The organism is uncultured Altibacter sp. (assembly GCF_963972995.1).
Lineage (GTDB): Bacteria > Bacteroidota > Bacteroidia > Flavobacteriales > Flavobacteriaceae > Altibacter.
This window is the reverse complement of the sequence record NZ_CAXAXI010000014.1, coordinates 1-57,671: the sequence shown is the minus strand read 5'-3', so window position 1 is coordinate 57,671 and position 57,671 is coordinate 1. Positions and strand designations below refer to the sequence as shown.

Below are 57,671 nucleotides of genomic sequence, written 5' to 3'. Positions count from 1 at the left end.
GTATCTTCCCATGCATCATTATGTATGTAGTCTCGACTCCCAAAAATATTCACACCCCGCTCGGGCCAATGCAATTGATATAGATCGAGATAATCGGTTTGAAGTCGTTTTAAGCTTTTGTGTAATGCATCGTCCAAAGCTTCCTTACTAAAGGAGAGATCTTTCCGGATGTGTTCAAAAAACCGATTGGGCCCTGTTATTTTCGATGCGAGGACCATTTTGTTCCTAACACCCTTTTTAGCAAACCAGCTGCCAATGATCGATTCGGTGCTTCCTTGGGTCTTTGGATTACCCGGCACCGAATACATTTCGGCGGTATCAATAAAATTAACGCCTTTGTCCAACGCCATATCCAGTTGCGCATGACCTTCAGCTTCAGTATTCTGTTGGCCCCAAGTCATACTGCCAAGACATATTCGACTAATTTTTAGATTGGTATTGGGCAGGATGGTATATTGCATAGCATGGCCTTTTATGGCTACAATTCATTTAATAATTTTGAGATCTCATCCAATTTAGGAGTCAAAATCACTTCAATTCGGCGGTTCTTAGACTTGCCTTCTGCAGTGGTGTTGGTAGCGACCGGAGCAAACTCTCCCCGACCGGCAGCTGTTAGGTTGTCTTTAGGAATTCCGGAATTTTCAGTAAGAATGTGTACAATAGCCGTAGCCCTTTTTGTGGAGAGATCCCAGTTGTCACTTATGTTACCGCTACCTCCATAAGGCACATTATCTGTATGTCCCTCTATAAGAACCGCGATCTCTTTATTTTGAGCCAACACTTTACCTAAGGCTACAACAGCTTCTCGCCCGCGTGCATTCACTGCCCAACTTCCACTTTCGAACAACAATTTATTCTCCATGGAAACATACACCTTACCATCTCTTTGTTCAACTGTGAGACCATTGCCTTCAAAATTAGTAAGTGCTGCAGAAATAGCTTCTTTAAGCGCGCTCATCTTCGCATCTTTGGATGCAATGATGGCCTCCAATTCTTCAACGCGTTGAGACCGAGCTGCAAGGTCCTTCTTAAGTTTTTCCAATCGTTCATTTTCCAATGCCAAGGCTTTTTCCTTCGCTTCCAATTGTGTTAGCAATTCTCGATTTAACGCCAAGTTATCACTAAGAGCCGCAGAGCTGTTTGCCTCCAGCGCATCATACGATTCTTTGAGGCGGTTATAGTTATTTTCACAGGCTGCAAGATCCATGTCCAGTCGGCTCTTTTCGGAATTTAGTTCTTCGATCCTGTCTTTCAGAATATCCACAGAATAGACCTTTCCATCGCTAGCCGCATTATCCAGTTGTGCCATCAAGGCTTCATTTTCGGCTTTCAACATATCGTACCGAGATTTGAGGTCGTCGTAGATCTTCGATGAAACACAAGAGTTCATGAATAATAGGGCAGAAATAGCCCAAATTCCCTTCAGAATCATTTTCATAGTATACAGTTAAGTAGGTTTATAAAATAGTTCGAGTGTATAATCATAATACTCCGGCTGACTGATCCCCTGTGCGTAGTATATATTTTTTTCTTCAGTATAACGAGAACGATAGGCCGTATCGATTTGTTGGTGCACAGCATCCTCCTTCAGTACTTTCAACCCCGTAACATCCAAAACGACTGCTCCAAATTTTAATTGTCCGACGCCTTCTTCCAAAAATGCGGTATACCAGCTCTTTTCACTTTTGTTCCAACTTCGTGCGAAGACCCGATCTCCCACGGTCACAACCCAGATCTCCAAAAAGGTCTCTCGTTGAAGCCCACCTTTGATCTCTGTATAGTTATGCGTGTCAAGATGTGCAAAAAATTCGGTTGGAAAACTCATCTTTCTAAGGATAATTCTACTAAATGCGGACAATGATCACTGTGGTAGGCGTCAGGTAATATTACCGCTCGTTTTAATTTTTTTTCCAATGGTTTTGCCACCATATTGTAATCAATACGCCAACCTTTATTGTTTGCTCGCGCATTGGCGCGATAGCTCCACCAAGTATAGTGATGAGGTTCTTTGTTGAAATGCCTAAAGGAATCTATAAATCCGCTTTTAATAAAACCATCTATCCATTTGCGCTCTACGGGAAGAAACCCCGATACATTCTTGTTACGCACAGGGTCGTGAATATCGATGGCTTCGTGACAAATATTGTAATCGCCACAAATGATTAAGTTGGGAATTTCCTTTTTCAAGGTGTCTATATATGTTTGAAAATCTGCCATATAGGTAAGCTTATGGTCCAAGCGATCCAAATTGGTGCCACTTGGAAGGTATAAGCTCATTACGGAAACGTGATCAAAATCGACACGTAAATTTCTTCCTTCCGCATCCATATATTCAATTCCCGTCCCATACTCTATATGGTTGGGCTTTATTTTTGAAAAGATCGCAACACCACTATACCCTTTTTTCACGGCACTAAACCAATAATGATATGGATATCCGGCAGCTTCAATGGCTTCAACCTCTACCTGATCGAAATTAGCCTTGGTTTCCTGTAAACAGATCACATCGGGACTTGCTGCTTGCAACCAATTCAAAAAACCCTTTCGCATTGCAGCGCGTATGCCATTCACATTGTACGAGATAATCTTCATATCGTATCCTTCTTTATACCGTACTAAATTAAATAACATTGTATTTTTACAAGGAACATCGGCAAAAAGATTTTAAAAAACAATCAACAAAATAAAGTAGGCTGTGTTTAGTTGTATACCTAATGAAATACTTTCTTACTCTTATTCTCTTTGCAGTGACCTTTACCATGGTTGCTCAGGATACCACTTCCAATTACAGAAGTAAGAAGATCGTTGTTCGGGATACGATTCAAATAGACAGTGTAAGTATCAATCCCAGCCGCTTCTATATTGAAGGAGCTGCCGGCGCTACGATCGATTCGGTCTTGTATAGGGTAGATTACAGCAGAGCGCAACTCATTCTTTCGGAAGCAGCACAAACAAGCGATTCGATCACGATCCATTATTTACGTTATCCCAAATTCTTAGTACAAGAATACTTTGCCCTAGACCCTAAGATCATTTCTGAAAGTACCGGCAGTATCGAAAAATTGTATTCCTTGGACAAATCCAATCAGCAAGGGGAATTTACCCCTTTTGAAGGATTAAACACGGTAGGTAGTATTTCTCGAGGGGTGACCATTGGAAACAATCAAAATGCCGTGGTAAATTCAGAATTGGACCTGCAGATCACAGGCCAACTAAGTGAAAAAGTATCCATACGGGCATCCATACAAGATGCCAACATCCCTACACAAGAAGGCGGTTATTCCCAAAGTTTGGATGAATTTGACCAAATATTCATTGAGCTGTATAGTGATAATTGGAACATTCGAGCCGGTGATGTAGACCTTCAAAATTCAACAAGCTATTTTGCCCGTTTTAACAAAAAGGTACAAGGGATTTCACTGGGCGGAACACTCACCCATAACGATGGTTCCAAAACCTCGGCATTTGCCGCCGGCGCACTGGTACGAGGTGTTTTTGCCAGAAGTAGTTTTGTGGGACAGGAAGGAAATCAAGGCCCCTATAAGCTTGTGGGACCTAACGGTGAACTTTTCATCCTAATTGTATCGGGGAGTGAGCGCGTGTATGTAAATGGCATCTTACTCACACGGGGTGAAAACGAGGATTACGTGATCGACTATAACGCCGGCGAGATCAAATTCAACCCTATCTACCCGATCACCAACAACATGCGCATTTCGGTAGAGTATCAATATACCGATAGGAATTATACTCGCTTTATAGGATACGGTGGCGGGGGCTACAGCACCGATAAATTAGATATTGGCGTGTATGCCTATTCCGAAAACGACGCAAAGAACCAACCTTTGCAGCAAAATCTTTCAGAAGAACAGGTTGGCATCCTGCAAGCTGCCGGAGACGATCGTGAAAATATGACGGCCCCTTCGGCCGTTCCGGAAACCTTTTCAGAAAATAAGATCCTCTACCGAAAAGAGACGGCGAACGGTGTTGAGATCTTTGTCTTCTCGAACAATCCGGAAGAGGAATTGTTCAACGTACGATTCACCTTGGTAGGGGCCAATATGGGGAATTATATAATTAGCGATGCCGGAGCCATTAGCAGGATCTTCGAATACGTTCCGCCGGTGAATGGAATTCCACAAGGTAACTACGAGCCAATTATCCAGTTGACCGCACCAACAAAACTACAAATTGGTGGATTAATGGGAAATTACCATCCTTCTGAAAAGACCACAATTGATTTTGAAGTGGCGGGAAGCAAGAACGACCTTAACCTATTCTCATCACTCGATGATGGTAATAACGATGGTTTTGCAGGGCGTCTAGCTGCCCGACAAAGGTTTTTAACAACGACCGATACGCTGAAGGTAGACGGTTTTGCTTCAGCAGATTATATACATCAAGATTTCCGAAACATTGAGCGTGTCTACAACATCGAGTTCAACAGGGATTGGAACCTTATTGCGCCCATGGGAGACCAATCCTTTATTATTTCGGGAGTTGAAGCCTTTCACCCAAAGCATGGCACTGCCCGCTATGAGTTTCAGCAATTGGATTTTTCAGAAAATTATTCCGGTTCTCGCCATGTGGGAAGCACGAATGTACGATTTGATAAACTACAGCTGTATTCGCAAGGAAGCTACTTAAAAGGGAGCGGCGATTCGTTGGATTCAAAATTTGCACGTCATAATTCTTTGGTCACCTATTCGATGAAGAAATCTTGGATAGGTGGAAAAATTGCGTTCGAGGACAATCAAGTGAGTACTGCTCAAACCGACAGTCTTTCTCCCGTGAGTCAGAAATTCAGATCGTATGAAATCTTTTCGGGTATAGGCGACAGCACTAAGATTTTTGTGGAAGTGGGTTACAGAAGACAGTCCAACGATAGTTTACGTCAGAACATCTTGCAAAAAGTGAACAGTTCTAACACCTATTTTCTAAAATCAAGACTCATAAACGGCCAAGATGCTCAACTTTCGGTATTTGCCAATTACCGTACACTTAAAGATGAGTTTGGAACGAACGAAGATGAGAAATCCCTAAATTCCAGGATTCTATACAACCAAAGCATCTGGAACGGTGGGGTAAGTTTGAATACGGTCTTATCTTCTAACAACGGTGTGATCCCCAGGCAAGAATTCACGTACGTAAAAGTGGATCCCGGTCAAGGAATCTATACCTGGAACGATTACAATAACAATGGCATTCAGGAACTAGATGAGTTTGAGATCGCGCAATTTCAGGATGAGGCCGAGTATGTTAGGATCCTATTGCCTAATCAGGTTTTTATAAAGATCCGTCAGAATCAATTTAGCCAAATCCTTACGCTAAACCCAAGAACTTGGGAGAATAAAGAGGGCTTCAAAAAATTCCTATCACATTTTTACAATCAAACTTCGTACATCTTAGATAGAAAAGTTCAGCGCAGGAATGACGGATTCAATATCAATCCGTTCGAAGACGGCGGTGACGACCAATTGGGCTTGGTTCTTAATTTCAGAAATGCCTTGTTCTTCAATCGCGGGAAACAGCATTATACGACCAGTTATACCTATATCACCACTTCCAGCGATAACTTGCTTTCACTTGGGCTTCAGAAGAATCGACTGAAAAGTCATCAATTGGCTTTCAACCACAAGATATGGGAGAGTTGGTTGGTGAATGTAAGGAGTTCCTTGGGTTTTACTGAAAGTATTTCAGAGAATTTCGGATCACGAAATTATACCATAGACAGTTACGAGCTTGCTCCCAAACTATCGTATCTTCTCAATGCGCAGACGCGGTTCGATGTGTTCTACAGTTACGGGAACAAGGACAACCAAGTGGGAGATATGGAGTCGCTTTTACAACAAAAAGGAGGCGTTTCTTTTGGATTTAGTAATGTAGAGAAGATCTCGCTTAATGGAGAGTTCAGCTATATTGAAAATACCTTTGAAGGAAGTGCTTTTTCTCCGGTCGCATATCAGATGCTAGAGGGCCTTCAGCCCGGTACCAATTTTACTTGGAACCTTTTGCTTCAGAAGCGTATTACCAAATATTTGGATGCGAATTTGTCTTACTTCGGAAGGAAAAGTGAGACTTCCAAGACTGTCCATACCGGAAGCATCCAACTGCGTGCCTTCTTTTAATAAAAAAACCCTCAATCTCTTGAGGGTTTTTTGTTAATACGCAATTAATTCCGAAGCAATTAACGAACGATCAATCGTTTTGCGCTTCCGTATTGATTGTTTCCAATGCGAACGATATATACGCCCGTAGCTGCATAAGACATATCCAGATCATAGAAATACCCCTTACCATCCTCATTATCGAGTCTGTAGCTAAGTAAGGTTTGGCCCAAAAGGTTGGTCACGGTAAAGGTCATACGCTCTGTAACGGTAGTTGTAGGCAGTTGAATCTGGAATTGATTGTTGCCCTTTTCAAGGATTACCAACTCGCTATTGTCGATGAAATTATCATCCACACCTAAAGCATCATCTCCACATAACTGAAGTGACCAGCTGGTCAATGCTCCTCCATCCAAATTAGCATCATCTGTAATTTCTAGAGTCCAATCTCCTAGAGATGACATACCGTCAAAATCTGATAGGTCCCCTTCCGGCTGGAAGCTCCCTGTAAATGGCGCTGTTCCGATAGTTATAGAGGTTGCTGCTTCATCATCGAATACTGTATTGATCATGTTATCCCCGGATCCGCCATTATCTGTGGAAAGTTCCACGCGAGTTCCATCGGGTCCTTCCAAAAAGATATCTAAGTCTCCCGTAAAGGTATGAGTAAGGTTAATTGTGACGTTCACATCGTTGATAGTTATATCATCTACAATGCTTATGATCGATTCGGTCACTGTCCCTCCATTGGGCCCAATAGGCATAGAAGTCGCATTAGTTTCTGTATTACATGATAAATTAACAACCTCTTTAGTAGTGGCATCGTTTGAATTGTCCCCATCTGCCGCAAGTTGAGTACTAGATTCAATTGTATAGGTCCCGGGGGCTGAAAGATCTGCCAATGTTGCAAACGTATATGAAAGTGTAGCTCCCGGAGCGATTGGTCCAGCAACAGTTTCCACTACCGGAGTTCCTCCATTTACCGTGTACGACACATCAAAATTAGATTGAGCTGCTGTTCCGAAATTTTCCATCGTGATCGTTACAGTCTCATTCCCAAGACCTTCTCCTGTATTTGGAGATGTGATGGCTGTTGCTCCAATATCGGCTGCAAGAATATGTGTGATATTCTCCGTTGTGCTATTGTTGGTATTGTCTTCATCGCCCACAAAATTAGTTGCGACCGTAACTTCATAGGTTTGACCTTCTGTAGACATATCTACGGTAGCCGTAAAGGTATACTGGGCAGAAGTAGAAGAAGGAATTGTTCCTGTAAATACTTCGTTTGCAATCAAACTTCCATCAACCGTTAACGACAATGGAATGTTCGATTGGTCTAACTGTCCGTAATTAAAGATGGTAACTGTTATTTGTTCGGCATTGGAAAGATCTCCATCCACTGGACTATCGATTGAAACAGCTCCAAGATCAACATTGAAATTAGGTGCGATCTTGAAAACTCCTACAACGTCTTTTCGCCCGTTATTCATATATTCATTGATAAACCAAAAGGTCTTGTCATCATCCGGATCGATATCGATCTTGCTGTAATCACCGTATCTCAATCCCGGAATGTTTGCATTTCCGTTGGCGATAAGTTCTTCAGCGATTGTCATCGTGTTGAGTGGATCTGAAGCAAAACGCCCGGTATAATATGAGCTTACACGTACTGTTGATGGTGTTGTAGGACCGGACATGGAAGAATATCCCATTCCAATATTCCCTTGAATATCCATCATCATACTTGCGTGCCAAGCATGTCTTCCATCGGGAGCGGTATACGTTCCCTCTTGGTGGATCGTCCATGGTTGTCCATCACCTGTCTGGCGAAGCTCGAACCATCGTACCCCCGCCAATTCTCCGGAAGAGGCATCTGTATCCACAACAAAGTTAAATACAGCAGAATTATGCCCACCAAATTTTCTGAACTGGGCTTGATTCATGATCGTTGCCTGTAGTGCATCGATCGCAATCCCTCCACCGGGTTGTGTAAGGTTAGAAAAACTACCCCCGTCAAACACCGAAATAAAAGGAGTGGTATTGAGTTGGTTGGGAGCAGATACTGTTGAGTTTGCAGGAGTATCCCAGTCGACATCAATTGTCCAGACCTTAATATGGTCCTGTGAAACTCCCGCCCAGGCATCGTCTTGAAGGTAAACCACGGGAAGGCTACCTGCAGCGGGCATGTTGTCATCGGTTACATTCAAGGCTTGTGGGCTGTAAAAGCCACTGGTTGCAATTCCCGGAAGGTTGAATCCTTGGATCCCTGCAGCAGGATTTCCAAGAAGCATCTCGGCGCGTTCCATCGCCCACACTTTATTTGCAGATGAAGTATTATCGGTTAAATAATATCCATCGCTCCAAACCGATAATTTTTGGTAGTCATTGATTTGACTAATGGTGTATACAAACCATCCGTCATTTATTGGATCCGGCCCATCCGATACCGCAATTTGAGCTCCGGCTCCTAAGAAACTCACCACCCAACGATCGGCAGCTTTGTCATAAGAAACTGTAAGGTCACAACATCCTCCCGAAGGAAAAATTGCAGGATTGGGCGAAGTTTGCGGTAATAACTGATTTCCGGATTTGTCGTAAATGGTAAAGCCGGTATTGAACACTACGAGTACATGATTAGGTCCTACAGCCAAAGAAGGATCTGTAGGTTGTGAACTTGATGAGGCAGCATCAAATACTAAAATAGGTGCTTTACCATCGATCTTTTGTGTAAGGGGATGCTGATTACGAACAAAATAATCGTCTTCAGTTTGTGCATCTTTTCCAATAATCACTTTGTTTCCGGATGCTCTGCCGTCTTGTGCTTCTTTGTCTGACACCTCGGCAGGTTTTAATTCAGACATCCGTGAAGCGATTGAAGGAACGTATTCCATCGAGCTTACTTTCCCGGAGTAAAATGCTCCCTCCGATTGAATCTCTTGTGCTTTTACCATAAAAGTAATGGTAAAGAACACCAAGAAAAGAGAAATTTTAGATTTCATAATTTTAAATTTTACAATTACAATTTTAAGATTTGTTTAAGAAACCAAGATACTACCATTTTCTGAAATCTCCATACAATTAATTTACAATTATAAAAACATAAATACTTTATTTACAGCGTATTATCATTTCTTTTTCCTATCGATCAACTAGAGCTTTTTGATATCACTTGCACGGTATGGATTTAAATTTAGGTATTTGGAATAAAAAAGAGCGAAGGGTTTCTTCGCTCTTTTTAAAATTATATCAGGTATTGTGAGGGATAGATTACTTCACAATAATTTTTGCAGATTTTTCGAAAGATCCGCTTCCCATTTTTACAAGATACACACCACTAGCAACATAAGACATGTCAAGATCGTATGTAAATTTGTTACCCTGATTCACTAAATTATTGAATACTAGAATTTTTCCGTTAATATCATACACACTAATTGGCAATACATCACCATATGATGTGTTCAATACGATCTCAAATCTCTTATTATCTGTAGAAGAAATAATCATTTCAGCATTTGCGATTTCAAGATCGGAGACAGATAATAGCACTTCGTTACGAACATTCTCTGCATAGTAATCATTATCGGTAAAGTTATCTCCCGCTAAATTTGTATTGGTTTCAATACGATACAGCTGATTTTCAATAGAAAGATCGGCCGGAACTGTAAACGTATATGTGTCTGTTGCACCGGCGGCAATGGAGCCTGTATAGGTCTCACTCACCAAAGTTCCTCCATCCACGCTGTAGGTTACAGGAATATTCGTTTGTGTCGCAGTACCGTAATTTTTAATGGTTACAGTAATATCTTCGGCATTACTTAACTCTCCGCTATCCGGTGTAATATTGACAATTGCAACGTCATTAGCCGGCAAGGTATTTTCCAAATTGAAAGCTCCTACGATATCTCTTCGGTTCGAATTAAAATACTCGTCAATAAACCAAAAATCTCTTGCATTGGATGGATCTACGGTTAAATGTGTATAATCTGCATAGCGAAGGTTGTTATTGTTCCCTGATCCCTGTCCAATTAAACCTTCGGCAAAGGTCATTGTTCCTAAAGCATCTCCTTGTAAACGACCCGTATACCGAACCGAAACACTTTGGGCCGTACTAACCGAGCTGTATCCCAATCCGATATTTCCGTAAATATCCATTGCCATACTTCCTGCAAAAGCATGTCTCCCGGCAGTTGGAGTTATGTAAGTACCTTCTTGATGTATCGTCCAAGGCATCCCGGACTCTGTTTGACGCAATTCATACCATCGAATCCCGGCTAATTCCCCGGCAGTAGGATCTGTATCTACTACAAAATTAAATACAACAGAGTTATACCCGTCAAATTGACGATATTGGGCTTGATTCATAATTGTAGCCTGTAAGGCATCGATATCGGGTCCGGAAGGCTGACTTAAATTTGAGAAAGATCCCCCATCAAAAACACTAATAAAATCTGCTGTAGTCAATTCTTGAGGAGCAGAAATAGTTGAATTCCCCGGTGTATCCCAATCTACATTTATAGTCCATATCTTTAAATGGTCGTCACCAACACCAGCCCAGGCATCATCTTGCAAATAAACCACATTGAAGTTTCCGGGTTCGGGATGTGAGCCCCCTGTGTGGTGAAAACCTTGAGGACTGAAGAAACCACTTGTCACAATACCTCCTAATTGAAAACTTTGAAATTGTGCAGGATTTCCTTCCAACATTTCCTCTCGCTCTACTGCAAACACTCTACGTGTCCCGATATTGGCAGTTACGTAATAGCCATCAGGCCAAACCGAAAATTTTGTATAATCAGGAAAACTTCCAGTCCCAAATCCCGTAGTATACACATACCAACCATCATTTACCGGGTCCGGTCCTTGAGATACAGCTACGTTGAAACCGTTTGGAGAGGCATCGAATTCGGTAATAAGAAAACGGTCGGCCATTTCATCATATAAGACAATAGGATCTCCAATTGCATTTCCGGGAAAGATAGTAGCTAATGATGCCTCCGGCGTTAAAGGGTTACCGGCCTTATCAAAAATTCTAAATGCTGTATTCCACGCAGCTACGTAATGATTTGGCCCTACGGCACCGGTAGGATCAGATGGTGTAGCTTGTGAAATGTCTGCTTCGAAAACGAGTAAAGGAGCACGTGTATCACGGGTTGCCGGAGTAGTTTGAACAACGGGATCCGGACCCATAGATCCTTTTCCGGGTACTACGCTATTACCATACTGTCTTTTAGGACGACCCTCTTTAGGTGTATTGTCTGCAGCAATAAAGGTTCCGTCGCTCATTTGCTTTGCGATGCTAGGAACAAGTATCGGATCTGCTAAAAATCCTGAATCGGTAGGTCCCGAATTCCCCGTATCCTGCGCAGTTACGGATAGTGTACATGCCGCCATTAGCAGTACAAAAAAATAATTTTTTAGTTTCATTAGAATGATTTTTTTAATTTATAAACGTTAAAAAGTTCATAAAAATAGTCATTCCGCCGCTTTTAAAAAAGAGAAACCTTCTCTATTTTATTGTAGCCAAGCCTTATATGAAATGCTGCTATGTATTTTTTCTGAAATATCTGAAATAGCAATGCGTTCTTGTTCCATGGAATCCCTGTAACGAATCGTTACGGTTTCATCCTCTTTTGTTTGATGATCTACGGTGATACAAAAAGGGGTCCCTGCGGCATCCTGCCTTCTGTAACGGCGGCCTACTGCGTCTTTCTCATCATACACGACATTATAGTCCCATTGTAACGTATCAATAATGGACTGCGCAATTTCAGGAAGACCTTCCTTTTTTAATAGGGGTAATACTGCTGCTTTTACGGGAGCTAGAATAGAAGGAATCTTTAGTACCGTACGGGTGCTTCCATCCTCTAAAGTTTCTTCCTGCAATGCCGTACTTAGTACTGCTAAGAACATGCGATCCAAGCCTATAGACGTTTCTACTACATAGGGTGTATAATTCTTGTTAAGCTCGGGATCGAAGAATTGTAATTTCTTTCCACTATATTCTTCATGTGCTTTCAAGTCGAAATCGGTCCTGGAATGAATTCCCTCCAATTCCTTGAACCCGAATGGAAAGTTAAATTCAATATCGGCTGCAGCATTGGCATAGTGCGCCAATTTCTCATGGTCGTGAAAGCGATAGTTTTCGGCTCCCAAACCTAATGAAAGGTGCCATTTCAATCGAGTCTCTTTCCAGTATTCGTACCATTTCATCTCCTCTCCAGGACGTACGAAAAATTGCATCTCCATTTGCTCAAATTCCCGCATTCTGAAGATAAACTGTCTTGCGACAATCTCATTCCTAAAAGCCTTTCCTGTTTGAGCAATTCCAAATGGGATCTTCATCCTTCCCGATTTTTGGACATTCAAGAAATTCACAAAGATTCCTTGGGCTGTTTCCGGTCTAAGATATAAATCTGTTGCACTCTCTGCAGAGGCTCCTAATTTTGTTCCAAACATGAGGTTAAATTGTCGCACTTCGGTCCAGTTCTTACTTCCTGTATCGGGATCGGCTATGCCCAGTTCCTCTATAAGAGCCTTTACATCGGCAAGATTTTCAGACGCCAAAGAACGTGCCATTCGCTCCAGAATCTGTCGTTGTTCGGTTCTGTAACGTATCACCCTATCATTCGTTGTCACAAACTGCGCTTCATCAAAGCTCTCCCCAAATCGGTTTCGGGCCTTTTCAATTTCCTTCTCCGCCTTCTGATTCAATTTTTCGGCATAATCTTCGATCAAAACATCGGCGCGATATCTCTTTTTAGAATCTTTATTGTCGATAAGCGGGTCGTTGAAGGCATCAACGTGACCGGAGGCCTTCCAGGTAGTAGGATGCATCAAGATTGCAGCATCGATACCAACAATGTTTTGGTGCAAGTACACCATGCTTCGCCACCAATATTCACGGATGTTCTTTTTTAGTTCGACACCATTTTGGGCATAATCGTATACCGCGCTCAAGCCGTCATAAATCTCACTGGACGCAAATATGAATCCGTATTCCTTTGCGTGCGAGATTACTTTTTTAAATTGATCTTCGTTGTTTGCCATAGCGCAAAAATAAAAAAACCGCTACGATAACATCGTAGCGGCTTCTCTTTTTTAAATCAATTTTTTTTACTTAAGCTCCATGGTGGTCGTTGCCACTTGTTTTGGACCGTCAAAAACATTGATCACATAGCGTCCCTCAATAAGATCTGCTTCGGTGGCATCCACTAAAACACACACGTCCAATTCTTCATTCTCATAAAAAACCTTGGTGCTTTCACTATAGTTCAGCATTCCGTTCTCAAATTCTAGCGTAGCTTTTTTACCTAATAAATTGTTTCGCGGATTGATCACCTGAACATATAAAGTTCGGTCCCCTCTTTCAGCAATTGGATTGGGCGTCAATGTGAAGCATGCACGTACTTTATCGGCACGACTTGATCTTCTTGTATCCACTACTTTACCGCTACTTCGCACGATCACGGCTTCTCCGCGAAGGTCTACCGCGTTAACGACAGATCCTTTTTTAATGGTTTCAGCCATGGCAACATTCTTTTCATTTACAGAATCTACCACTTTAATAGTATTGCTGAGTACTACGTTGGTGCTGTCGCGTTCCATTGCGAGCATTTGATTGGCCGCAATTAAGCTATCAGCTCTTTTAAATAACATCTTGCGCTCTTCCTTAAGTCTGCCTACCTCAGCTTTATACCGCTCGATCAAGCCAACATTGGCTTCCATTCCTTTCACTGAATCAAGTAAGACCTCGATCCTGGCACGGGCCGCTAACAGATCTTTGTCCTTAAGTTCGTTGTCTTGAATGATCTCATCGTAATTAGCGATAAGCTCTTCCAGTTCTGTTTCAATTTCTACCTTTTGTTTCTCTAGCCCGGTTACCGTATTTTTACTATCGTTGTAAAGGGTAACTGTGTAAACAGCCAAAGCGATTAATAATGCAGAAAGTACACCAATTAAAACTTTAAATTTAGTGCTATTGGTTTCTGTGGTCATAATGTATGGTTTATAATAGATTTAGGGGGTAAAAGTACTACGAGAAACAACACCGAAACGTTTACGAAATGGTAAAATATATTAAAATATGTTAAATCTCTTGTTTCCAAAGGTTTGTGCTGCCTGCAAAAACACACTTTTAAAGGCCGAAAAGATCCTTTGTGTCCAATGTTTACATAGCCTGCCGCTGGCATGTCACCATCGTAGTGAAGACCCCACCATGAAGAACGTTTTCTATGGTCGCATCCCCTTGGAGCAAGCCACCGCCCTTTTGAAATTCGAGAAAAGAGGAAGCACACAGGAAATTCTTCACCAATTGAAATATAGAGGGCAACAGGAGATTAGCTCCTATTTTGGTCTCTGGCTTGGAGCCGAGCTTAGTGAAATTGAAGCTTACAATTCTGTCGATATGGTGATTCCCGTTCCTCTCCATAAGCAAAAATTGCGAAAAAGGGGGTATAACCAGGTGGCAGGGTTCGGGAAAGCGATCGCATCTTCCTTACAGATCCCTTATCGGGACGATATTTTATTAAAACGCTCTAAAACCAACTCGCAGGTTTTTAAACAACGATTCACACGCTTTGGTAGCGAAGCCGTCTTTACCGTTAAAAACACCGAAGCACTTGCTAACAAACACATTCTGTTGGTCGATGATATTGTTACCACAGGTGCGACCTTGGAACGTTGTGGCGAAGTACTACTGAAGGGGTCGGGGGTGAAACTTAGCGTGGCAACCATTGCCATCGCATAAAAATACCTATTTTTGTCTTGCTATAATTTCATCTGTGTGAAACACCGCCTGCTCTACATTCCCATCCTTATGCTATTTCTGCTCTCATTTGTGCAGTGTGCGAAAAAAGGAACTCCTTCAGGGGGTGCTAAGGACACCATCCCTCCTGTTCTGTTACGAGCGGTTCCCGAAAATTTTACGACCAACTTTTCAGAAAAGGAAATTAGGATCTATTTTGATGAATATATAAAACTAAAGGACCTTCAGAAGAACCTCATCATCTCGCCACCTTTAAAATACCAACCTATTATTTCTCCGCTAAGTACCTCAAAATACATAAAGATAACACTTAGCGACACCCTGCTTGAGAACACAACCTATTCCATTAATTTTGGAAAAAGTATTGTGGACAACAATGAAGAAAACGCCTTCGATTATTATAAATATGTCTTTTCTACGGGTTCTTATATTGATAGTTTAACTGTTTCAGGAAAAGTGGAGGATGTCCTATTGGGAAAGGCAGAAACCCCTATTACCGTATTGCTGTATGAAGCAAACGAGGCATTTAAGGATTCGCTGATCTTTTCAGAAAAACCGATGTACATTACCACCACGAGAGACAGCACCAATACTTTTGAACTTACGAATGTAAAAGAGGGAAATTACATCCTACTGGCTCTGAAAGACAGTAACAACGACTATATTTTTCAGCCTAAAAGTGATAAGATAGGGTTTGTAGATACTACGATCCATATTCCTAAAGATACATCCTATACGCTGCGTTTGTTCAAGGAGGTTCCTTCGTATCGTATGGAACGTCCTAAGCACGAATCGAAGCAACACATCATTTTTGGTTTTGAAGGCATCATAGACAGTCTCAGCATCGATTTATTAACCGCAGTACCTTCCGATTTTAAAAGTACAATCTATAAAGATACTAAGACCGACACGCTCCATTATTGGTTCAAACCTTCAATAACCGGCGACTCTCTTGTATTTCTTGCAAAGAACAAGTCCGTAACAGACACCTTGACCTTACGACTAAAGAATCTATATAAAGATTCGCTCACTGTCACTGCGTTGAACGCCGGTACACAGATCCCTCAAGATAGTTTGCTATTACAAGCAAATACACCGCTATCTTCTTTGACGATGGAAAAAATTTCTGTGATTGACAGCGATTCTATACCGATCCCGGTTTCAGGGAGCATAAACCGAAAGAACAATCAAATAGCGCTCTTTTTTCCTAAGACCGAAGAAGAAAGCTATAGTGTGGCTGTGCTGCCGGGGGCAATCACCGATTTCTACGAAAAAGAAAATGATAGCCTGTCGTTTTCAGTTCGTACAAAAGCAGCGTCCGATTATGGAACTCTTCGACTTACGGTGCAAAATGTTCCTCCGGAGCCCATCATTGTTCAGCTTGTAAGCAATAAATTTCAAGTGATTCGCGAATTGCCTCTGGGTGAGGACCAAATGGTATATTTCGACTATCTCTCGCCGGCTATCTATTATATTAGGCTTATTTATGATGAAAATGCGAATGGACAATGGGACGCCGGGAGTTTTTTAGAGCGCCGCCAGCCTGAAAAAGTGGTCTATTATCCATCTCCATTGGAAATTCTTGTAAACTGGAGCCTGAATGAAACGTTTACGTTAGAATAAAGCTATCCCTGTCTTGTAAGAATTGAAGGTGTTCACGATGCTTCTTAATATGCTCCTTCTTTAAAGTTAGCGTTGCCACGAATTCTTTCTCCGGCTCGGTGTCCAGCATGGACGCACCCAAAACATCGTAGACCCCGGTATGCCCGGTATACACATGTCCGTTCCCATCTTCTCCAACTCTGTTTACCCCAACGCAATACGCCATGTTCTCAATAGCACGGGCTTTCAGCAAGGCATCCCATGCGGCAATACGTTTGGCCGGCCAATTTGCCACGTAGAGGAGGACATCATAATCCACTGTATTACGCGCCCAGACCGGAAACCGAAGGTCGTAACAGATCAAAGGACAAATCCTGAATCCTTTGTAGTCGACAACAAGTCGATTACTCCCTGCCGTATAGGTTCTATGCTCGTTGGCAAGCGTGAACGTATGTTTTTTATCGTATGTTTTATAGTCTCCATTTGAAAGAACGAAAAACAATCTGTTATAATAATTTCCGTTTTCTAAAATGATCACACTCCCCGTAATGGCTGCCCCGGTTTTCTTTGCCTGTTGCTGCATCCACTGAAGGGTTTCCCCGTGATTTGGTTCTGCCAATAGCTTTGCGCTCATTGAAAATCCAGTTGAAAACATTTCTGGCAGAACGATAAGATCGGTTGCTTGTGATATGTTTTCTATCTTCTTGGAAAACATGTCGCGATTGGCCTGCGCATCTTCCCAATGAAGATTTGTTTGTATAAGAGTAACTGAAAGTGTTTCCTGTTTATTCATTCGATTGTAAGAGTGAGATTATATCTTGATGCTGTTGCATGGTTGCATGCACTAACGCCGTATTCCCTCGATCGTCGGTTATGTACGGGTCGGCGCCATGGTCCAGCAAAAGTTTTACAAGATCGGTCTTAGCAAAGGTCACTGCAAAAATAAGGGGCGTCGCACCATTGGAGTTGGTGGCATTGACATTCGCGCCATGTTCTATGAGCTTTTTCGCGAGCGGCACAAACCCTTTAAAACATACGCCCATTAGTGCCGTGTTTCCTGAAGCATCGCGTGCATCGACATCTTGGGTGTGCTTCAGAAGAATTTCTGTAACTGCTTCGGCATTGTAATAGGTCGCTAATAAAAGCGGCGTCGATCCTCTGGCGTCCCGTTCAGAGATCAATTGAGGCATCTGCGACAGCAGCGCTTCTACTCGGCTTGTATTCCCTTCTCGTATGGCGTTGAAAAATTCGTCCTTCATATTCCTTAAAATTAAGCAAAGAAAGCAACATGCATCGCTGTTGCTTTCAGAAAATAAGTAAGATATATGCCCTTCACACTAAAAAAACCTGTGTCAGACCGTTAATTATTTAATATCGAAACGATCCAGATCCATCACTTTCGCCCAAGCAGCGACAAAGTCATGAACAAACTTCTTGTTTGCATCATCACAGGCATATACTTCGGCCAACGCACGCAGTTCCGCGTGCGACCCGAAAATAAGATCTACTCGCGTTCCTGTCCACTTTTTCTCACCAGTATTTCGGTCGCGCCCTTCGAACAGGTTTTCATCCTCAGAAATAGCTTTCCAAGTGATTCCCATATCCAATAGATTGACGAAGAACGCATTATTCAATGTATCCGTTTCTTTTGTGAATACACCGTGAGACGATCCATCAAAATTTGCATTGAGAACTCGCATTCCTCCAACCAGTACGGTCATTTCGGGAGCGGTCAATGTTAACAACTGAGATCGGTCCACCAAGAGCTTTTCTGCGGCAACACCGTAACTGTCCTTAATATAGTTTCTGAAACCATCGGCGCGCGGTTCCAACGCATCGAAAGATTGAGCATCTGTTTGTTCTTCCAATGCATCTGCACGACCCGGATTGAAAGGAACAGAAATATCGAAACCGGCGTTCTTTGCTGCCTCTTCTATGGCGGCACATCCTCCCAGTACAATAAGATCGGCCATCGATACGCCTTTGTTAGCTGTTGCACTTGAAGTAAAGTCGTCTTTTATCTTCTGAAGTGTCTGTAACACCTTAGCCAACTGCTTTGGATTGTTGACCTCCCAGCTGTTCTGAGGCGCAAAACGGATTCGGGCACCGTTCGCTCCACCGCGTTTATCCGATCCCCTGAAAGTGGAGGCAGATGCCCAAGCCGTCGATACAAGTTCGGTTATTGAAAGTCCGGAGGATAGCAATTGCCTCTTTAAATTAGAAATATCTTCTTCATGTATGGTTTCATAGGAAGGCTTTGGAATAGGATCCTGCCATATCAATTCTTCCTTTGGAACTTCCGGGCCTAAGTAGCGATCAATGGGTCCCATATCCCGATGTGTTAACTTAAACCAAGCGCGCGCGTAGGCGTCGGCAAACTCATCGGGGTTTTCATAGAAATGTCGCGAGATCTTCTCGTAGGTAGGATCCATACGGAGCGACAGGTCTGTTGTCAACATGAACGGTGCATGTTTCTTTTGCGGATCGTGCGCGTCCGGAACTGTCCCGGCTCCTTCGTTATTCTTGGGTTTCCATTGATGTGCCCCTGCCGGACTCTTGGTCAATTCCCACTCATATTCGAATAAATTCTCAAAATATTTATGACTCCATTTGGTAGGCGTATCTGTCCAGGCTCCTTCGATTCCACTAGTAATAGTGTCGGCTCCTTTTCCTGTTCCGAAGGAATTGTTCCATCCCATACCCATGTTCTCAATACCGGCGCCCGCAGGTTCGGCTGCAACATATTTTTCGGGATCTGCCGCTCCGTGGGTTTTTCCGAAGGTATGCCCCCCTGCAATAAGCGCTACAGTTTCATAATCGTCCATAGCCATACGCCCAAAAGTTTCACGAATGTAATGTGCTGCCTCTACGGGATCGGGATTAGCGTTATGTCCTTCGGGATTTACGTAGATCAATCCCATGTGTGCTGCCCCTAGCGGACTTTCTAATTTTTCCCCGGCATACCGATTTTCATTACCGAGCCATTCGGTCTCCGAGCCCCAGTAGACATCTTCTTCAGGCTCCCATACATCTTCTCGGCCGCCGGCAAACCCAAACATATCAAGTCCCATCGATTCGTGTGCACAATTTCCCGCCAATATGAATAAATCGGCCCAAGAAAGTTTTTTCCCATACTTCTTTTTGATAGGCCATAGTAACAACCGAGCTTTATCCAAATTGGCGTTATCCGGCCAACTGTTGAGCGGAGCAAAACGCTGCTGGCCTGATCCTCCGCCTCCGCGACCGTCATGAATACGATAGGTCCCGGCACTGTGCCATGCCATACGAATAAAGAACGGACCGTAATGACCGTAATCTGCCGGCCACCAATCCTGACTGTCGGTCATTAATTTGTAGAGATCCTCTTTCACCGCCTTTAGGTCTAGGGATTTGAATTCCTTCGCATAATCAAAATCCTTTTCCATTGGGTCTGAAAGTGAGGAGTTTTGACGAAGAATATTCAAATTTAGCATGTCGGGCCACCAGTCTCTGATGCTGGTCCCGCCACCGGCTGTTTGGTTCAAATCACCGCTTAAGAAAGGGCATTTTGCTGCCGATTCGTTTACATCCCATGCCTCTCCCTGAGGATTTCCGTTGTTATTTTTTTTAGTATCCATAGCTTACACTGTTAATTTTGAAATCGATAGCTATAAAGTTACCAATTCCTTACTGTAATGCCTAATCCTTCAATTGGATGTTTTAATTTTAGAATTGAATTTGCTTATAGTTTCGTTCTCATAGGTCATGAATACGTCCACTTGACTTCATTTAGATAGCATTCAGAATTTTGGCTGCATCTTTCAGTGTATCTTCAGTTTTTGCAAAGCATACTCGTATTTGGCGGAAGTCTGTTTGGTTTTCATTAAAAACTGAGGTAGGAATGGTCGCAATCTTGTGTTCCTTGGTAAGTCGTTCGGCAAAAGCGCAATCACCTTCCGAAGAAATATCAGAAAAATCCAGTAACTGAAAATACGTTCCGGTAGACGGAACAAACGTAAAGCGTGAGTCCTTGATCAACGCTAAAAAAAGATCGCGTTTCTTCTGATAGAACGAAGACAGTGCCGTATAGTGGTTGGGCTCTTTAAGATAGGTCGCCAATGCTTTTTGCACGGGATGATTTACGCAAAATACATTAAACTGATGGATCTTTTGAAACGCTTTCATAAGCGGTTCCGGAGCTACACAATAACCCATTTTCCAACCGGTATTATGGAAGGTCTTACCAAAGGAAGCCGTAATAAATGTGCGCTTCGAAAGTGTTTTGAATCGAGCGGCACTTTGATGTTCGTGGCCATCAAAAATAATATGTTCGTACACTTCATCACTTATAACCCACAGGTTGTGTTTTACAGCCAGCTCTTGAAGTTCTAGCATATCCCCTTCAGAAAAGATCATTCCGCTTGGATTGTGCGGCGAATTGATAATGATCAATTTGGTCTTATTGGTTAGCTTGCTGCGTACCAGTTCCCAATTGGGTGTATAGGATGGAGCCTCGAGTTGCACTGAAACAGGGGTGCCGCCAAATAAACGTATCACCGGTTCATACGAATCGTAAGCCGGAGTGAACAATAGTGCTTCGTCGCCCGACTGAATCACCGTAGCTATGGCGGCAAACAATGCTTGTGTGGCGCCCGCCGTGATTGTAATCTCCGATGTTGGATCGTACAATGTAGTATGAAGAGACGCTATCTTTTTCGAGATCTCCTTGCGCAATTCCGGGTCTCCGGGCATGGGTGCATATTGATTATGACCCTGTTTCATAGCATGCGACACAAGATCGACAAGCAGCGGATCGCTCTCAAAATTTGGGAACCCCTGTGACAGATTCAATGCATTGTGTTCAGTTGCCATTTTGCTCATTACTGCAAATATGGATGTTGAAATGGTAGGAAGTTTTTGTGGAATCATGCTTTGATTATTAGGTAAATAGGTAGCTATCAAGTGTTAAAACATACGCTTTTTTATTGAAATTCCAGAAAAAGTGTATCTTGCCATCCCCAAATGTACTTAACCAATGAAGAAATATTGTTATTTCTTGTTGCTTTCTGTTGCCTTATTTTCCGCTGGCGGAGTATCTTCTTTATACGGGCAAATTGATGATGATCGTACTTTAAAGAGTAAAAAAGAGCGTTTCAGGACGCTTATGGATTCGTCAAATCTACATTATAATAACGGAGATTACAGAAAGGATCTTGCTTTAAATTTCGATTTACTGGAACTGGCCTTCGAGATCAACGAGCCTTATTATATTCATAAAGGATATCGTAATTTGGCCTACGATTATCTCATTCTTGGCGATACACTTCTGGCTAAAGAAAGTTTTGAAAAAGCTGAGAAACAAGCGCTATTATCAAATAATGATACGGTTCGCGCCCTTACCTACATGGATTTGGCGAATATTTACACCATTACCGGAAGTGGTCCTGAGGCTGCCTTCGACTATCATGATAAATCGATCGATCTCTTCGAAAAATTAAAGGATTCTGCCGGACTTGCAAAAGCTCATTATAATGTTATTCTCACAGCCATCGAGGTGGACGACCTTACCTTGGCATATACGCATATCATTAAGGCACGTAAGCTTATTCCTCATGGTGATGCTTCCTACGCGGCAAGTTTAGATAATTTGATGGGACAGTACCACTATTGGAAAGAAAATTACGAAATGGCCAATGCGTATTTTAAGAAAGCGATTGCCCAAGCCGAAAAGGAGCAACACAACATTGTACTTGAAGAATCTTATTATTATTACAGCGAAAGCCTGTTGGAGCAGGGAAATTATAAAGATGCGTTTAGTGCAAGACAGCAGTATGAGAATTATTTAGGTATCAATCAACAAAAGATAATTTCTTCTAATGTCGAAGCCGTTTCCACCAACCATATTGTAAAAGAATATAAAACCTATGTACAACAGGCCGAAGAAAAAGCTGCCCTACAGGCCGAGATCGTAGCGAATAAAAGTACATTGAATAATGTTCTTCTTGTTGCCTTTTGTTGCTTTCTAATTTTATTCGTTGTTCTATTTCTTGCCTTTCGGAATAGAAAACAATTGATCAATGAACTAAAGCTCAAAAATCAAGAATACTTGACCGCAAAAGAAGAAGCCGAACAACTTTCACAAGCTAAGAATAAATTCTTCTCTACCATAAGTCACGAGCTTCGTACTCCTTTATATGGTGTTATCGGTCTTACCACTATATTATTAGAAGATGCGTCTCTTAAAAAGCATTTAAAGGATCTTAAATCGTTAAAATTCTCTGCCGACTACCTATTGGCATTGATCAATGACGTATTACACATCAACAAAATAGAATCTCGAACACTTGAGAACGAGTTTGCTTCCTTCAATATCCGGGACCTCATTAAAAAGATCACCTCTTCTTTTGAATATATGCGCGTTCAAAACAACAACGAGCTGCATATCCATATTTCTGAATCGGTTCCTGAAGTGATCTACGGAAACTCGGTGCGCTTGTCTCAAGTACTTATGAACCTAATCGCTAATGCCTGTAAGTTTACTGAAAACGGCGATATCTATGTGATCGCTGAAACGACGAAGAATACCTTGGAAAAAACCGCTATTAAATTCTATGTGCGTGATACTGGAATTGGAATACCGGCAGAAAAACAGGAACATATATTTGAAGAATTCTCCCAACTAGATGCGCATAATTACAAGTACCATGGAACCGGGCTTGGGCTTCCTATCGTAAAGAAGTTGTTACAAATAGATAATTCAGATATTTCTTTAAAAAGTGAAGAAGGAAAGGGATCTTTATTCACCTTTACGATCGAGTATGACGTGGTTCATGAGCTGCCTGAGGACCAATTAGAAGAAGTTTTTGATCCTTCCCAGTTAAAGGACAAGCAAATCTTGGTGGTTGAGGATAATCGTATCAATCAAACCGTAACCAAGAAGATCTTAGAAAAAAATGGTATGCGTTGTTCCATTGTCGAGAATGGAGCTCTTGCTGTCGATATCGTTAAAAATGAATCGTTCGATCTCATCTTAATGGATATCAATATGCCCATTATGAATGGAATACAAGCCACAAAGGAAATAAGGACGTTCAATAATAACATTCCAATCCTTGCCCTAACGGCTGTAGAAGTAGAGGAGATGCGTCATTCAATCTTTGAGAGCGGAATGAATGATATTATTGTGAAACCATATGACGTCACACGGTTCATACAAACGATCTATCGCAACCTTACCGAAGTAAATAGTCCGATTTCGAACAGACCAAAACTAAGGGCAATGTAAGTTTATCCCTTTATACTAGCACTTAGGTATTCTCGGTTCATTCGAGCGATATTTTCTAAAGAGATCCCTTTGGGACATTCTATTTCACAAGCTCCGGTATTGCTACAGTTCCCAAAACCTTCCTTATCCATTTGTTCCACCATATTCAAAACACGTGTAGTGGCTTCTACCTTCCCTTGTGGCAACAGAGCAAACTGACTTACTTTTGCTGAAGTAAACAACATAGCACTTGCATTCTTACATGCCGCAACACACGCACCACAACCTATACAGGTAGCAGCAGCAAAAGATTCATCGGCATCTTCCTTTTCAACCGGAATGGCATTGGCATCTATGGTATTTCCGGAAGTATTTACCGAGATAAACCCACCTGCTTGCTGGATCCTATCGAAAGCACTTCGGTCTACCACCAAATCTTTAATCACCGGAAAAGCCTTGGCACGAAACGGCTCAATAACGATCGTATCGCCATCATTGAACATACGCATGTGTAATTGACACGTAGTTACCAAACGATCCGGTCCATGTGGCTCACCGTTGATCTGCAAGGAGCAGCTTCCGCAGATTCCTTCTCTACAATCATGATCGAAAACAACAGGCTCCTCCCCTTTTTCAATAAGGTCGTGATTCAATACGTCCAACATTTCCAAAAAGGACATATCCCCATCAACTCCATCCAAGGAATAGGTTTGTAGGCTGCCTTTTGCGGCGGCGTTTTTTTGACGCCATATTTTAAGTGTCAGTTTCATAATGCTTATTTATAGGAACGCGTTTTTACTTCAATATTTTCATAATCAAGATCCTCTTTGTGTAAGACGGCATCACTGGGCTCCCCTTTGTACTCCCAAGCGGCCACGTACATGTAATTTTCATCATCACGCAGCGCCTCTCCATCTTCGGTTTGATATTCTTCTCTAAAGTGGCCCCCACAAGACTCATTGCGATGCAGTGCATCCTTAGCGAACAATTCTCCTAATTCCAAGAAATCTGCAACCCGTCCGGCTTTTTCAAGTTCGGCATTCATTTCGTTCATGTCTCCCGGAACCTTCACATCCTTCCAGAATTCGTCTCGTAGTTGCTTTATTTCTGAAATTGCATCTTGCAGATCCTTCGCATTTCGGGACATCCCGCATTTATCCCACATGATTTTTCCTAAACGCTTATGAAAATAATCGACCGGTTTTGAACCGTTATTTTGTATCAATTTTTCCAGTCGTTCCCGAACGTTCTTCTCTGCTGCTTCAAATTCCGGTGATTCAGTAGAAATAGGTCCTGTTCTAATGTCTTTTGAAAGATAATCTCCAATAGTATACGGTAGAACGAAATAACCATCTGCCAGTCCTTGCATCAGTGCTGAAGCTCCCAATCGGTTAGCTCCATGATCGCTAAAATTGGCTTCTCCTGTGGCATAACACCCCTCGATAGTAGTTTGTAAATTGTAATCTACCCAGATACCCCCCATGGTGTAATGTACCGCAGGATAGATCATCATTGGCGTTTCATAAGGATTCTGATCTACGATCTTTTCATACATCTGAAATAAGTTTCCGTATTTATTCTCAATTGCTTTTTTTCCAAGTTGCTGTACTTCGGCATCGGTAGGATTGTGATTTCCTTGAATGGCCGCTTGTTCTTTTCCGTACCGTTCAATCGCAGAGGCAAAGTCCAAATAGACAGCTTCTCCTGTCTTATTGACTCCAAAACCGGCGTCGCAACGTTCCTTGGCGGCTCTCGAAGCGACATCACGCGGCACGAGGTTTCCGAAGGATGGATACCGCCGCTCTAAATAATAATCGCGTTCTTCAGCAGAAAGATCGGTGGGCTTTTTCTTACCTTCTCGGATCGCTTTCGCATCTTCTAATTTCTTTGGCACCCAAATACGACCGTCATTCCGAAGGGATTCAGACATCAACGTAAGTTTGGATTGATGTTCCCCCGATACCGGAATACAGGTAGGGTGAATTTGAGTAAAACAGGGATTGGCAAAATAGGCTCCGCGTTTGTGAATCTTCCAGGAAGCGGTTACATTGCTCCCCATGGCATTGGTTGAAAGGAAAAATACGTTTCCGTAGCCACCCGATGCGATCACTACGGCGTGCGCCGAATGACGTTCGATTTTTCCGGTTACGAGATCCCGTGCGATGATCCCTCTCGCCTTTCCATTAATCACAACAAGATCCAGCATTTCATGTCTGTTGTACGGCTTGATCTTCCCACGATTTATTTGACGGTTCATAGCAGAATAGGCTCCTAAGAGCAATTGTTGCCCTGTTTGCCCTTTGGCATAAAAAGTTCTGGAAACCAACACACCCCCAAAGGAACGGTTGTCTAGCAGTCCGCCGTACTCCCGTGCAAACGGCACTCCTTGGGCCACACATTGATCGATAATATTTGCCGAAACCTCAGCCAATCGATATACATTGGCTTCTCTGGAGCGATAATCCCCTCCTTTTACCGTATCGTAGAAAAGACGGTAAGTGGAATCTCCGTCCCCTTGATAGTTCTTAGCAGCGTTGATCCCGCCTTGGGCAGCAATGGAATGGGCGCGACGTGGTGAATCTTGATAGCAGAACGTCTTTACATTATATCCCAACTCTGCCAAGGTCGCAGCTGCACTACCTCCTGCAAGGCCTGTTCCTACCACAATAACATCAATGTTACGCTTGTTGGCCGGATTCACAAGATTGATTTCGTTCTTATGTTTTGTCCACTTATTGGCTAAGGGTCCTTTAGGTATTTTAGATTCTAATATCGACATAGCATTCTTTTTAGTGGGGTAATTGATTAAAATGATGGTACAGGGCAATAAAAATGAACCCTAAGGGAATGGCTACCGCATAGACCTGCGTAAAACCGCGGAGTGCCTTTGAATACTTGTTGTTGAATCCTACACTCTGAAACGCAGAAGAGAATCCGTGCCATAGGTGAAAGATCAATAGTATAAATGCCAATACATAGATCCCCACGCGTACAGGACTTTCAAATTTATGCACGGTTTCGGCATAATACCGTGTTGCATCTTCGGGATGGGATTCTATATATTTATGGACCATTTCCGGAATCCAGAAATCGTAAAAGTGCAGCCCTAAGAAGGCAAGGATCACCAATCCGGAGATGATCATGTTACGAGAAGCCCAAGTAGAGTTTGCGCTTCCGTGGAATTTCTTGTAAGAGATCGCACGAGCATTGCGGTTGCGTATCTCAAGGATAAAGCCCATTACAAAATGGAACACTACCCCAAAGATCAATATCGGCTGTAAAATGAATTGTACCAAGATATTGGTCCCCATAAAGTGAGACCAGCTGTTAAAGGTGTCCGGTGCAATAACCGATGTAAAATTGATAGTAAAATGCTGCGCTAAAAAAAATACAAGAAACAAACCCGAAAGTGCCATAGCAACTTTTCTGGCGATTGAAGAGGATAGTATTCCCATTATGGTTTTCTTTTCTAGAATTTACATGACAAAAATACGGCTGCTTACCCTTTTAGCCAAACATTCGCATTTCTTTTATTGATGATAGTAGTAACAATTCTTATTTAACTTCCAAATCGGTTCGTGCCGATTTAGCTCCCACTGCCACAACAACCGTATAACTTCCTTTAGGCAGATAATAGCTGCCATTCTCGGCCTTGGTCACTTTTGTTCCGGCTTTGTCCAATACTTTTATTCCTTTTTCTGAAAGGGTTAGATCGTAGTCCTGCACATTAAATCCCTTGTCAGCCGATCCGGTAAATTCCTGAACCACTTTTCCTTCTTCTGTTTCAATACTGAAGGAGACTTCGCCAGCTTCTGGCGTATAGTATTGAAGGCTTACTGAAGGTGTATAGGGTTCACTCCATGGACTGAAGCTTCTACCCCAACGTCTGGATGATTGCACCGGTTCTAAAACGCTTACCAATACCTCGGTACTGTTTTGCGCATTCATACGTTGAAGCAAGGATATATCTGCAACATAGATAGAGCGGCCATGTGTTCCTACCACCAAATCCTTTGACTGCGGTTGAACGACCAGATCGTGAACGGCTACATTGGGGAGTCCTTCAGAAAACGGTGCCCATGTGTCCCCCCGATTAAAGGAAACGTAGGCCCCGTTATCGGTTCCCAAATAAAGAATGTTCTCATTGGCCGGGTCTTCACGAATCACATTTACCGGCGAGGCAGGTACATTCCCCGAAATATCCTTCCAAGTATTTCCATAGTTCTCGCTAACATACACGTAAGGCATAAAATCATCCCAACGATAGCCGTTTAGCGTCACATAGACACGTTCCTTTTTATGGGCTGAAGCAATCACTCTACTCACCCAAAGATCCTTTGGAAAACTTGTGGAAACATTCACCCAATTTCCGCCCGCATCTTTGGAAACATGCACCATTCCGTCGTCACTCCCTGTATATAATAATCCGAATTGAAAAGGCGATTCACTAATTGACGTAAGGGTTCCGTATGCTACATTTCCTTGCTTCCCTCCTTGTGTTAGATCACCGGAAATTGCAGCCCAATCGTTACCTTGGTTCATACTTCGCATGAGCTTATTTCCTCCTAAATAGAGAATGTCTTGATTGTGCGGACTAAGCAATATAGGCGTTTGCCAATTGAAGCGGTAGGGACTTTCCCCTAGTTCATGTTTTGGTTGAATGTAGGTCGTTTCGTTGGTATCGCGATTTATTCGATAATAATTCCCAAACTGAAATCCCGTATACACAATAGCGCTGTTACGGCTATCGATCTGTATCTGCATACCATCTCCACCCATGATCGATTCGTAGGGATATTGGCCACTTTGATGCCAATACGGACTTGCTTCGTATTCATGCGAGCCGACCCAAACGCCATTATCCTGCAATCCGCCATACACATTATACGGCTCTTCATGGTCCACATTGATCGCGTAAAATTGTCCTACGGCAGGGGCATTGTTCTTGATCCATGTCGCACCATCATCGTAGCTTATATTGATTCCTCCATCGTTCCCATCGATAAGATGACCCGGTTGCTTCGGATTGATCCACAGCGCATGATGATCGGCATGTACATTATCGGCATCGATGGAAGTAAATGTTTTTCCACCGTCCTTCGACTTCAGTATAGGCACTCCATAAATATAAATCCCATCTTTATTGCTTGGGTCTACGTGAATCTTTCCGAAGTAATATCCGTAGGAATAATAGATTCCGTCCAAATAGCCCTCATGCGTCTTGTTCCAAGTCTTTCCGCCATCGGTACTTTTATAGACCTCTGCGCCAATAACAGGCGTATCGAACAAAAGCGAATTGGCGTCTTCCAAATACTTCGCCAGGTCGACGGGCTGAACCGTTTTGCCACGCACCATATTCTTAACATTTTCTGCTTTGTATTTCTCTTGAAAGCCGTTCATGCGCAAAAATTGATTGAGCTTGTTGTTGTCAAGTTTCAGGAATTGATCTGAAGTCATGGTTTTAAAATCGTCTTTGGTAAGCATGTCGGAACTTTCCTCGGAAGTCGCCTCTTCGTCTCGTCTCGACTGATTGTCGTGAATAGCGTATACAGTATTGGCATCGTAAATGGCAAGCCCGATGCGACCCACACCATCACCGGTAGGAAAGCCACTTCCATCCACCGAAACTTTGATCCATGAATTTCCGGCATCGGTACTTTTATAGATTCCGCTTCCGGAGCCGCTTCCGGTAAAATTCCATGCTTTCCGGTCTTTGTCCCATGCTGCGGCATACATTAAATTATAGTGTGTAGGATCTCGGACCACCTCTATAATCCCGGTTTGGTCATTGACGAATAAGGTTCGGTTCCATGTCTTGCCACCATCCACAGTTTTGTAAATCCCGCGCTCATTATTAGTAGAATAGAGATGTCCAACAGCCCCGACAACAATCTCATTGGGGTTTTCAGGATTGATCAAAATACTGCTTATATGGTGAGAATCTTTCAACCCTATGTTTTCCCATGTCTTACCATTGTCACGGGTCCTTAAGAGACCTATTCCCGCGTAAGAGGAGCGGGAGGCGTTCACTTCTCCCGTACCCACATACAGGATATTGTTCTTCCAATCCATTGAGACGCTGCCCACATTTTGGGTGGGACTGTTGTCTAAAATAGGGGTAAAACTAGTCCCGTTGTTCTTTGTATGCCAAACACCACCACTTGCGTAGCCAACATAAAACTCAATAGGATTGTTGGGGTTCACGGCAAAGTCAACCACACGTCCACTCATGACCGTTGGACCAATATTCTTGAAAGGAACATTTTTTACTATAGAATTTTGTGTAGCATTTTCCTTTTGCTGAAGCGCGCTTTCTACTACAGATGGGGACGTAGCGGGTTGCTGTGCAAAGATGTAAAGAGAAAGAAAACAGGAAAGTAATAATGATAATTTTTTCATCGATTGGAAATTAGAAAGTGGAAATTACTGAAATGCCTTTGGTTGACAAAATTTTTAAGCCCGGATTCCTACGCATTGCATATATTTCTTTTAATTTTGAAGAAATTCAGAAATCTTCACAATGAAATACCACCAAATAGACAGCAAACTTTTTATAAAGAACCGAAAGAACTTTATGGCGCAAATGAAGCCGAAAAGCATAGCGGTTTTCAACAGCAATGACGTATACCCCGTAGGTGCAGATAGCACCATGCCCTTTCAGCAACACCGGGATATCTTTTATTTAAGTGGCGTGGATCAAGAAGAAAGTATCTTGCTCCTTTTTCCGGAAGCAGCCGATGAAAAGAATCGTGAAGTATTGTTCCTAAAAGAAACGAACGATCACATTGCTGTTTGGGAAGGAGAAAAACTTACCAAGGAGCGCGCCTATGAAGTAAGTGGTGTTAAAACAGTTTATTGGCTCAAGGAATTCGATAAGATTTTCTTTGAATTGATGACACAGGCCGAAACAATTTATTTCAACACGAACGAGCACTACCGGCAGGCAGTCACTACCGAAACCCGTGAAGACCGCTTCATTAAAACAACCAAAAATAAATTTCCGGCACACAATTGGGCAAAGAGCAATCCTATCTTACAACGGCTTCGTTCGGTGAAAGATCCTATCGAGTTAGAGCTCATGCAACAGGCCTGTGATATCACCGAAAAAGGCTTCCGGCGCATCCTTTCTTTCATAAAACCCGGCGTTTGGGAGTACGAGATCGAAGCAGAATATATGCATGAGTTCCTTAGAAACCGATCCAAAGGTTTTGCCTACACTCCTATTATCGCCAGCGGCACAAATGCCAACGTGCTTCACTACATCGAGAACAACCATCAATGTAAAGAAGGAGACCTCATCTTAATGGATGTTGGAGCCGAATATGCCAACTACAGCAGTGATATGTCCCGCACGATTCCGGTAAATGGAACATTCACCAAACGCCAACGAGAAGTATACGATGCTGTTCATCGTGTAAAGGATGATGCAACCAAAATGCTGGTACCGGGCACCTTGTGGAAAGAATACCACGTAGAAGTAGGCAAATTGATGACCTCAGCATTGCTGGGTCTTGGTCTGCTGGACAAAGCAGATATCAAGAATGAAAACCCGGATTGGCCTGCGTATAAAAAATATTTTATGCATGGTACGTCGCATCATATTGGACTGGACACACATGATTACGGTATCTTATGGGAGCCTATGAAACCTAATATGGTCTTTACGGTTGAACCGGGTATCTACATTCCTGAGGAAGGTTTTGGTATTCGTTTGGAGGATGATGTGGTAATTCAAGAAAACGGAGAGCCTTTTAATCTAATGCGTAACATTCCAATAGAAGCCGAAGCGATCGAGGAGATCATGAACTCTTAACACTTGAAAACAGGCGCTACGTTACTTTCTTTTTTCGGAAACCGATCACACCTTGGGTGATCAAAAAAGCGATAGCCGCCGGCAAGACCCATCCCAAACTATACCCGGATAGCGGAATCCAAGATTTTAAAAAAGTTACGAGCGCTTCAGAATTTATAGATTGTAAAAAATCGGGTATGCTGAAAAGTAGTGTAGTGATCGTTACTGCCTTAAACGCCGTTGCACTTGTCCATTTCTTCGGAAGGGCATTCAGTATGATCAAGACAATGGTTACCGGATAAATAAACATTAAAGCGGGCACTGCTACATCGATGATATAGGCAACATTAAATTGTCCCATGACAACGCCTAAGATACATCCCAAAATACCTGTAACTGTGTATGCGGTTTTTGAGCCTCCCAGTATGCCTTTCACGAAATCGGCTGTTCCCGTTACAATGCCTACCGCAGTTGTAAAGCAAGCAAGTGCCACCAAGACCGACAGAAATGCGGTGCCTATGGAACCTAGCGTATTGGTGCTTAGCAATGTTAGCAGCTCGGTTCGAATTTCGATAGAAACTGTACCACTGTATAAGGCTCCCAACGCTATGAGTCCGCCATAAATTAGGAAAAGACCTATCCCGGCTAATAGCCCTGCTTTGGCGATCATTCCCTTCTTTTCTTCATAATTATATTTACCCTGAATTGCAAAAGAGATGACAATGACCCCTCCCACGACCACGCCTCCAATGGCATCGAAGGTTTGGTAACCCTCCAAGATGCCCGCCGTTAAAGAATTTTCAAACATAGAGGCGCGTAATGGCTCAACGTCAATAAAGATCCCGATACCGATGATAAGGAGTAAAATAACAATGATGAGCGGTGTAAGGAATTTCCCTATGATGCTTACTATTTTATTTCTATTCAGTACGAACAAGAGCACCAATCCAAAATACAACGTACTTGTTGCGAGTGGTGATATTGAAAAATAAGGCTGTATGGCCATTTCATAGGTGACCGATGCGGTTCTTGGAGAAGGCAGAGATACTGAAATTGCATAAATCAAAATCGCATAGACCAACGCAAAAAAAGGCGATACCTTATTGGCAAAATCCAGCAAGGTTCCTTGTAATCGAGCATGCCCGTAAATGGCCAGAATAGGGATCACTACGGCAGAGAATGCAAAACCAATGGCCACCCAAATCCAATCCACTCCGGCATTATACCCTAAAAAAGGAGGCAGGATAAGATTCCCGGCTCCAAAAAATAGCGAGAAGAGTGCAAAAGCAGTAACAAAGGTTTGCTTGCTGTGATTCATTGACTGATATTTGTTCGCCGAATATAGAAAAATGAAGCTGAAGTTCCACAATACCTATCTTTTTTATACTGTAACTGGAAAAGGCCCGGCCATTGTCCTATTACATGGCTTCTTGGAAAGTGCCAGCATGTGGAAGAAACTCGTCCCAGAACTTTCCAAAAAACACATGATAATTGTCATCGATCTGCCCGGTCATGGCAAGAGTGGCGTTGTTGGCGAGATGCATACTATGGAACTCATGGCACAGGCGGTACATGCCGTTGTAAAACATCTGGATTTACCTACTATCGCACTTATGGGTCATTCCATGGGAGGATATGTTGCCTTGGCCTATACAGAATTATTCCCTTCGGAAGTGGAGGGCCTTATATTACTAAATTCTACTCCGGCCGAAGATTCCCTCGAACGAAAAGCAAATCGTGATCGCGCCTTGACCATGCTTCAGAAAACACCCAACGTATTTATTCGTATGGCTATTACAAATCTTTTTGCTGAAGAAGATAGAACGCAGTATGCTTCGGCTATAGAACAATTAAAAGAAGAAGCGTTGCAATTTCCTTTGGCAGGAATCACTGCGGCGGTAAAAGGGATGCGGGATCGAAAGGATCGCACTTCAGTACTTCGGCAATTTTCCGGCTCAAAATACATGATCTGCGGAACGAAAGATCCTATTGTACCGCTGACCATTTCAGAAATACTAGCGAAACATTGTCATACGGACCTTATAAAAATTGTAGGAGGCCACTTGCTTTTAACTGAAAATTATGATGAAACTGTCAAAAAGATGCGTTTCATCGATTTTTTATGCATTTAAACGATTTTATATAGATTTTTTTCATACATTGGTATCAACAAAAAAACCAATCCGATGAAAAATACCTCCTCAAAAGCGTCGCTGTCCTTTCTGGGCGTACTATGCACTACCTTTGGTCATGACTACATAGTGACCCGTAAAGTTACCAACCACATTAACGAATACAAATGCACCAATTGCGGCCGTGAGGTCACAGACAATCAAAGTGGCAAATTGGAGGCATTGACGCAAAAGATCAAGGAAGTAAATACCAACGTTGCGGAATTCTTTCAGAAACGAACCAACAGAATTCCCTTACATTAATATGAAGCATTTCATGTGTAAATGGAAAGGGCATCGCTTTACTCCCATTAAAAAAGAATCTCACCTGCTTCCAGAATACGAATGCACGAATTACAGTACACGATATACCAAAGATGGCTATGGTCGTATGGTTCGGCTTACAAATTTTTGGATAGAGAATCACCAATATTTTGAAGCTTTTGTGTCTAAACAAGAAGCCTCTTAATTAATCTTCAGTTTGCAAGGCATTCCAACCACGTGCCACCAATGGTATTTTTGTCTGTGCACGGGTAATGAGGTGTATCCCCTCTTTTTTATGGGTCATATGACCCAGTACCGTTAAATGTGGATTTGCCTTTATCTTCGGAAAATCTTCCGTACTAATCGTAAACAACAATTCATAATCCTCTCCGCCGCTTAGTGCTACCGTAGTGCTGTCTAATTGAAATTCTTCGCAGGTACTTATTACCTGCGGATCAAGGGGTATTTTTTCTTCATAGAGGTTGCATCCCACATTTGATTGTTTACACAGGTGAAGCACTTCCGAAGAAAGTCCGTCGCTAATATCGATCATAGCCGTAGGTTGCACGTCAAGCTCCTTAAGCAATTTGGAGATATCCTTTCGCGCTTCAGGCTTAAGTTGACGCTCTATTAGATAGGTATATGCATCAAGATCGGGTTGTGAATTTGGATTCACTTTAAATACTTCCTTTTCGCGCTCTAGTACTTGAAGTCCCAGATAAGCAGCTCCAAGATCTCCTGTAATTACTAACAGATCGTTCTCCTTGGCTCCATTCCGGTATACAATACGCTCTTTTGGTGCATGCCCTATGGCTGTGACACTTATAAGCAGTCCGGTGGTTGATGACGTAGTGTCACCCCCAACCACATCAATGTTGTAGATCTTAGCTGCAGTGGCAATGCCGGCATATAATTCTTCCAATGCCTCTACCGGAAACCGATTGGAAACAGCAATGGACACCGTGATCTGGGACGCTTCAGCATTCATGGCATACACATCAGACAGGTTTACGATAACGGCCTTATATCCCAAATGTTTCAGCGGAACATAACTTAGGTCAAAATGCACTCCTTCCACAAGAAGATCGGTCGTGACTACCCATTGCTCGTTCTTTTGCGAAGCAATGACAGCCGCGTCATCGCCAATTCCTTTCACGGTCGTTTTCTGAACTATGGAAAACTGTTTAGTGAGATGATCTATGAGTCCGAATTCTCCTAATTGAGAAATAGGTGTTTTACTTGGTTCCTTACTTTCGAGCATATTGCTTGTATTATGAAGAAACAAAAGTACAGTTTCACCTTCAAAAAACGATAAAAAAGCTTGAATTCATTGACCTAGTAAAATAATAGGGTACTGTTTTTTAACATTGCTATTCAATTTGCAACTATATAAATTAGTAGTTTTACGAATCTTATTCAAAAAAATGAAACAACTTTTACGCTTGTCTTTTGTTCTTAGCAGTACAATAGCATTAACTCAAACGCCCTGTATCGGTGGGATGGCGGGCGCTTATCCTTGCAATGGGTATGACCTACAATCACACATTCCTTTATCCACGATGAACACTACAGGAGCGAATGATTCTTGGGGTTGGATCGACCCAACCAATAATGATGAGTATGCTCTTGTGGGACTTGAAGATGGAACTGCTTTTATTGATATATCGGACCCGAATGCTCCTGTCTATTTAGGCAAATTACCTACCCAAACCAGCACCAGCCAGTGGAGGGACATTAAAGTCTACAACAATTACGCTTTTATAGTAAGTGAAGCCCCGGGTCACGGAATACAGATCTTCGACCTTACACGATTACGAAATGTAAGCAATCCACCCGTTACGTTTACAATTGATGCCCATTTTAACGGTTTTGGAAGCGCCCACAATATAGTTATCAATGAAGAAACGGGCTACGCTTATGGTGTAGGAGCAGACACCTACGTAGGCTCCCATTTTGTAAATATTCAAAACCCTTTAAATCCAATAGATGCCGGAGGGTTTAGTGGAGACGGATATACACACGATGCGCAAGTAGTTACCTATTCGGGACCGGATGCAACATATTCCGGGCGAGAAATATTGATAAGCAGTAGTGGTTCAGACGCTGTAGTTTCCATTGTGGATGTTACTGACAAATCGAACCCGCAAAGCGTTGCAACTATTTCGTATAGTAATGTAGGTTATACCCACCAAGCCTGGTTTACTGAAGATCAGCGTTATTTATTATTAGGGGATGAGTTTGACGAATCCAATGTAGGGTTTAATACCCGAACCATTATTTTCGATCTTCTGGATCTGGACAATCCGGTCTTGGACTTTGAATATTTTGGGCCAACTTCGGCAATCGACCATAATGGTTATGTTGTAGGAAACACTTATTTTCTTGCGAATTATTCGGCCGGAATGCGAGCCATAGACATTAGCGGCATAGGTTCGAACACCATGAATGAAATTGGATTCTTTGACACCTACCCTTCCAACAATAACGCTAATTTTAGCGGTGCATGGAATGTGTATCCATTCTTTAACAGCGGGAATATCATGATCTGTGACCGAAGCGGTGGATTTTTTTTGGTAAAATCTTCGGCTCCCGATACCACCAATCCCGTGGCCGTTTGCCAGAACATCACCATACCGCTTGATATGAATGGAGAAGCTGTGGTCAACCCGGTTCTTGTAGATGGAGGTTCTTTTGATGATAGTGGTTTTTACACTTTAGCGTTAAGTGAAAACAGCTTCGATTGTTCACAAAAAGGACCCAATGTAGTAACTCTTACGGTTACAGACCCTTCAGGAAATACCGACAGCTGTACCGCGACCATCACTGTAGTAGATGATCTTGAACCCCTGCTGGACTGTCCCCCAAATACTACAGTAGGGTATGATCCGGGAGTTGATTATTACACTGTGCCGGATTATGTACAAAACGGAGACATTACGGCAACTGACAATTGCGACGGAAACACAGGTATTGTTCAGACCCCTTCAGCCGGAACCCAAGTAACTGAAGGAACCTATACCATCAATTTTGAGACCATCGATTCCGAAGGCAATAGCAACTCCTGCTCTTTTGTACTTACGGTTCAGGAAATTTTGAACGTGGACGACTATTCGTTTGAAAATGGCATTACGATCTTTCCGAATCCCGCAGTAGAAACAATCACAGTACAGTCGCAGGAAATTCCAATAAACGCTATTAGAATTTTTGATATTACAGGAAAGCAAGTGTATTCGCAAAATAATTTAGATACGTTGCGTAAAACGATCTCTTTAAATACTTTTTCAGAAGGCTTGTATTTTATGAGGTTAAACGACTTGGTGACCAAGCGACTCATAAAAAAGTAATTAACATTGTAAATTATAAATATTTTAACGACAAAATGTAGTGAAATACACTATCTTATAAGAGATTACGTTCAAAATAATGTATATTCGCTCAAAATTAACTCTCAAATACATCATGAAAAAAATAATACTACTTTTAATTTCCTTTACTACAGCATTAACATTTGGACAAACCCCTTGCAGTGGTGGTTTTGCCGGAGGATTTCCATGTGATGGTTATGATCTGCAATCCACTATCTCTCTCGCTCAAATGAATGCGAGTGCAGGTAACGACTCTTGGGGCTGGACAGACCCGGATACTGGGAAGGAATACGCTTTGGTAGGGTTAAACAATGGAACTGCATTTATTGATATATCTGACCCTATTAACCCCATTTACCTTGGTAAATTACCAACACATACCGGCAACAGTACATGGCGCGATGTAAAAGTGTACGCCAATCATGCTTTTGTCGTGAGTGAAGCAGGTGGTCACGGAATGCAGGTCTTCGATCTTACCAGACTTCGCACCGTTACGAACCCTCCCGTTTTCTTTACGGAAGATGCTCACTACAATGGTTTTGGTAGTGCGCACAATATTGTAATTAATGAAGAAAGCGGTTATGCATATGGTGTAGGAACCTCTACATTTAACGGAGGGCCACACTTTGTGAATATTCAGAACCCCACAAACCCTGTAGCTGCCGGAGGATACGGTACAAATGGATATAGCCATGATGCACAGGTGGTTACCTACAATGGGCCGGATTCAGATTATACAGGTCGCGAAATATTAATTGGAAGTAATGAAGATGAGATTGCCATTGTTGACATTACCGATAAAAACAACCCGCAAGGCATAGCAACTATAAGTTATTCGAATGTTGCTTATACGCATCAAGGATGGTTTACCGAAGATCAGCGTTTCTTCATTGTTGGAGATGAATTGGATGAATTGAACATTGGCGGTTCAACCCGAACAATTATTTTCGATTTCAATGATTTGGATAACCCGGAGTTTCATTTTGAATACTTCGGAAACACACCTGCCATAGACCACAATGGATATGTGCGTGGTGATAAATATTATATGGCGAACTACAGAGCCGGAATGCGTGTGTTCGATATTTCAGATATACTCAATAAGAATATTGAAGAAGAAGGTTTCTTCGATAGTTATCCTGAAGGAAATAGCGCAAGTTTTGACGGTGCATGGAATGTGTACCCCTTCTTTGCCAGTGGGAACATCGTAATCAGTGATATCGACCGAGGATTCTTCTTAGTGAGAGATCCTAATTTCTTAGGAGTAAATGATCAAACAGTTGCCGATTTTACCATAATTCCTAACCCGGCAGATACCTTTTTAACTATTTCGACCAATGAGACTCCTCTCAATACTATTGAAATTTATAACCTACTAGGGCAACAAATTATTGATAAAGAAGTAAATAATACAGTATCAGAGCGTTTGGACATCTCATCTTTACCTTCAGGTACATACCTTATCACAATCAATAGTACCACTACTAAACGATTGCTTGTGAAATAAATCCCCCAAAATCATGCTATTTAAAAAGAACCTACTACCTATTTTCCTTGTCCTTATTGTGATGAGCGTGTTCTATGCTTGTGATAAAGATGACAATCCTGTCGATGAACCGGATGACACTGCATTTCAAGGGGTTATTGATTATGTCAAGACCTTTGGCGGCAGTGGTGAAGACGATGCTACATCTATGGTGATTGCCAACGATGGCAACTATGTCCTCTTGGGGTATACCGAGAGTAACGATGGCGACATTACAGACAAGACCGGAACTGACGCGGACTTTTGGGTAATTAAAGTAACTCCTGCGGGAGAACTCCTTTGGAGCAAAACGTATGGAGGTGTTGACACCGACAAAGGCTCCAATATTACCAAAACTTCAGATGGTGGGTATCTGTTAAGTGGGTATAGCACCCCAATTGATGGTGACAATGCCGGATTTCCGGATTACTGGATTGTAAAGATCAATAGCGAAGGAAACCAAATGTGGGATAAATATTATGGCTTTTCGGGCGTTGATCAAGCATTTGATGCCTTCCAAACAAGTGATGGAGGTTATTTTATTACCGGATTTTTAGATGTAACGGCTAGTGGCGGACAAGGGGATGATGACGGAAGAAACCCACAACACGGTGTAGGTGAATTTTGGGGTATTAAATTGGACTCCAATGGCAATACGGTTTGGAGACGTTACTTTGGAGGCACCAATAACGACAGAAGCTATGGAGCACTAGAAACAGCAGATGGTGGCTTTCTTATGACAGGAGCTTCCGAAAGCGATGACTTCGATATTACAGACAGCAAAGGTTCTTACGATTATTGGGCTGTTCGTTTAAACAATGCCGGAGACTTGCTCTGGACGAAGTCGTTTGGCGGCAGTGAGATCGATATAGGATATGCGGTGAGCCACACCAACGACGGCAACTATATTATGGTAGGAGATACACGCAGCACCGATGGCGACATAACAACGCCTTTGGGGAATGCGGATGCTTGGGCTGTAAAATTCAACGATACAGGTGCCATTATTTGGCAAAATACCTATGGTGGAAATCAGTTTGAATCGGCTAGAAGTGTTGTGTCGACCAACGATGGCAACTATATTATAACAGCCTCTTCCAGAAGTGCAAACGGAGATCTTACATCCAATAAGGGATTGAACGATGCTTGGGTATATATGATCAACGAACAAGGAGGAATAGAATTTCAAATGTCAGTAGGCGGATCTAAATTGGATTTTGCAAACAAAGGGGTGAAGACACCGGACGGTAAGATAGTGGTAATAGGAAATTCGGAGAGTAGTGATGGTGACATTCCTCAAAATCGAGGCACAAAGGATCTGCTTCTTTATAAAATAAAATAATTATTTAATATCCATTAGTAATCCCCCTTAGAAATGACAAAAATTGCCCTCTTGACCTTGATCGCCATTGTAGCATTTGGATGCAACAACGACGATGACACGACCGCAACACCCGTAAGTGTCGACCTAAGATTTACCCATAATTGGGATGGAGATGCGATCGCAAACTCAGACTTCGATCAAATCCAGTATACCAATGCGCACGGTGAACAACTAAGTCTTTCAAAATTGGTCTACCTAATTTCAGATGTGACCTTTACAAATTCCAGCGGCGTTGCGTTTGATGCAGGCGATTACAATTTAGTGAATGTTCGAGAACAGTCTAATTTGACGTTTACCCCGAATGTCCAAATCCCTCCGGGAGATTACAATGTCACTTTTACGTTTGGTTTTGATGACGAAGACAACATAGACGGCGTTTATCAAGATCTTAACTCTGCAGATGGCGGATGGAATGTTCCCATGATGCTTGGCGGCGGTTATCACTACATGCGAATGGAAGGAAAGTTTATAGACAACACCGCTGCTGAAATTGGCTATGCGTATCACACCATCCGTGCAGCCGATACGAGCACGACACCGGTAACGACTCAAGACACTTCTTTCGAGGTAGACCTGGGGACAGTAACCATCGGTAACAATACCGAGATCGAAGTAGAAATGAACGTGGCAGAATGGTACAAAAATCCAAATGAATGGAACTTGAACGATCTGCACACTGTATTGATGCCTAACTTCATGGCACAGATCATGATGTCCCAAAACGGAACTTCTGTCTTTAGCAGAGGTACCGTGACCCAAAATTAAATATACAATGCGCTTTTTAGCACTTATCTTTATTTCCATACTGTGTTTCGCTTGTACCGAGGCTGACGATACGGGTCCGGAATACGAGGCTACACCCAGTCCGTTGGAAATTCCGCAATTGTTTCGGGATAAATTGATACCACCGGTCGTTCCGGCAGACAATCCACAAACTGTTGAAGGCATTGCTTTAGGTAAAAAGTTATTCTTTGATCCTATACTTTCCGCAGATGGAACTCAAGCTTGTGCTTCATGCCATAATCCGCAAAATGCTTTTACCGATGAAAGACAATTCAGCATTGGGATCGATGGCATCGCAGGAAATCGCAATTCCATGCCCATATTCAATATGGCGTGGAATTTTAATGAGGAATTTTTTTGGGACGGTAGAGCCGCTACGTTGGAAGTGCAGGCATTAGAACCTGTTACAAATCCAATTGAAATGCACAATACGTGGGAAAATGCTTCAGCCAGTCTGCTGGCCGATGCCGAGTATCCCGAATTGTTTGAAGCTGCCTTCGGAACAAGGGCCATCAACAGTGATCTGGCTACAAAGGCATTAGCACAGTTCATGCGAACACTGATCTCTGCAAATTCAAGATTTGATAAATATCTTTTAGGAGAATTGGAATTAACTCCTTCTGAAGCAAACGGACTGGAAGTGTTCATGGACGAAAGCAGAGGGGATTGTTTTCATTGTCACGGCAACCCGAACAACCCGTTATGGACCGATAATATCTTTCATAATAATGGCCTTGACGCCACAATTACCGATAAAGGCAGAGGAAATGTTACCGGGGATCCACGTGAGTTTGGACTTTTTAAAACACCTTCGCTTCGGAATTTAGCATACACCGCCCCGTATATGCATGATGGGCGTTTTGCAACTCTAGATGAGGTGATCGATCACTACAGCGAAGGATTGGTCTATTCTGAAACGATTGATCCACTCATGAAAACTGTTGCTGAAGGTGGTGTACAACTTACGGAGCAGGACAAAGCCGATTTGAAAGCTTTTTTGCTTTCGCTATCAGATCCTTCCTTTATTAACAATCCGAATTTTAGAGCTCCGGACTAAAATATTAATACAATTAAACAGAAGCCGCAAATCCTTTTTCTAAACGCTGAAAAAGGATTTGTTAATTATTAGCTTAATCTATAATTGTATAAGTCATATTTTGTGTCGAACTATGGTTAAAACGGGCATTTACCGTATATTTGCACTCTAATTTAGAACAAATCTATATAAACGAATGATAAAGGTTAGTGAAACAGCCAAGTCCAGGATCTCTCAATTAATGCGGGAAGACGGCTTTGACGTAAGCAGCGACTTCGTACGCGTAGGCGTTAAGAGCGGTGGTTGCTCCGGCTTGTCGTATGAACTCACTTTTGATAAAGCACTAGGTGATACCGATAAGCTTTTCGAGGATACTCCGGTAAAGATCGTGGTCGATAAAAAAAGTTTTTTATATCTCGTGGGAACCACTTTGGAATATAGTGGCGGGCTCAACGGAAAAGGATTTGTTTTCAACAACCCCAATGCCAACAGGACTTGCGGTTGTGGAGAAAGTTTCTCATTATAAAATGTGTTGAAAAAGGAATATGGGTAAGTTTACTGAAGACGATTTAAAGAAAGAACTCGAAACCAAGGAATACGAGTACGGATTTTATACCGATATAGAATCTGAAACTTTTCCTGTGGGATTGAACGAGGAAATCGTTCGTGCCATTTCAATGAAAAAGGAAGAGCCGGAATGGATGACCCAATGGCGTTTGGAATCTTTCCGTTATTGGCAAGAGATGGTTGAGCCGGATTGGGCAAATGTAACCTATGAAAAGCCGGATTTTCAGAATATATCATACTATTCGGCTCCTAATAAAAAGCCTAAATACGATAGCATAGACGAGGTAGACCCCGAATTACTAGAGACCTTTAAAAAGCTGGGGATCTCACTTGAAGAGCAAAAAAAATTAGCCGGAGTTGCCGTTGACATCGTAATGGATTCGGTTTCGGTGGCAACTACGTTCAAAAAAACACTAGCAGAAAAAGGAATCATCTTTTGTTCTATTTCCGAAGCGATCAAAGAACACCCTGAATTGGTGAAAAAATACATAGGAACCGTTGTTCCGCAGCGAGATAACTTTTACGCAGCTCTCAACAGTGCTGTATTTAGTGATGGTTCTTTCTGTTATATTCCAAAGGGAGTGAGATGTCCCATGGAACTTTCTACCTATTTCAGGATCAATCAAGCCGGTACAGGCCAATTTGAAAGAACCTTGGTCATCGCAGATAAAGGCAGTTATGTGAGTTATTTGGAAGGATGTACGGCTCCAAGTCGTGATGAGAATCAATTACACGCCGCCGTTGTAGAACTCATTGCTTTGGAAGATGCTGAAATAAAATACTCCACCGTTCAAAATTGGTTTCCCGGAAATAAAGAAGGAAAAGGCGGGGTGTACAATTTCGTGACCAAACGCGGAATCTGTGAGACCAATGCTAAGATTTCATGGACTCAAGTAGAAACCGGAAGTGCCATTACCTGGAAATACCCTAGCTGTATCTTAAAAGGAGATAATTCTATTGGCGAATTCTATTCCATTGCTGTAACCAACAATTTTCAGCAAGCCGATACCGGCACTAAAATGATCCACTTAGGCAAGAACACTAAAAGTACGATCATCTCCAAGGGGATTTCGGCAGGAAGATCTCAAAACAGCTATCGCGGTCTAGTGAAGATTAGTCCCAATGCCGACAATGCACGAAACTTCTCGCAGTGTGATTCGTTGCTTATGGGTAACAAATGTGGCGCACATACGTTTCCATATATTGAAGCAAAGAATAAGACCGCCCAAGTAGAACATGAAGCCACCACCAGTAAGATCGGGGAAGACCAGATCTTCTATTGCAATCAGCGTGGGATCGATACCGAAAAGGCCATTGCACTTATTGTAAATGGATTTAGCAAGGAAGTATTGAACAAGCTCCCTATGGAATTTGCCGTGGAAGCACAAAAGTTATTAGAAATAAGCCTGGAAGGCTCTGTTGGTTAATCTATGAAAAGTATGAAAAAAATCGTTTTTGCCATCGCCTTATCAATGGCGTTCATTTCGTGTAAGAATGCTGAAGAAAAAATGCCTGAAGAAAGTAATGAAACTTCAGAGATCACTACCAATTCTGAAACTGCAAACCGTTACAACATTCATTATAAAGGAGAATTCATCTATCTAGCAGATGGCGCTGTACTCAAGGGGAATAATTTCATATTTGGTGTTACTCAAAATGAAAAGGCATTAGAATTGTCCAAAAGGGTTGCCCCTGTAAAAAAAGATGAGTTTGATATGGTTCCTGTTGTTGTAAAAGGGACAGTAGAAAGAAAAAAAGCGAATGAAGAAGGATGGGAGCAGGTATTGACCATAACCGAAATTATTAGTGTTAGTGATACACCTGCCACTCCTGATGTTAAAATAGAAGCAAAGAAAAACTAAGTATGTTACACATAAACAATTTACACGCCGGTGTCGAAGGCAAGGATATATTGAAGGGTATCAACCTGGAAGTTAAAGCCGGAGAGGTTCATGCCATCATGGGTCCCAACGGTTCCGGGAAGAGTACTTTGGCCTCTGTGATCGCCGGTAAGGAAGAATTCGAGATGCATCAAGGGGCCTTAACCTTAGACGGGGAAGATATTTCAGAATTGGATCCGGAAGAGCGCGCACACAAAGGAATCTTTTTGTCATTTCAATACCCCGTAGAGATTCCGGGCGTATCGGTCACCAATTTTATCAAGACCGCGATCAACGAAACACGTAAGGCGAAAGGCTTAGAGGATATGCCTGCCGCCGAAATGCTTAAAATGATCAAAGAAAAGGCAGATATGCTGGAGATCGATCGTAAGTTCTTATCTCGCTCCCTCAATGAAGGATTCTCGGGAGGCGAAAAAAAACGGAACGAGATCTTTCAACTGGCCATGATGGAGCCCAAACTTGCGATCCTGGATGAGACCGATTCCGGCTTGGATATTGACGCCCTAAAGGTGGTAGCCAACGGGGTGAACAAATTGAAGAGCAAAGAGAATGCAGTGGTAGTGATCACACATTACCAACGTTTGTTGGATTACATTGTACCGGATTTTGTACATGTACTCATGGATGGTAAGATCGTGAAATCCGGCGGGAAGGAATTGGCCTACGAATTGGAAGAAAAAGGATACGACTGGATCAAAGAAGAAGTGAACGCATAAGCGTAACATGAAGCAGCAAACACTATGAGTTTAAAAGATAAATTACTATCCTCTTACCTCGCTTTCGAAGACAATTTGGAGCAAGACTCCCCTATTCATGATCTTAGAAATGAGGCTATCAAAATATTCGAATTGAAAGGATTTCCTTCCAAAAAGGAAGAAGCCTGGAAGTATACTTCACTTAATTCATTACTGAAGACTGACTACAGTGTATTTCCGAAGCAATTGGAGCGTTCTATAGAATTCAAGGAGGTTAAAAAATATTTTCTACACGATATCGATACCTATAAGATCGTGTTCGTTGATGGTGTATATAGTTCTTTCCTTTCTGAAACGACACACGATAAGCTTGATGTGTGTTTGATGTCTTCGGCTTTGAACAAAGCAAAATACAAGCCCGTAGTTGAAGCATACTTCAATAAAGCTGCCAAGCAAGAAAGCCTTACGGCATTGAATACCGCATTCGCAAAAGAAGGTGCGTACATCCATATCCCGAAACACAAGGAAGTAGAAAAGCCTATCGAGATCATCAATTTCTCAACCGGAAACGAAGCTGCAGTGTTCCTGCAGCCGCGAAATCTGATCGTAGTAGGTGAAAACGCGCATGTTCAAATAATAGAACGACACCAAAGTCTTTCCGAAAATGAAGTCCTTACCAACTGTGTGACCGAAATTTTTGCCGAAAAACGTGCGCATGTAGACTATTATAAAATACAAAATAACGTGCCGACCGCTTCTCTTATTGATACGACCTATATTTCGCAGCAGCGGGACTCCGATTGTAATGTGCATACCTTTTCCTTTGGTGGCAAGCTTACACGTAATAATCTCAATTTCTATCAAGAAGGAGAACACTGTAATTCTACGTTAAAAGGTATTACCATCCTTGAAGACAGACAACATGTGGATCATAACACTTTGGTTCACCATATCGCGCCAAATTGTGAAAGCCATCAAGATTATAAAGGAATTTTCGGTGATGCTTCTACCGGTGTCTTCAACGGAAGAGTGATCGTAGAAAAAGATGCACAGAAGACAGATGCTTTCCAACAGAACAACAACATATTAATCGATGACAAGGCAACGATCAATGCTAAACCGCAATTAGAGATCTTTGCAGATGATGTAAAGTGTTCACATGGGTGCACCATTGGACAATTGGATGAAGAAGCCATGTTCTATATGCGTTCGCGCGGCATTGGAAAGAAAGAGGCGCGTGCCCTTCTTATGTATGCTTTTGCAAACAATGTACTGGAAAGTGTAAAAATACCGGAACTAAAACGACGTATCAACAAGCTTATTGCAAATAAGATTGGGGTAAGTTTGGGCTTCGAAATTTAACCCTTAAACCTCAATTATGGCGTTGGATGTTCAAAAAATACGAGCCGATTTCCCCATCTTGCAGCGCCAAGTGAACGGGCACCCCTTGGTGTATTTGGACAATGCTGCCACCTCTCAAAAACCACAGGTGGTTATAGATGCGATTGTGGATTATTATTCAAACTACAACGCCAATATCCATCGCGGAGTTCACAGTTTGTCACAAGAAGCGACCGATGTCTATGAAGCGGCTCGAAATAAGATTCAACAGCATTTTGGTATTCAACATGCGCACGAAGTGATCTTCACCGCCGGAACCACTCACGGTATTAATTTGATAGCATCAGGCTTTTCGTCATTCTTGAAAAAAGGAAATGAGATCATTGTTTCAGCCTTAGAACACCATTCAAATATTGTCCCATGGCAAATGCTGTGTGAACGAACCGGCGCCACCTTACAAGTCATCCCCATGAAGGAAGATGGCACCCTTGATCTTTCTGCATACATCAGCTTACTTTCAGAAAAAACAAAACTCGTATTTGTCAACCATATTTCAAATGCATTAGGCACGATAAATCCTATTGAAACCATCATTCAAAAAGCGCACGAAGTCGGGGCTGCTGTGCTTATTGACGGGGCACAGGCATGCTCGCACATTAAACCCGATCTGGCAGCGTTGGATGTGGATTTCTATGTAACCTCTGCACACAAGATGTGTGGACCTACAGGTGTAGGTATGCTCTACGGAAAAGAAGTATGGCTCAAGAAATTACCTCCGTATCAAGGCGGCGGAGAAATGATAAAAGAGGTTTCTTTTGAAAAAACCACCTATGCCGATCTCCCTCATAAATTTGAAGCGGGCACACCCAATATTTCAGGAGGTATTGCATTTGGTGCGGCAATTGATTATCTTAACAATATTGGTTTTGATGCCATCGAAGCGCATGAAAAAGGTTTGCTGGAATATGCCACCGAACAGCTTCTGCAAATCGAAGGGTTGCGTATCTATGGAACAGGTGTAAAAAAGACATCGGTGATCTCCTTCAATATTGAGGGCATACATCCATACGACATTGGTACCATTGTTGATAAATTAGGGATTGCGGTGAGAACCGGACACCACTGCGCACAACCTATTATGGATTTTTACAAGATTCCCGGTACCGTGCGTGCATCTTTCGCATTTTACAATACAAAAGAAGAAGTAGACCGGTTGGTAGCAGCTGTGTCGAAAGCAAAACAAATGCTCACTTAAAAACAAGAAAATGAAAACACTATCATTAGCATTCACACTCGTCCTCGCCTTCATGATCCTTGGTTGTGACGAAACAAAAAAAGTAATCGACGTGGCAGGAAATGTTCAACTTTCAGGGGCTTACAATATCACTTCGGTAGAAGGGATTGCTGTACCCGGAAATTCAGAAAAAAATGTATTTATTTCATTCGCCGCATTAGACAAGTCGGTTCGTGGAAATACGGGTTGTAATACGTTCTTCGGAAATTACACCTTGGACCTCTACGCGCTTTCATTTAAAGACATTGCCGTAACCGAAATGGCTTGCGAAAAGCCTGTCATGGACATAGAGCAAGGCGTATTGGCAGCGCTTAGAAACACAGGCTCCTATGGGCTTCAGAACAACATACTTACTCTTTATTCTAAGAACGATCGCAGCGTGCTTCTAACCGCACAAAAAGACACAAAAGAATCGAATTAGTTATGACCATTAAGACCATACAGGAAGAATTGATCGATGAGTTCGCCATGTTCGAAGACTGGATGCAAAAGTATGAATACATGATCGAACTAGGCAAGTCCTTACCGCTTATCGAGCCCTCGTTAAAGACGGAAGATAAGTTGATTAAAGGCTGTCAATCCAAAGTATGGTTACATTCAGAATTGAAGGATGGTAAAGTGCGTTTTACCGCCGACAGCGATGCGATTATTACCAAAGGGATCGTGGCGATCTTGGTAAGAGTCTTCTCAAATCAGTCCCCGGAAGCTATTTTGGCAGCAGACACCTCCTTTATTGATGAAATAGGCTTAAAAGAACACCTATCCCCTACCCGGGCCAATGGTTTGGTGTCCATGATCAAGCAAATGAAACTGGATGCCATTGCCTATCAAACCCAATTAAAAACGTAACCTATGGAAACTACACCAATTGATACTACCGAATTAGGAGAAAAGATCGTAAAGGTATTAAAGACCATCTACGACCCGGAAATTCCTGTCGATATATACGAATTAGGTCTTATCTATGATGTTTTTGTCAATGAAGATGCCGAAGTGAAGATTTTAATGACCTTGACCACACCTAACTGTCCGGTTGCCGAAACACTTCCGGTAGAGGTAGAGGACAAAGTAAAATCGATAAAGATGATAAAGGATGCCGAAGTGGAGATCACCTTCGATCCTCCATGGACTCAGGACCTTATGAGTGAAGAAGCGAAATTGGAACTGGGCATGTTATAATGGAGAAGGAAATTATAAATAGAGTTGCCAACAGCAAACTAGTTACCATTGATCTGGAGGAATATTATCCGGCAGGAAACCGTTTGCAACTGGATATTGCACCTTGGTTATTGGAGGGCATCGTTCTAAAAGAAAACGACTTCCGCAGCCATGTCTTAGAGACCGACTGGTCACAATACAAAGATTGCTTTATAGCTCTTTATTGCAGCACTGACGCGATCATTCCCGGCTGGGCATATATGTTACTTAGTGTCGCTCTGGCTCCTTACGCGAAAAAAGTTACGGTTGGTTCTCTCGAAATGCTGGAAACTGCTATCTTTTCGGAAATTATTAGTGATCTTTCTATTGAAGAGTACAAAGATAAGCCCGTGATTATTAAAGGCTGTTCTCATAAGCCCATCCCCCCGACTGCTTACACATTACTTGCTCAAAAGCTTCAGCCCGTTGCACAGAGTATTATGTATGGAGAGGCCTGTTCATCTGTGCCGCTATTCAAAAAAAACCGGCAGTAAAATAACACGCTTTACGTTGTAAATTTCGCAGTATTTACAAGATTTTTTATTTCAGAAAGTAAAAAGAAAAAGTACATTTGTTTTATCAAAACCTAAATGATGAGAAAATTAACCTATCTATTTCTTCTCTGTCTCCCATTTTCACTATACGCTCAAGACGCTGAAGAAAAAGAAGCCCCAAAGGATGGTTGGACCAAAGGAGGAAACATTTCGCTACTGTTTAGCCAAGCGGCATTTAATGAAGAATGGACCGGTGGAGGAACATCCAACTATGCGGCTAATTTGAACCTAACGTATGACTTCAATTACCGTCAGGGTCCTCTGGTTTGGGACAATCGTATTATTGCAGATTACGGGATCACAAAAACCAGAGAGCAGGAATTTACGCGAAAAACCAACGATCGTTTAGAGTTGAACTCTGTTTTGGGAAAACAGATTAAAGAAAGCAATTGGTATTACTCTTATTTCCTAAATTTTAAAACTCAGTTTTCATCGGGATACGAATACGGAGAAGATGCAGCCGGCAATGAGGTACGAACCGAAACAACGAAGTTTTTATCTCCCGGGTATTTACAAACCGGCCCCGGACTGCTATGGAAAAAGAGCGATGATCTTAGCATAAATATATCACCTGCCACGGCTAAACTTATTTTTGTCGACAATGCTTTCACAAGTGTTCCCGGCTATGTAGATGGAGATTATTTTGGTGTAGATATGGGAGAATCAACACGTTTTGAATTTGGTGCCTCGGTAAACGGATATGCTAAATTTGACCTAATGAAGAATGTAACTTTGGAGAATATCCTTAACTTGTATTCTAATTATTTGGAAGACCCCCAAAATATTGATATTGACTACACGCTTAATCTTATTATGGCTGTCAACAAATTTATTACTGCCAATGCGACATTTCAAGCAATATATGATGACAATGCCGTGCAAGCATTTCAGATCAGGGAAGCGTTAGGGATAGGTATAACTTATGGTTTTTAATTCTCTAAAAGTTAGGTAAGCAGTAGCGTCATGTGAACCGATCGATGTTTTTATATCTTTGGTTAGTTAGTCTTCGAAAGGTTCATGCTACAAACGAAAAGCCGTCTCTTATGACGGCTTTTCTGTTTCTTCGGTGTACGCATCGTACAGAAAGTGGTTGTATGGGAACCTACTTACATGTATCTCCTTCACCTTTTCATAGACAAGCCGTCTAAATTCTTCAAAATTTTCTTTTTCTAAGGCCGAAATAAAGATCGCTTCCGGGTTTGAAGTATGCATCCAGGTACGTTTCCAATCTTCTAGAGAATAATGCGCCTTGGTCTTTTCGGTCATTAGATCGTCCGCGTCTATCGTTTCAGGTTCGTATGCATCGATCTTGTTGAAAACCATGATCGTTGGTTTATCGGCACTCTCAATCTCGTCCAAGATCTTATTTACGGAGGCAATATGATCTTCAAATGAAGGGTGCGAGATATCGACAACGTGCAAAAGAAGATCGGCTTCTCGTACTTCATCTAAGGTGCTTTTAAAGGATTCTACCAATTGTGTGGGTAATTTTCGAATGAATCCAACAGTATCGGTCAACAAGAACGGCAGGTTGCCTATAACTACCTTGCGAACGGTAGTATCCAGAGTAGCGAAGAGTTTGTTCTCCGCAAAAACGTCACTCTTGCTAATAACATTCATTAAGGTAGATTTACCCACATTGGTATATCCCACCAAAGCCACGCGTACCAGAGAACCCCGATTTCCACGTTGTACCGCCATTTGCTTGTCTATGGTCGTGATCTTCTTTTTCAACAATGCGATCCGGTCGCGAACGATTCGGCGGTCGGTTTCTATTTCGGTCTCACCCGGACCGCGCATTCCAATTCCCCCTCGTTGTCGCTCCAAGTGAGTCCACATACCTGCCAAACGAGGCAATAAATATTCATACTGAGCCAATTCTACTTGGGTTCGAGCATAGCTTGTTTGTGCCCGTTGAGCGAATATATCTAAAATGAGATTGGTTCGGTCAATGATCTTACATTGCAGGATCTTCTCAATGTTCTTTTGCTGTGCAGGAGACAGTTCATCGTCAAAAATGGCAACACCTATGTCATTATCTTCTACAAATTGGCGTACTTCTTCTAGTTTACCCGTTCCAATAAATGTCTTAGGATTGGGCATTTCCATTTTTTGTACAAAGCGTTTCAGTACTTCTCCTCCTGCGGTATAGGCTAAAAACTCCAGTTCATCCAAATACTCCTTAGACTTATCCTCATCCTGTTGTTGGGTGATAAGGCCAATGAGTATGGTCTTTTCGTAATCTAGTTCAGTCTTTTCAAGCATATTTTCAATTTCTTTCACAAAGGTACAAAACACATGGCACTGCTTTTTTCTATTTTACATGTAATTAACAATCAATGCAAGATGTCTTGATCGCTACCAAAAATTAGTCCTGTCCACGCGATAAATTGATAAATTTTCTTGCTCTCAATTTTTTTTAGTGGCAAGAAGAAAGATTTTCCTTTGACTATGCCACATCACAATCTACACAACCTTAACGAGTTTGATGGAAGCTCTTATGAAAATTAACAGTGGGCATAAACAGAAAAATAAGTGTAGTGAGAAAAAAGTGATTATTTCCAGTCTCTGCGACTTTTACAATTCATTAAAATTAACGTATATTTAACACGGCTTTAATCGGAAAATTCTTGCGGTACGTCTAAAAATTATCACAGGAATTTTATAATTGAGAAAATTATATAATTTAGTGCGCAATAACACCCAACCTCAACTATATGGATTTACTATTATCCCCTACATTAACTTCTAACCTTTCCAAAATGTTAACACATACTGCAATGAGTGCTAAAATCTATTTAGCGCTTTTTTTATTTTTTACAACAGCACTTTCTTTTGGTCAAACTACCGTCGATTGTTCTGCAAATCCGTTAAACAATACATTTTGTTATGCTAATAACGACAATTCGTCATTTGAATTTCAAAGCTCCAATGGGTTTCCGTTGCGAATTGTTTTCAATTCCGGTACCGTAGAGAACAATTTTGATGAGGTGGTAATCCTCGATTCCAATGGGATCACCGATCTTAATGAAGAAACTCCTTATGGGAATAACGGCGATCTTACCGGTTTGACCTATACTTCTTCGGGAGATACCATCACTGTAATGATCACGTCCGATGTTTCAAATAGTTGTCAGTCCGGCGGGCAGACCGCTTGGGATTACGATGTTTTTTGCACTAGCTGTCTTAATCCTGAAGTGAGTTTTGCTACCGAAGGGAACTGTGATGGTGACGGTGAGTTCTTTATAAACGTTGATGTTACCGATCTAGGTTCGGCATCAGCTCTGGAGATAACAGACGATCAAGGCTCCACCCCTGTAAGTGCTCCGGGAACCGGCACCTACCAAATAGGTCCGTACGTGCCTTTTACCAATGTTATTGTTACCGTGACCAATCTTGATGATACCAGTTGTGCCGTAAGTAGCGATCCACTCACTTTTGTATGTATTGGTGATGGTGGCTGTGAACTTCTTAACGCAGGTCCCGATGTGATTTTATCTTGTGAAACACCCTGTACTGAATTAGAAGCAGAGATCATCGCTGTACCAAGACTAACAACTTCGTCTTATTTGGTACAAGGTCCCATATGCGATCTTCCTCCTGTTTCAGGGGGAACGCCAACCAACTTAGTAATTGACGACCGTTGGAGCGATGTGATCACGATCCCTTTTACCTTTAATTATTTTCAGAATGATTATACCCAATTGGTAATGGCGGCCAACGGACAGATCTCGTTCGACACCTCTCTTGCTAACCAATTTAATGGATGGAACAGTGCTCCGGAAGATCTTTTGCCTTATACCGATAGCAACTTCCCTCTCAATACCATCTATGGTGCATTTCATGACTTAAATCCTGCGGTCAATCCTGATCCGGCAAGGATCAACTACTTTGTAACCGGGGAAGCTCCGTTTAGGATATTTGTACTAAACTTCAATAATGTCCCACATTTTGGAAGTTCTTGTGACAGTACCTTTTTTACAACACAGCAGATTTTACTGTACGAATCTTTAAATGTCATTGATGTTAACCTTATCAACAAGCCAAGTTGTCCAGGTTGGAATGAAGGGTTGGCCACATTAGGCATCATGGGTAACGACCTCACCGAATTTAGTGTACCTCCGGGCCGTAACACCGGGGTTTGGGAAGCCACTAACGAAAATTGGCGTTTTGTTCCCAATGGGGAACCCACCGGAGCAAGTTCTTTCCAATGGTTGGACCCAACTGGTGCCGTTATTGGAACATCACCAAGAATTACCGTATGCCCCACCGAAGATACTGTCTATACAGCCGTACTTACTACCGAATTGGAAGACGGGTCAACCGAAGTACGAATGGACGAAGTGCTGGTGGAACTCGAGCTGTCTTTTGCCATAGAAGTAACCCCCGATGTACAGGCGTGCGACCAAGAATCGGCAGATCTTTCGGTAACTGTAAGTGGCAGTGGTGCACCAAACGCTACTATTCTATGGAGTACGGGAGAAACTACTCCCACGATTACAGTAAGTGAATCTGGTGATTATACGGTAACCGTTACTGTTGAAAACTGCAGCCTTGAAAAAACGATCAATGTTCAGTTGGAGGATAGTCCGGTGATCGATCTGGGGGCCGATATCGAGACTTGTTTCGAAGCGCCAGTTATCTTAGACGCCTCCCCTACTAACTTCGACCCTGCTATTGCTACGTACGAATGGAGCAAGGATGGTATTGTGTTAGCTTCAGAAACAGATGCGACATTGGTCGTGACCGAACTGGGTGAATATAGTGTTGTTGTAACCATAGGCTTCTGCTCTAGCACCGACAGTATTTTGATAGAACCTAGAAGCGACCTTGAGGTTACGGCAGGTGACGACTTCAAGACCTGTGCCAACGACATACGAACCATAACAGCCACCACCGATGAAACTAATGTTTCCTATCAATGGCTCCTTAACGGTGAACTTATACCCGGCGAAACCGGAAGCAGTATTGAAATTTCTTTCGAACCAAATACTGTGGGAACCCAAACCTATACAGTAATCATCACCAAAGGAGATTGTACAGGTTCCGATAGTGTGGATATCACGCTTTACGAAATTGGTCAATGTGTTATCTCTGAAGGATTGTCTCCAAACGGAGACGGGATGAACGATTGTCTTGATCTGGAATATCTGGTCGACCGAACCGGAGCTTTTTCAGTAGAAATATTTAACCGCTTAGGAACAAGCGTCTATAGCAAATCCAATTACTTGAATGAATGGTGCGGGCAAGATAATAACAACGCCCAGCTCACTACGGGTACCTATTTCTATGTAATTAAGTTCGATCAACCCGATCAAGAATTCGGCGCCGTGAAAAGTGGTTGGATCTACGTAAATACCCAATCTAATTAATACTGGAAACGAATGAAAAGAAAACTATTAATTCTAATATGTCTAAGTTCCTTCATTACACAGGCCCAATCGATTGTGGTCAATGATGTGAACGATTCTCAAACAAACCTTACCGCCGAAGAACTTATACAGGAGGTACTGGTTAGTGGTAGTTCTTGTGTGGAAATTGAGTTGACAAACTTGGCTGAAAATCCCAACGGAACTTCCAATATCAATGAACGCAGTTGGGGCTATTTTCGAGACGGAGGCTCAAATTTCCCTTTTTCTGAAGGAATCATCCTCTCCTCGGGCTTCGCTGTAAGTGCCGAAGGGCCTAATGATAACACAGGAACGTCAGACGGTAGTTCCTTCGACTGGCCGGGAGATGTGGATATCGAGGCCATCCTGAATAATCTCTACGGAACCTCCGTAGATACTAATAACGCCACGGTATTTGAATTTACGTTTAGCTCAAGTCTTAGCGAGATCGATTTCGAATTTATTTTTGCTTCGGAAGAATATGAGGACCAATTTGAATGTAGTGACCTTTTTAGAGATGGTTTTGTATTTCTTCTGAAGGGTCCCGGAATTCCGGATGATTCAGGTGCTCCCTTTGGCGGAACCAATATAGCTGCCATTGAAGGGTCTAACAACGTATTAGTAAGTACGGCTACGATCCACTTAGATCCGGCAGATGATCCCGTAAATGGATTCCTTTGCGGAGGAGAGGTGCCGGGAGTAAACTACTTTCCTGAATTCTATGTAAGTAATGATAATGACAATACCAATGACGTACCCATACAGTTCGATGGACTTACGGCTTCATTGACAACGGCTACCGTAAATATTGTGCCCAATGAGGTCTATACCATAAAGCTTGTGATCGCCGATCGAGGTGATGCTTCATTCGACTCGGCAGTGTTCTTAAAGGCAGGTAGTTTTAATATAGGTAATGTAGATCTTGGGGATGATATTTTATTGGGTTCCGGAGATGCCGTTTGCGAAAATACAGAAGTTACCTTAGACGCCGGTTTTGTTGATGGAGGGACGTACAAGTGGTTTAAAGATGGTGTTGAGATTCCTAATGAAACAAATCAAACACTCGTAATAACTGAGACGGGTTTATACGCCGTAGAGATCGAACTGATCAATTCCGAATGTGTGTTAAACGATGAGATCCTTGTGGAGTTCTTCCCTAACCCCGATTTTGATCTGGGAGATGATCGCCTTGTTTGTGAAGATGAGACCATTATTCTAGACGCAACGGTAACCAATCCGGACGAACTGTCGGACCTCAGTTATATGTGGCTAAAAGACGGAGTAGAGATCCCGGGAGAAACTAATAGTACCCTTGAAGTTTCAGAAACAGGAACCTACAGTGCGGTGGTCACAGGAAATGGTTGTGAGATCACTCAAGAAGTTTTTGTAGAGAAAATTGCATTCACCGTAGATATAGGAGACCTTATCGAGCCCTGTGGTGATTCCAGTTACGAGATTGTTCCGGTTATCGTGGGTCAAGATCCTGTTAATGCTACCTACCTATGGAGCACAGGGGAAACAACGCCTACCATTACCGTATCGGAAGATGGCGTTTACAGTGTGGAGGTTACTATTTTTGGGTGTGTGGAAACAGACGATGTGACCATAAACTTTAGAACCCTTCCCGAAGTAGAGCTGGGAGAAACCATCATTAAATGCGCCCAAGATGTGGCAATTTTAAATGCAACGCCCATAAATACCGATCCAAGCTCGGTTACCTATACATGGTTCTTGGATGGTGGTGTCATTGAGGGAGCTACCGGCACTATGCTTGAGGCTACCGAAGCCGGCATCTATACGGTAGACATCAATGATGATGGCTGTATTGGTTCCGATTCAATAGAAATAACTTTTTACGACAATGAGAATTGTGTGATTTCCCAAGGGATCTCCCCTAACGGTGACGGACAGAATGACTTCTTGGATCTTACCTTTTTGGATGACAAGGAAGACATTAAAAAACTCTCAATTTTTAACAGAGACGGTCGCATTGTATATGAAAAGACGGAATACATCAACGAATGGGCAGGAAATACCACAGACGGAGCAGAACTTCCTGTGGGGACGTATTACTACGTCATCGAATTAAATGCTAACGATCCGGTCACCGGATGGATCTATCTAAACAAATAACCAACTAATAATATAAACAATCTAGTATAATGAAAAAACTATCGCTATTAGTACTCTTAGTAAGTATACTGTGTATCGATTATGCTTCGGCTCAGCAAGACCCGCAGTATACACAATATATGTACAATATGAATGTGGTCAACCCCGCCTATGCAGGGAGCAAAGAAAGCTTATCGGTCACCGCTTTGTACCGTAAACAGTGGTCTGGATTTGAAGGTGCCCCGGAGACCATCACCTTTGCAGCACATTCTCCCATAAGCGACAAAATAGGCTTAGGACTCTCTGCCATAAAGGACGAATTGGGTCCCATTAAGGAAACCAATGTTTTTGCAGATTTTTCCTATACACTACAAGTAAGCGAAAGTCTCAAACTGGCTTTGGGTTTAAAAGCAGGTGCTACATTTCACGATGTAGGTTTGGTGGATCTGGAACTACAGGACCCAAACGACCCGTTTTTCTCTCAAGACATTAACAATACCTATCCCAATGTGGGGGCAGGTGCCTTTTTATATGCCGAAAACTTCTATTTGGGACTTTCTGTTCCCAATCTATTGAATTCT

At 42.3% G+C, this 57,671-nt stretch carries 46 protein-coding genes (1 of these 46 running past the window's edge); 27 read left to right on the top strand and 19 right to left on the bottom strand.

Going from position 1 to position 57,671, the window contains the following annotated elements; genetic code table 11:
• The 4 genes in view from AACZ11_RS07695 to AACZ11_RS07680 are tightly spaced (at most 17 nt apart) and all read right to left on the bottom strand, a layout consistent with a single transcriptional unit that may run on beyond the window.
• Nucleotides 1-461: the beginning of an NADP(H)-dependent aldo-keto reductase gene (locus tag AACZ11_RS07695; RefSeq protein ID WP_290625820.1), read on the bottom strand. The gene continues 571 nt to the left of window position 1, outside the view; only the first 461 of its 1,032 coding nucleotides appear in the window; it begins with the start codon at nt 459-461; the stop codon falls past the left edge of the window.
• Between the two features lie 17 nt (nt 462-478).
• Nucleotides 479-1,438 carry an OmpA family protein gene (locus tag AACZ11_RS07690; RefSeq protein ID WP_290625819.1) on the bottom strand — a complete coding sequence of 320 codons (960 nt, stop codon included), beginning with the start codon at nt 1,436-1,438 and terminating at the stop codon, nt 479-481.
• Between the two features lie 9 nt (nt 1,439-1,447).
• Entirely contained in the window at nt 1,448-1,825 is a 378-nt protein-coding gene (locus AACZ11_RS07685; RefSeq protein ID WP_290625818.1) for a DUF2255 family protein, read from the bottom strand.
• Nucleotides 1,822-2,592 (bottom strand): exodeoxyribonuclease III, encoded by a 771-nt coding sequence (locus AACZ11_RS07680; RefSeq protein ID WP_290625830.1) that lies wholly within the window; start codon nt 2,590-2,592, stop codon nt 1,822-1,824. The genes AACZ11_RS07685 and AACZ11_RS07680 overlap by 4 nt, the downstream gene beginning before the upstream one ends.
• Nucleotides 2,593-2,714: 122 nt before the next feature.
• Between AACZ11_RS07680 and AACZ11_RS07675 the strand changes: the two genes are divergently transcribed.
• Nucleotides 2,715-6,128, top strand: coding sequence for a hypothetical protein (locus AACZ11_RS07675; RefSeq protein WP_290625817.1), 3,414 nt, complete (start codon nt 2,715-2,717; stop codon nt 6,126-6,128).
• A gap of 59 nt (nt 6,129-6,187) precedes the next feature.
• Here the strand turns inward: AACZ11_RS07675 and AACZ11_RS07670 are convergent, their stop codons facing one another.
• From AACZ11_RS07670 to AACZ11_RS07655, 4 genes are all read right to left on the bottom strand, one after another.
• Nucleotides 6,188-9,106, bottom strand: coding sequence for a proprotein convertase P-domain-containing protein (locus AACZ11_RS07670; RefSeq protein WP_290625816.1), 2,919 nt, complete (start codon nt 9,104-9,106; stop codon nt 6,188-6,190).
• A 268-nt stretch (nt 9,107-9,374) separates the two neighbouring features.
• Nucleotides 9,375-11,534 (bottom strand): T9SS type A sorting domain-containing protein, encoded by a 2,160-nt coding sequence (locus AACZ11_RS07665; protein ID WP_290625815.1) that lies wholly within the window; start codon nt 11,532-11,534, stop codon nt 9,375-9,377.
• An 87-nt stretch (nt 11,535-11,621) separates the two neighbouring features.
• The gene (locus tag AACZ11_RS07660) at nt 11,622-13,157 is read right to left on the bottom strand and encodes a glycine--tRNA ligase (protein WP_290625814.1); all 1,536 of its coding nucleotides are present in this window, start codon (nt 13,155-13,157) and stop codon (nt 11,622-11,624) included.
• 66 nt (nt 13,158-13,223) lie between these two features.
• Entirely contained in the window at nt 13,224-14,105 is an 882-nt protein-coding gene (locus AACZ11_RS07655; RefSeq protein ID WP_290625813.1) for a hypothetical protein, read from the bottom strand.
• A gap of 88 nt (nt 14,106-14,193) precedes the next feature.
• Between AACZ11_RS07655 and AACZ11_RS07650 the strand changes: the two genes are divergently transcribed.
• Both AACZ11_RS07650 and AACZ11_RS07645 read left to right on the top strand, forming a co-directional pair.
• Entirely contained in the window at nt 14,194-14,856 is a 663-nt protein-coding gene (locus AACZ11_RS07650) for a phosphoribosyltransferase family protein (RefSeq protein ID WP_290625812.1), read from the top strand.
• Nucleotides 14,857-14,892: 36 nt separating this feature from the next.
• Nucleotides 14,893-16,497: an Ig-like domain-containing protein gene (locus AACZ11_RS07645; RefSeq protein WP_290625811.1), complete on the top strand. Its 1,605-nt coding sequence runs from the start codon at nt 14,893-14,895 to the stop codon at nt 16,495-16,497.
• Here AACZ11_RS07645 and AACZ11_RS07640 read toward each other — a convergent pair.
• From AACZ11_RS07640 to AACZ11_RS07625, 4 genes are all read right to left on the bottom strand, one after another.
• Nucleotides 16,484-17,269 carry an amidohydrolase gene (locus AACZ11_RS07640; protein WP_290625810.1) on the bottom strand — a complete coding sequence of 262 codons (786 nt, stop codon included), beginning with the start codon at nt 17,267-17,269 and terminating at the stop codon, nt 16,484-16,486. The two genes, AACZ11_RS07645 and AACZ11_RS07640, sit on opposite strands and share 14 nt — an antisense overlap.
• Nucleotides 17,262-17,735: an ankyrin repeat domain-containing protein gene (locus AACZ11_RS07635; RefSeq protein WP_290625809.1), complete on the bottom strand. Its 474-nt coding sequence runs from the start codon at nt 17,733-17,735 to the stop codon at nt 17,262-17,264. The genes AACZ11_RS07640 and AACZ11_RS07635 overlap by 8 nt, the downstream gene beginning before the upstream one ends.
• A 105-nt stretch (nt 17,736-17,840) precedes the next feature.
• On the bottom strand, nt 17,841-20,093 hold the full coding sequence (gene katG, locus AACZ11_RS07630) for a catalase/peroxidase HPI (protein ID WP_290625808.1): 2,253 nt from the start codon (nt 20,091-20,093) through the stop codon (nt 17,841-17,843).
• 151 nt (nt 20,094-20,244) lie between these two features.
• On the bottom strand, nt 20,245-21,384 hold the full coding sequence (locus AACZ11_RS07625; protein WP_290625807.1) for a methionine aminotransferase: 1,140 nt from the start codon (nt 21,382-21,384) through the stop codon (nt 20,245-20,247).
• Between the two features lie 106 nt (nt 21,385-21,490).
• Between AACZ11_RS07625 and AACZ11_RS07620 the strand changes: the two genes are divergently transcribed.
• The gene (locus tag AACZ11_RS07620) at nt 21,491-23,740 is read left to right on the top strand and encodes a response regulator (protein WP_290625806.1); all 2,250 of its coding nucleotides are present in this window, start codon (nt 21,491-21,493) and stop codon (nt 23,738-23,740) included.
• A gap of 2 nt (nt 23,741-23,742) precedes the next feature.
• On the opposite strand, the gene AACZ11_RS07615 is transcribed toward AACZ11_RS07620, so the two are convergent.
• The 4 genes from AACZ11_RS07615 to AACZ11_RS07600 form a co-directional block, all read right to left on the bottom strand.
• Nucleotides 23,743-24,489: a succinate dehydrogenase/fumarate reductase iron-sulfur subunit gene (locus AACZ11_RS07615; protein WP_290625805.1), complete on the bottom strand. Its 747-nt coding sequence runs from the start codon at nt 24,487-24,489 to the stop codon at nt 23,743-23,745.
• Nucleotides 24,490-24,494: 5 nt separating this feature from the next.
• Entirely contained in the window at nt 24,495-26,498 is a 2,004-nt protein-coding gene (locus AACZ11_RS07610) for a fumarate reductase/succinate dehydrogenase flavoprotein subunit (RefSeq protein WP_290625804.1), read from the bottom strand.
• A 10-nt stretch (nt 26,499-26,508) separates the two neighbouring features.
• A complete protein-coding gene (locus tag AACZ11_RS07605; RefSeq protein WP_290625829.1) occupies nt 26,509-27,177 on the bottom strand; it encodes a succinate dehydrogenase cytochrome b subunit in 669 nt (222 codons plus the stop codon).
• Nucleotides 27,178-27,274: 97 nt separating this feature from the next.
• Nucleotides 27,275-30,118 (bottom strand): glycosyl hydrolase, encoded by a 2,844-nt coding sequence (locus AACZ11_RS07600; protein WP_290625803.1) that lies wholly within the window; start codon nt 30,116-30,118, stop codon nt 27,275-27,277.
• A gap of 121 nt (nt 30,119-30,239) precedes the next feature.
• Between AACZ11_RS07600 and AACZ11_RS07595 the strand changes: the two genes are divergently transcribed.
• Nucleotides 30,240-31,532, top strand: a complete 1,293-nt coding sequence (locus AACZ11_RS07595; protein WP_290625802.1) for an aminopeptidase P family protein — start codon at nt 30,240-30,242, stop codon at nt 31,530-31,532.
• Between the two features lie 16 nt (nt 31,533-31,548).
• On the opposite strand, the gene AACZ11_RS07590 is transcribed toward AACZ11_RS07595, so the two are convergent.
• Nucleotides 31,549-32,829 (bottom strand): branched-chain amino acid transport system II carrier protein, encoded by a 1,281-nt coding sequence (locus tag AACZ11_RS07590; protein ID WP_290625801.1) that lies wholly within the window; start codon nt 32,827-32,829, stop codon nt 31,549-31,551.
• A 31-nt stretch (nt 32,830-32,860) separates the two neighbouring features.
• Here AACZ11_RS07590 and AACZ11_RS07585 point away from each other — a divergent pair, with 31 nt between their 5' ends.
• From AACZ11_RS07585 to AACZ11_RS07575, 3 genes are read left to right on the top strand one after another with little or no spacing between them, the layout of a single operon-like run.
• The gene (locus AACZ11_RS07585) at nt 32,861-33,643 is read left to right on the top strand and encodes an alpha/beta hydrolase (RefSeq protein WP_290625800.1); all 783 of its coding nucleotides are present in this window, start codon (nt 32,861-32,863) and stop codon (nt 33,641-33,643) included.
• A gap of 54 nt (nt 33,644-33,697) precedes the next feature.
• Complete coding sequence (locus AACZ11_RS07580; RefSeq protein ID WP_290625799.1) at nt 33,698-33,946, top strand: hypothetical protein; 249 nt, start codon at nt 33,698-33,700, stop codon at nt 33,944-33,946.
• Between the two features lies 1 nt (nt 33,947).
• Entirely contained in the window at nt 33,948-34,151 is a 204-nt protein-coding gene (locus AACZ11_RS07575; RefSeq protein WP_290625798.1) for a hypothetical protein, read from the top strand.
• Here AACZ11_RS07575 and thiL read toward each other — a convergent pair whose 3' ends face one another.
• Nucleotides 34,152-35,207: a thiamine-phosphate kinase gene (gene thiL / locus AACZ11_RS07570; protein ID WP_290625797.1), complete on the bottom strand. Its 1,056-nt coding sequence runs from the start codon at nt 35,205-35,207 to the stop codon at nt 34,152-34,154.
• A 163-nt stretch (nt 35,208-35,370) separates the two neighbouring features.
• On the opposite strand from thiL, the gene AACZ11_RS07565 reads away from it, so the two are divergent.
• The 16 genes from AACZ11_RS07565 (at nt 35,371) to AACZ11_RS07490 (ending at nt 50,521) form a co-directional block, all read left to right on the top strand.
• A complete protein-coding gene (locus AACZ11_RS07565; protein ID WP_339832040.1) occupies nt 35,371-37,290 on the top strand; it encodes a choice-of-anchor B family protein in 1,920 nt (639 codons plus the stop codon).
• 115 nt (nt 37,291-37,405) lie between these two features.
• Nucleotides 37,406-38,818: a choice-of-anchor B family protein gene (locus AACZ11_RS07560; protein WP_290625796.1), complete on the top strand. Its 1,413-nt coding sequence runs from the start codon at nt 37,406-37,408 to the stop codon at nt 38,816-38,818.
• 13 nt (nt 38,819-38,831) lie between these two features.
• Nucleotides 38,832-40,178, top strand: coding sequence for a hypothetical protein (locus AACZ11_RS07555; RefSeq protein ID WP_290625795.1), 1,347 nt, complete (start codon nt 38,832-38,834; stop codon nt 40,176-40,178).
• A 33-nt stretch (nt 40,179-40,211) separates the two neighbouring features.
• Nucleotides 40,212-40,985 carry an MbnP family protein gene (locus AACZ11_RS07550; RefSeq protein ID WP_290625794.1) on the top strand — a complete coding sequence of 258 codons (774 nt, stop codon included), beginning with the start codon at nt 40,212-40,214 and terminating at the stop codon, nt 40,983-40,985.
• A 7-nt stretch (nt 40,986-40,992) separates the two neighbouring features.
• The gene (locus tag AACZ11_RS07545; protein ID WP_290625793.1) at nt 40,993-42,060 is read left to right on the top strand and encodes a cytochrome c peroxidase; all 1,068 of its coding nucleotides are present in this window, start codon (nt 40,993-40,995) and stop codon (nt 42,058-42,060) included.
• A gap of 175 nt (nt 42,061-42,235) precedes the next feature.
• A complete protein-coding gene (locus AACZ11_RS07540) occupies nt 42,236-42,565 on the top strand; it encodes an iron-sulfur cluster assembly accessory protein (RefSeq protein WP_290625792.1) in 330 nt (109 codons plus the stop codon).
• A 19-nt stretch (nt 42,566-42,584) separates the two neighbouring features.
• A complete protein-coding gene (sufB, locus tag AACZ11_RS07535; protein ID WP_290625791.1) occupies nt 42,585-44,033 on the top strand; it encodes a Fe-S cluster assembly protein SufB in 1,449 nt (482 codons plus the stop codon).
• Nucleotides 44,034-44,045: 12 nt separating this feature from the next.
• Nucleotides 44,046-44,468 (top strand): hypothetical protein, encoded by a 423-nt coding sequence (locus tag AACZ11_RS07530; RefSeq protein ID WP_290625790.1) that lies wholly within the window; start codon nt 44,046-44,048, stop codon nt 44,466-44,468.
• Nucleotides 44,469-44,470: 2 nt separating this feature from the next.
• Nucleotides 44,471-45,223 (top strand): Fe-S cluster assembly ATPase SufC, encoded by a 753-nt coding sequence (sufC, locus tag AACZ11_RS07525; RefSeq protein WP_290625789.1) that lies wholly within the window; start codon nt 44,471-44,473, stop codon nt 45,221-45,223.
• 24 nt (nt 45,224-45,247) lie between these two features.
• Nucleotides 45,248-46,564: a Fe-S cluster assembly protein SufD gene (gene sufD / locus AACZ11_RS07520; RefSeq protein WP_290625788.1), complete on the top strand. Its 1,317-nt coding sequence runs from the start codon at nt 45,248-45,250 to the stop codon at nt 46,562-46,564.
• Nucleotides 46,565-46,580: 16 nt separating this feature from the next.
• The gene (locus AACZ11_RS07515) at nt 46,581-47,798 is read left to right on the top strand and encodes a cysteine desulfurase (protein ID WP_290625787.1); all 1,218 of its coding nucleotides are present in this window, start codon (nt 46,581-46,583) and stop codon (nt 47,796-47,798) included.
• Nucleotides 47,799-47,808: 10 nt separating this feature from the next.
• Nucleotides 47,809-48,258, top strand: coding sequence for an META domain-containing protein (locus AACZ11_RS07510; RefSeq protein ID WP_290625786.1), 450 nt, complete (start codon nt 47,809-47,811; stop codon nt 48,256-48,258).
• Nucleotides 48,259-48,260: 2 nt separating this feature from the next.
• Nucleotides 48,261-48,686, top strand: a complete 426-nt coding sequence (locus tag AACZ11_RS07505; protein WP_290625785.1) for a SufE family protein — start codon at nt 48,261-48,263, stop codon at nt 48,684-48,686.
• 3 nt (nt 48,687-48,689) lie between these two features.
• Nucleotides 48,690-49,016, top strand: a complete 327-nt coding sequence (locus AACZ11_RS07500) for an SUF system Fe-S cluster assembly protein (protein ID WP_034260222.1) — start codon at nt 48,690-48,692, stop codon at nt 49,014-49,016.
• Nucleotides 49,016-49,528 (top strand): DUF2480 family protein, encoded by a 513-nt coding sequence (locus AACZ11_RS07495; RefSeq protein WP_290625784.1) that lies wholly within the window; start codon nt 49,016-49,018, stop codon nt 49,526-49,528. Before AACZ11_RS07500 ends, AACZ11_RS07495 begins: the two co-directional genes overlap by 1 nt.
• Before the next feature lie 99 nt (nt 49,529-49,627).
• On the top strand, nt 49,628-50,521 hold the full coding sequence (locus AACZ11_RS07490; protein WP_290625827.1) for a DUF3078 domain-containing protein: 894 nt from the start codon (nt 49,628-49,630) through the stop codon (nt 50,519-50,521).
• A gap of 108 nt (nt 50,522-50,629) precedes the next feature.
• On the opposite strand, the gene hflX is transcribed toward AACZ11_RS07490, so the two are convergent.
• Entirely contained in the window at nt 50,630-51,853 is a 1,224-nt protein-coding gene (hflX, locus tag AACZ11_RS07485; protein WP_290625783.1) for a GTPase HflX, read from the bottom strand.
• A 515-nt stretch (nt 51,854-52,368) separates the two neighbouring features.
• Between hflX and AACZ11_RS07480 the strand changes: the two genes are divergently transcribed.
• From AACZ11_RS07480 to AACZ11_RS07470, 3 genes are all read left to right on the top strand, one after another.
• Nucleotides 52,369-54,960 (top strand): gliding motility-associated C-terminal domain-containing protein, encoded by a 2,592-nt coding sequence (locus AACZ11_RS07480; protein WP_339832025.1) that lies wholly within the window; start codon nt 52,369-52,371, stop codon nt 54,958-54,960.
• Nucleotides 54,961-54,972: 12 nt separating this feature from the next.
• Nucleotides 54,973-57,111: a choice-of-anchor L domain-containing protein gene (locus AACZ11_RS07475; RefSeq protein WP_339832023.1), complete on the top strand. Its 2,139-nt coding sequence runs from the start codon at nt 54,973-54,975 to the stop codon at nt 57,109-57,111.
• Nucleotides 57,112-57,140: 29 nt separating this feature from the next.
• On the top strand, nt 57,141-57,671 hold a 531-nt coding region (locus AACZ11_RS07470), incomplete at its 3' end, for a type IX secretion system membrane protein PorP/SprF (protein WP_339832020.1).

What these genes read in the sequence shown, in the direction of transcription:
- AACZ11_RS07690 (WP_290625819.1), bottom strand. Translation starts at nt 1,438, where the DNA reads ATGAAAATGATTCTGAAGGGAATTTGGGCTATTTCTGCCCTATTATTC.
- AACZ11_RS07685 (WP_290625818.1), bottom strand. Translation starts at nt 1,825, where the DNA reads ATGAGTTTTCCAACCGAATTTTTTGCACATCTTGACACGCATAACTAT.
- AACZ11_RS07680 (WP_290625830.1), bottom strand. Translation starts at nt 2,592, where the DNA reads ATGAAGATTATCTCGTACAATGTGAATGGCATACGCGCTGCAATGCGA.
- AACZ11_RS07675 (WP_290625817.1), top strand. Translation starts at nt 2,715, where the DNA reads ATGAAATACTTTCTTACTCTTATTCTCTTTGCAGTGACCTTTACCATG.
- AACZ11_RS07670 (WP_290625816.1), bottom strand. Translation starts at nt 9,106, where the DNA reads ATGAAATCTAAAATTTCTCTTTTCTTGGTGTTCTTTACCATTACTTTT.
- AACZ11_RS07665 (WP_290625815.1), bottom strand. Translation starts at nt 11,534, where the DNA reads ATGAAACTAAAAAATTATTTTTTTGTACTGCTAATGGCGGCATGTACA.
- AACZ11_RS07660 (WP_290625814.1), bottom strand. Translation starts at nt 13,157, where the DNA reads ATGGCAAACAACGAAGATCAATTTAAAAAAGTAATCTCGCACGCAAAG.
- AACZ11_RS07655 (WP_290625813.1), bottom strand. Translation starts at nt 14,105, where the DNA reads ATGACCACAGAAACCAATAGCACTAAATTTAAAGTTTTAATTGGTGTA.
- AACZ11_RS07650 (WP_290625812.1), top strand. Translation starts at nt 14,194, where the DNA reads ATGTTAAATCTCTTGTTTCCAAAGGTTTGTGCTGCCTGCAAAAACACA.
- AACZ11_RS07640 (WP_290625810.1), bottom strand. Translation starts at nt 17,269, where the DNA reads ATGAATAAACAGGAAACACTTTCAGTTACTCTTATACAAACAAATCTT.
- AACZ11_RS07635 (WP_290625809.1), bottom strand. Translation starts at nt 17,735, where the DNA reads ATGAAGGACGAATTTTTCAACGCCATACGAGAAGGGAATACAAGCCGA.
- katG (WP_290625808.1), bottom strand. Translation starts at nt 20,093, where the DNA reads ATGGATACTAAAAAAAATAACAACGGAAATCCTCAGGGAGAGGCATGG.
- AACZ11_RS07625 (WP_290625807.1), bottom strand. Translation starts at nt 21,384, where the DNA reads ATGATTCCACAAAAACTTCCTACCATTTCAACATCCATATTTGCAGTA.
- AACZ11_RS07620 (WP_290625806.1), top strand. Translation starts at nt 21,491, where the DNA reads ATGAAGAAATATTGTTATTTCTTGTTGCTTTCTGTTGCCTTATTTTCC.
- AACZ11_RS07615 (WP_290625805.1), bottom strand. Translation starts at nt 24,489, where the DNA reads ATGAAACTGACACTTAAAATATGGCGTCAAAAAAACGCCGCCGCAAAA.
- AACZ11_RS07610 (WP_290625804.1), bottom strand. Translation starts at nt 26,498, where the DNA reads ATGTCGATATTAGAATCTAAAATACCTAAAGGACCCTTAGCCAATAAG.
- AACZ11_RS07600 (WP_290625803.1), bottom strand. Translation starts at nt 30,118, where the DNA reads ATGAAAAAATTATCATTATTACTTTCCTGTTTTCTTTCTCTTTACATC.
- AACZ11_RS07595 (WP_290625802.1), top strand. Translation starts at nt 30,240, where the DNA reads ATGAAATACCACCAAATAGACAGCAAACTTTTTATAAAGAACCGAAAG.
- AACZ11_RS07590 (WP_290625801.1), bottom strand. Translation starts at nt 32,829, where the DNA reads ATGAATCACAGCAAGCAAACCTTTGTTACTGCTTTTGCACTCTTCTCG.
- AACZ11_RS07585 (WP_290625800.1), top strand. Translation starts at nt 32,861, where the DNA reads ATGAAGCTGAAGTTCCACAATACCTATCTTTTTTATACTGTAACTGGA.
- AACZ11_RS07580 (WP_290625799.1), top strand. Translation starts at nt 33,698, where the DNA reads ATGAAAAATACCTCCTCAAAAGCGTCGCTGTCCTTTCTGGGCGTACTA.
- AACZ11_RS07575 (WP_290625798.1), top strand. Translation starts at nt 33,948, where the DNA reads ATGAAGCATTTCATGTGTAAATGGAAAGGGCATCGCTTTACTCCCATT.
- thiL (WP_290625797.1), bottom strand. Translation starts at nt 35,207, where the DNA reads ATGCTCGAAAGTAAGGAACCAAGTAAAACACCTATTTCTCAATTAGGA.
- AACZ11_RS07565 (WP_339832040.1), top strand. Translation starts at nt 35,371, where the DNA reads ATGAAACAACTTTTACGCTTGTCTTTTGTTCTTAGCAGTACAATAGCA.
- AACZ11_RS07560 (WP_290625796.1), top strand. Translation starts at nt 37,406, where the DNA reads ATGAAAAAAATAATACTACTTTTAATTTCCTTTACTACAGCATTAACA.
- AACZ11_RS07555 (WP_290625795.1), top strand. Translation starts at nt 38,832, where the DNA reads ATGCTATTTAAAAAGAACCTACTACCTATTTTCCTTGTCCTTATTGTG.
- AACZ11_RS07550 (WP_290625794.1), top strand. Translation starts at nt 40,212, where the DNA reads ATGACAAAAATTGCCCTCTTGACCTTGATCGCCATTGTAGCATTTGGA.
- AACZ11_RS07545 (WP_290625793.1), top strand. Translation starts at nt 40,993, where the DNA reads ATGCGCTTTTTAGCACTTATCTTTATTTCCATACTGTGTTTCGCTTGT.
- AACZ11_RS07540 (WP_290625792.1), top strand. Translation starts at nt 42,236, where the DNA reads ATGATAAAGGTTAGTGAAACAGCCAAGTCCAGGATCTCTCAATTAATG.
- sufB (WP_290625791.1), top strand. Translation starts at nt 42,585, where the DNA reads ATGGGTAAGTTTACTGAAGACGATTTAAAGAAAGAACTCGAAACCAAG.
- AACZ11_RS07530 (WP_290625790.1), top strand. Translation starts at nt 44,046, where the DNA reads ATGAAAAAAATCGTTTTTGCCATCGCCTTATCAATGGCGTTCATTTCG.
- sufC (WP_290625789.1), top strand. Translation starts at nt 44,471, where the DNA reads ATGTTACACATAAACAATTTACACGCCGGTGTCGAAGGCAAGGATATA.
- sufD (WP_290625788.1), top strand. Translation starts at nt 45,248, where the DNA reads ATGAGTTTAAAAGATAAATTACTATCCTCTTACCTCGCTTTCGAAGAC.
- AACZ11_RS07515 (WP_290625787.1), top strand. Translation starts at nt 46,581, where the DNA reads ATGGCGTTGGATGTTCAAAAAATACGAGCCGATTTCCCCATCTTGCAG.
- AACZ11_RS07510 (WP_290625786.1), top strand. Translation starts at nt 47,809, where the DNA reads ATGAAAACACTATCATTAGCATTCACACTCGTCCTCGCCTTCATGATC.
- AACZ11_RS07505 (WP_290625785.1), top strand. Translation starts at nt 48,261, where the DNA reads ATGACCATTAAGACCATACAGGAAGAATTGATCGATGAGTTCGCCATG.
- AACZ11_RS07500 (WP_034260222.1), top strand. Translation starts at nt 48,690, where the DNA reads ATGGAAACTACACCAATTGATACTACCGAATTAGGAGAAAAGATCGTA.
- AACZ11_RS07495 (WP_290625784.1), top strand. Translation starts at nt 49,016, where the DNA reads ATGGAGAAGGAAATTATAAATAGAGTTGCCAACAGCAAACTAGTTACC.
- AACZ11_RS07490 (WP_290625827.1), top strand. Translation starts at nt 49,628, where the DNA reads ATGAGAAAATTAACCTATCTATTTCTTCTCTGTCTCCCATTTTCACTA.
- hflX (WP_290625783.1), bottom strand. Translation starts at nt 51,853, where the DNA reads ATGCTTGAAAAGACTGAACTAGATTACGAAAAGACCATACTCATTGGC.
- AACZ11_RS07480 (WP_339832025.1), top strand. Translation starts at nt 52,369, where the DNA reads ATGAGTGCTAAAATCTATTTAGCGCTTTTTTTATTTTTTACAACAGCA.
- AACZ11_RS07475 (WP_339832023.1), top strand. Translation starts at nt 54,973, where the DNA reads ATGAAAAGAAAACTATTAATTCTAATATGTCTAAGTTCCTTCATTACA.